We start from the raw sequence: 55,920 nt of genomic DNA, 5'->3' as shown, positions 1-55,920 counted from the left end.
TCCGACGACGCGCGTGACGGCGCCCTGATCTGCGTGGTCGAGGAGGCCGGCGCCCTGTGGGCCATGGAGCGGTCGGGCGCCTTTCGCGGCCAGTATCATGTGCTGGGCGGCCTGCTGTCGGCGCTGGACGGCATCGGGCCGGAGGCTCTGCGCGTAGCCGAACTGGTGCAGAGGGCCGGCGACGGCCGCACGCGCGAGGTGGTGCTGGCCCTGCCCGCCACGGTCGACGGCCAGACCACCGCCCACTATCTGGCCGAACGCCTGGCCGGGTCGGGCGTCGAGGTCACCAGCCTGGCGCGCGGCGTGCCGGTGGGTGGCGAACTGGACTGGCTGGACGACGGCACCATCGTCCAGGCCCTGCGGGCGCGGCGCCCGGCCTGAGCCGGTTCAGCCTTCTAAAGGGACTCAGGCGGCGCTTTCGTCGGCCGGGTCGGTGACGATCTGACCCTCGCGGCGCGGCGTGACATAGGGTTCGGGCTTGGGCGTCGGCATATTGCCGCGCATCAGGGCGCGCCCGGCCTGAAGACCGCCGGTTAGTTGCAGATCCAGCCGGGCGTCGTCGCGACGGCGCACCTCGGCGATGGTGTCGGCGGCCTCGGCCTCGTTCAGCCCCATCTCGACCAGGACGGCCTCGCCGAACTTCAGCGCCGACTCGAAGGTCTCGCGCACCTGATAGTCGGCTCCCGCCTGGATCAGCCGGATCGAATGACCCCGGTCGAAGGCGCGGGCGAAGACCTTGGTCAGCGGGAATTCGCTCTTCAGCAGGCCGACGATGTGATCGGCCGCCTCGGGCTTGTCGACGCAGACCAGAACCGCCTCGGCATGGTCGGCGCCCGAGGCGTGCAGCACGTCCAGCCGCGTGCCGTCGCCGTAATAGACCTTGAAGCCGAATTCGCTGGCGGCCTGGATCATCTCCACGTCGTTCTCGATGATCGACACATCGACGCCGCGCGCCAGCAGGGGCTGGGACACCACCTGGGCGAAGCGGCCGAAGCCGATGATCAGCACCTGGCCCTTCAGACCGTCCGCCGCCTCGACCCCCTCGGCGTCACCCGCGTCGCCGGTCTCCTTGGGCAGCAGCCGCGCCGTGGCCAGGCTGGTCAGCGGCGTCAGGGCCATCGACAGGATGACCACCGCCGTCGCCGCCGCCGAGATCCGCGGATCGAACACCCCGGCGCTGAGGGCCGCAGCGTAAAGGACGAAGGCGAACTCGCCCCCTTGCGCGAACAGCACGGCGCGCTCGACCGCCTCGCGCTCGGACGCCTTGAACAGGCGCGCAATGCCATAGATGGCCACCGCCTTGACCGCCATGAAGGCGATCACCCCGCCGATCACCAGCCGCCAGTCGGCCGCCACCACGGCCAGGTCCAGCGACATGCCGACCGACAGGAAGAACAGGCCCAGAAGGATGGCGCGGAAGGGCTCGACGTCCGCTTCCAGCTGATGCCGGAAGGTCGATTCCGACAGCAGGACGCCCGCCAGGAAGGCGCCCATGGCCATGGACAGGCCGCCCTCGTTCATCAGCCACGCCGAACCGACCACCACCAGCAGGGCCGCCGCCGTCATCACCTCGCGCCCGCCATATCGGGCCAGGAAGCGGAAGATGGGATTGGTCAGCCAGCGCCCGGCCACATAGACGACCACCAGCGCCCCGACCGCCAGGCCGATGGTCTGCCACAGCGGCGGTCCCGCCGTCTCGGCCGCGCCGCCGACCGCCGCCCCCAGCACCGCCACCAGCGCCAGCAGCGGCACGATGGCCAGGTCTTCCAGCAGCAGGATGGACACCGCCCGCTGGCCCGAGGGCGCGCCCAGTTCGCCGCGCTCGTCCAGCATCTGCATGATGACCGCCGTGGACGACAGGACAAAGCCCATGGCGATGATGAAGGCCACCGGGATCGACAGCCCCGCCGCCATGCCGGTCAGGGTCAGCAGCAGGCCGGCGCCCAGAACCTGGGCCGCGCCCAGGCCGAAGATGTCGCGCCTCAGGCCCCACAGCCGGCTGGGCCGCATCTCCAGCCCGATGATGAACAGGAAGATGACCACGCCGAACTCGGCGACATGCAGGATGGTCTCCGGCTCGCGGAACACGGCCAGTCCGAACGGGCCGATGGCCAGGCCCGCCGCCAGGTATCCCAGCACCGAGCCCAGCTGCAGCTTGCGGAAAATCGGCACCGCCACCACCCCGGCGCCCAGCAACACGGCGATATGCCCCAGACCCATTCCCGCCGGTTCGGCCATGAAGGCTCCTGTCCTCTGTCGTTTCGCAACCATAGTGGGGACGGATCGCGCGCTTGGCGAGAGGCGCGCGGACGCAGCGCCACAGTTTGGCCGAAAGATCGCGGATCACTTGCGCCCTGGTCCATGAACGGAGACGTCCCATGCCCCCTCTGAAGTCCGCCCTGGTGATGGTCACAGCCCTGGGCGTCGGGGCGCCCGCCGGCGCGATCAGCGCGCCCGCGCCGGTTCCGCCGCGCGTCATCGACGGCGAAGCGACCGCCGCCGCCTGCCGAGAGTACGGTTTCGACCTGACCCGCCCGGCGCCATCCTTGGCCATGCGCGCCATGGCCGCTCCGGCCGTGGGCATGGCGGGTCCGCCCCCGCCCCCACCGCCGCCGCCGCCTCCTCTGCCGACAGGCACGTTGAATGAAGTGGTTGTCAGCGGTTCGCGCATCGGCGGCGCCACCCTGCCGCGCCCGCCCGGCCCGGCGGTCGCCGCCGACACCGAACGCTATCCCGACGCCACGCCCAATCCGGTCAAGCGGGTGGCGGACCAGCCGGTCTCGACCTTCTCGATCGACGTGGACACCGCCAGCTATTCCAACGTCCGCCGCTTCCTGGATTCCGGCCGCGCCGCGCCGCGCGACGCCGTGCGGGTCGAGGAGATGATCAACTATTTCGACTATGGCTACGCCCGGCCCGAGAGCGCGTCGGAACCCTTTGCGGTGACCGCCGTGGTCACGCCCTCGCCCTGGAGCCAGGGGCGCCAGATCGTGCATGTCGGGCTTCAGGGCTATGAGCTGCCGGAAAGCCAGCGCCGCCCGCTGAACCTGACCTTCCTGGTCGATGTCTCCGGCTCCATGGGGTCGGCGGACAAGCTGGACCTGGCCAAACAGGCGATGAACCTGATCATCGACCGGCTGCGGCCCCAGGACACGGTGGCGGTGACCTATTACGCCGAAGGGGCGGGCACGACGCTGGCGCCCACGCCGGGTACGGACAAGCTGCGCCTGCGCTGTGCGGTGGCCAGCCTCTACGCCTCGGGCGGCACGGCGGGCGCCACCGGCATGACCAACGCCTATGACCAGGCCCAGGTCAATTTCGCCCGCGACCGGGTCAACCGCATCCTGATGTTCACCGACGGCGACTTCAACGTCGGCGTCACCGACGACAAGCGGCTGGAAGACTATGTCGCCGACAAGCGCGGGACCGGCGTCTATCTGTCGGTCTATGGCTTCGGGCGCGGCAACTATCAGGACGCGCGGATGCAGGCCATCGCCCAGGCGGGCAATGGCGTGGCCGCCTATGTCGACAGTCTGAACGAGGCGCGCCGCCTGTTCGGGCCGGCCTTCGACCGAGGCGCCTTCCCCATCGCCGACGACGTCAAGGTGCAGGTCGAGTTCAACCCCGCCCGCGTCGCCGAATGGCGGCTGATCGGCTATGAAACCCGCCTACTGAACGAAGAGGATTTCGCCAACGACCGCATCGACGCGGGCGAGGTCGGCTCGGGCGCCAGTGTCACGGCCCTGTACGAAATCACCCCTGTCGGCGGCCCGACCCAGGTTCCCGACCGCCGCTATGAGTCGGCGCGTCCCCAGGCGGCGCCGGGCGCGCGGGGCAACGAACTGGGCTTCGTCCAGATCCGCTACAAACTGCCGGGCCAGCCGACGTCCGACCTGATCCAGCAGCCAATCCGCTACCCAGGCGCCGCGACCCGATCCGGCGAGGCGACGCGCTGGGCCCTGGCCGTCGCCGCCTTCGGCCAGAAGCTGCGCGGCGATCCATGGATGACGGCCGACTATGGCTGGGACCGCATTCTGGACCAGGCCCAGGGTGCGCGCGGCGACGACCCCTTCGGCGACCGGGCCGAGTTCGTGCAGTTGGTTCGGGCGGCCTCGGCCCTGCCGGAGCGGCGAACCCCTTAAACGTCGAACCTGACCCCCTGAGCCAGGGGCAGATCGCGGCTGAAATTCACCGTCTGGGTCTGGCGGCGCATATAGGCCTTCCAGGCGTCCGAGCCGGATTCGCGGCCGCTGCCGGTGTCCTTTTCGCCGCCGAAGGCCCCGCCGATCTCGGCGCCCGACGGGCCGATGTTGACGTTGGCGATGCCGCAGTCCGAGCCCCAGGCCGACAGGAAGGCCTCGGCCTCGCGCACGCTGTCGGTGAAGACGCAGGATGACAGCCCCTGCGGGACCGCGTTCTGCATCACCACCGCCTGATCGAAGTCGCGCCAGGTCAGGACATACAGGATGGGGGCGAAGGTCTCATGCATCACCACCGCGCTCTGGGCCGGCATGCGCACGATGGCGGGCCGCACATAGACGCCGCCCGCGCGCTGGACCCGGTCGCCCCCCGCGATGACTTCCCCGCCCTGTTCGACCGCCTGGGCCAGGGCGCGGTCGAAGGCGGCCCCGGCGTCCTCGTCGATCAGGGGGCCGACCAGGGTTCCCGGCTCGCGCGGATCGCCGATGGGCAGGCTGGCGTAGGCGGCGGCCAGCCGTTTTACCAATCCCTCGGCGACGCTCTCATGCACCAGCAGGCGGCGCAGGGTGGTGCACCGCTGGCCCGCCGTGCCGACGGCGGAAAAGGCGACGGCGCGCACCGCCATGTCCAGATCGGCGCTGGGCGTCACGATCATGGCGTTGTTGCCGCCCAGCTCCAGCAGCGACCGGCCCAGCCGCGCCGCCACCGTCGCCGCCACCGCCTTGCCCATCCGGGTCGAGCCGGTGGCCGAGACCAGGGGGATGCGCGGATCGGCGGCCAGGGCTTCGCCCGCCTCGCGCCCGCCGATCAGCAGCTGGCTCAGTCCCTTCGGCGCCTCGGCCCCAAACCGGGCGACGGCGCGGTCGAACACCGCCTGGACGCCCAGGGCGGTCATCGGCGTCTTCTCGGACGGCTTCCAGATCACCGGATCACCGCACACCAGGGCCAGACAGGCGTTCCAGGCCCAGACCGCGACGGGAAAGTTGAAGGCGGTGATCACCCCCACCGGCCCCAGCGGCTGCCAGGTCTCGCGCATGTGATGGCCTGGCCGTTCGCTGGCCAGGGTCAGGCCGTATAGTTGGCGCGACAGACCCACGGCGAAGTCGCAGATGTCGATCATCTCCTGCACCTCGCCCGCCCCTTCGGAGACGATCTTGCCGGCTTCCAGCGTCACCAGCCGGGCCAGGTCGTCCTTGGCGGCGCGCAGTTCCTCGCCCAGCAGGCGCACCAGCTCGCCCCGGCGCGGCGCGGGAATGCGGCGCCAGCTGGCGAAGGCCTGAACCGAACGCGCGATGACGCCCTCCACGTCGGACGTGGCCGCGACCTCGGCGCCGGTCGCGCCGTCGATGGGCGAGCGGGTCGTCAGGCCCGCCCCCCAGGCCGAGGGCGGAACCCCCAGCCGGTCCAGGATCGCCTTCGCTTCGTTCGCCGCCGTGGTCATGGCCGTTCCCCTCTGATCGTCGCCCCGCTCTAACCGGCCCGCGCCCGGCTTGGAAGCGGAACCGCAAGGGGCCGCCGGGGGTTGTCAGGCCAACAGTTCGCAACAGGAGTTGGCGCGATGAAGGTTCGTGACGTGATGAGCAAGGATGTCCAGGTCGCCCGCCCTGGCGACCCGATCCAGGAGGTCGCGCGCCGCATGGCGTCCGGCGACTTCGGCTTCATGCCCGTGGCCGACGGCGACGCCCTGATCGGCACGGTGACCGACCGCGACCTGGCGGTGCGCGCCGTCGCCGGCGGCGCGGCACCCTCGACCGCCGTGGTCGAGTTCATCACCCGCGACGCCGCCACCGTGCGCGACGACGACGACCTGAAGTCCGTGCTGGACCTGATGAGCCGCCGCCAGATCCGGCGCGCGCCCGTGATCGACAAGAACGGCCGCCTGGTCGGCGTCGTCTCTCTGGGCGACCTGTCGACGCGGGTGAAGGAGAAATACGCTGGAGAGGCCCTGGAGGAGATCTCCCGCACGGCCTGACGTTAAGGCCTGCTTCACCCTTCCGCTTGACCGCCCGTCAACGCTCGCCCGCCATTCTGGCCGGAACAGCGAGAAGGATGCGGCATGGCGCGCGCTCAGTTCCAGAAGGGCCAGAAGGTCTGGGTCGAATGCGTCGGCGCCTGGGCCCATATCGAACAGGTGCAGCCCGTCTGGGCCAAGGGGTTCGATGAGCCGGTGCGCGTCACCTATGACGTCGGCCTGGGGCGCGAATTCACGGCCAATGAGCTGATGCTGCCGGTCGAGGATCAGGCCGGCGGCGACCTGGGCGACTGGCGCCTGCTGCGCGCGCGCAACAAGTGGCAGATGGCCGAGGACTGTCCCCACCATCCCTATCCGGGCACCTATCCGGTCGTGGTCACCGACGCGGCCGACTGGGGCGGCTGGCGCGTACCGGGGGCCGAATACGACCGCGACCCGGACCGCATCGAGTTCCAGGCCCGGCTGATCGCCGCCGCGCCGCGCCTGATGGGCCTGGCCCAGGCCCTGACCGACATGGTGGGCGAGGCGCCGGACGACGCCCCGGCCGAGGCTTTGGCCCTGGCGAGGCAAGCGCGCGAAATCCTGCGCGGTGTCACCGACATCCTGTCGCCGCCGCCGACCGAGATCGCCGCGCCGCGCGTGGTCGAGGCCGCCTGAACCGGCGCCCCCTGATGCTGCGCCCCTGACGGTGCGAATCCCGTCGATGCGAATCGCGCGCTCGACAGGATTCGCCGACGCAGCCTAGATTCACGGCCATCGTCGAATCGTTCAGGAGAGCCCCTTGCCCAGCAAGGAGCGCCGCTTTCAAGGGCCGGGCCGTCGTGCCTCGGACCGTCGCCAGGCCCCGCCGGCCTGGGCGCGCATCCTGCTGCTTGTCGTCACCCTGGGCGTCGCGGCCTATGTGCTGCTGTTCGCGCGCGAGATCGCCCGCCCGGCGCGTGAGGCCCTGCATCTGCGCCAGGCCGCGCTTCAGACCGATGCCGAGCTGCTGGCGGCGCGGTTCCAGACGCGACTGACCCTGGCCCAGGCGGGCCTGTCGTCCGGTCAGGCGCTGTTGAACGCCGGCGCGGCGTCGGCCCAGGCGCTGAACGCCGCCCGCGCCGTGGCCCCCGACACCGCCTTCGCCGTGCTGGACGCCGACGGCGCGCCTCTGGAGGCCCAGGGCGCAGAGGCCCGAATCTTCGCCGTCGGCGCCGCGCCCGACACGCCGGCGGCGTCGGCTGACCGGTCGGGCGTGATCGTGGCGACGTCCGGCCCCGCACGCCGCATGGCCGCGCGCATCACCCCGCCGGTGGTCCGCGTGGATGCGGCTGCGCGCGTTGCGCCGGACCTGTCTCTGGCGACAGGTCAGACGGTTCTGGCTTCGACCTGGTCGGCGAGCATCGGCGGATCGGCCGAGGCCATCGGCCTGGACGTCGCGGCGCTGAACGCTCTGGAAGCCGAGACCCCGCCCGCGCCCCGCACCGCGCCCGTCGACGGCCACACCCGCCTGGTGGCTGCGGTTCCGGCCGGCGCCGGCGTCATCGCGGTCGCCTCCATGCCCATCGACACCGGCGCGGCGGCCCTGCTGAACGACGCCTGGGTTCTGATCACGCCCCTGCTGCTGGGCGTTGCGGTGCTGTTGCTGGTGCTGCTGAACCGCTGGCGTCAGGCGCGGGCCAGCCGCCTGTGGGCCGCGTCCGAGCGCCGCTTCCGCGTGGCGGTCGAGGCTGCGCGCTGCGGCGTGTGGGAATGGGACGCCGACAGCGGCGAGGTGAACCTGTCGGACTATATGGCCGAGATGATGGGCTTCGACGGCGGCGGCCCGGTTCCGGCCGAGGCCTTCATGGAGCGGGTGCACGCCCGTTATCGCGACCAGGTCGGCCACGCCCTGCGCCAGGCGGCGGCCTTCGGCGCCTTCGAGGTGACCTTTCCGGTCAAGGACGCGGCCGGTCGCGTCCGCTGGATCGACGCGCGCGGCCAGGGCCGGGGCGACCGGGGCGAGACCGGCTTCACCGCCATCCTGGGCGTGGCGCTGGACATCACCGAGGCCCGCCGCGCCAAGGCCCAGGCCCAGGCGGCCGAAAGCCGGCTGCGGGACGGCATCGAAAGCGTGTCCGACGCCTTCGTTCTGTTCGACAAACAGGGCCGGCTGATCCTGTGCAACCAGGCGTTCCAGGACGCCTTCGGCTTTGCGCCCGGCGTGGTCCAGAAGGGGGCGCTGAAGGACGAGCTGAACCGCATCGCGGCCCTGGCCGTGAAGACCGAACACCCCGGCGCCGGCGGGCGGGCGGGCGCGCGCGAGGTCGAACTGCACGACGGCCGCTGGCTGCAGCTGGTCGAACGCTTCACCTCGGACGGCGGCTCGGTGGTGTCGGCCGCCGACATCACCGCCATCAAGCAACAGGAAGCCGAGCGGCAGAAGGCGTCGGACAATCTGCGCGCCATGGTCGATCAGCTGGAGGCCAGCCAGGAGAAGCTGTCTCTGCTGGCCCGCAAATACGAAGTGGCCATGACCCGCGCCGAGGCCGCCAACCAGGCCAAGTCCGAGTTCCTGGCCAATATGAGCCACGAGCTGCGTACGCCGCTGAACGCCATCAACGGCTTTTCCGAGATCATGGCCGCCGAGCTGTTCGGCCCGCTGGGCGACGCCAAATACAAGGGCTACGCCGCCGACATCCTGAAGTCAGGCCAGCATCTGCTCAGCCTGATCAACGACATCCTGGACATGGCCAAGATCGAGGCCGGCAAGATGACCCTGCACTATGAGGCGGTGTCGCTGCGCGAGGTGTGCGACGACGCGGTGCGGCTGATGCGCGGCAAGGCGCAGGAGGCGGGCCTGTCCCTGACGGTCGAGGCGGCGGCCGGCCTGCCCGAGATCGAGGCCGACCATCGCGGGTGCAAGCAGGTGATGCTGAACCTGATCTCCAACGCCATCAAATTCACGCCCGAGGGCGGATCGATCACCGTGCGCCTGGCGGCCCTGGGCGCCGAGCGGGTGCGGGTGGCGGTCACCGACACCGGCATCGGCATCGCCCAGGAAGACCTGGACCGCCTGGCCCGCCCGTTCGAGCAGGTCGAGGGCCAGCATTCCAAGACGACACAGGGCACCGGCCTGGGTCTGGCCCTGACCAAGTCACTGATCGAACTGCACGGCGGCGCCCTGCACATGGAAAGCCAGCCGGGCGACGGAACCACCGTGTCCTTCGACCTGCCGGTGCGCCGCCCCGGCGCCGCGGCCCCGGAACAGACCGAACAGGCCCAGGCGGCCTGAGGCCTCAGCCGTGGCCAGCGCTGTGTTCCCGGGCGCCGTGTTCCCCGTCGACGGCCGGGGCGCGAACCACGGCCTGGACCGTCAGCGCGGGCGCCGTTTCAAACGTCAGGTTCAGCGTCACCTGCGCGCCCTCGACCAGGGGCTGGGCCAGGTCGATCAGCATCAGATGTTCGGCCCCCGGCTTCAACGCCACGGCCTCACCGGCCGGCAGGGCCAGCCCCTCGGTCAGCTGGCGCATCTGCATCATGCCGCCTTCGGTGGACATGGTGTGGATCTGGGGCGTCGCGGCCGCCGGCGTGGTGAACCCGGTGAAGCGATCGGCCTGGCCCGCGGTCAGGGTCAGGTAACAGGCGCCCACGCGCGCGCCCTTGGGCGACGGGCGGCACCAGGCGTCGGCCGCCTGAACCCCGACGGCGGCCGGCGGCGCTTCGGCCTTTTCGGCCGGCGGCGAACAGGCGGCCAGGGAACAAGACAGAGCGGCCGTGGCCGTCAGTGCGGACAACAGGGCAAGGCGCATGGTCGGTTCCTCGGATCGTGGGGTCGCGCGTCCATAGCAGAGCGACAACGGCGACCGCCAGATCGAGGCGGCGTTCAGACCGACATGCGTCGCCGGTTCAGATGCAGCGCCGCCCCGCCCGCCAGCAGCAGGCCCAGCAGGATCATCGCCCATTCCGACAGGGTCGGCACCGTTGCGGGCGGCGGCGGCGGGGCGGCGCCGACATCCACGACAAAGCTGCTGGCGACGGTGTTGGGGAAGGACTGGTGCGTCGCATAGGCGTGGGTGAACAGCACATTGCCGCCCCCCGGCGCCTCGGCCGAAATGGCCAGGGTGGGCGTGCCCGCGCCCGGACGAACATCCGAGGGCGCATAGTTGATGCTGGTGTCCTGATCCAGGTCGATGACATAGGCCGATGGCGACCCCATCATCATGTCCACACCGCCGGCGCTGGTGTAGAATCCGGCGCGTTCCCCGCTCACGGTGGCGCAGACATGCACCGGCGAGGCGATGGTCTGCGTCGGCACGCCGGTGACGGTTATGGTCGCGGAGGCGGCCAACACGCATTTGCCGTTCACGCCGTACACATTGGGTGTGTTGAAAAGGTCGTTCGTGTCGGCCTGGGCGACCAGGGTCACCGTCACATCGGTCCGCGGCCCGATCGGGGCGGGCATGCGCAACGTCACATGATCAATGGTCTGCGTATCGGTGACCGGCCCGGCATGGGCGGCCGACGCCACACCCAGTCCGGTCGCCAAGGCCAGAACGGCTCCCAGCATCTTCATTGGAATCATGTCCCCCGTCTTCGATGCCGGACTCTTCGTGCGACGGCCTTTCAGCGTCGACCGGCTTGCGACGAACGTGGGCATTGCCGCGACAAAACGGCGATATGTTTTGACGACCGTGTCGTACGGGCTTGCGCAAAACACACGACGAAACCGGCGCGGCATACGACGAACGGGGGTTGCTAAACCCCGCCGATCCTTTCTTCTCTAAGCCGAAGCGTGGCCGTTCCACGGAGTTGGCGCGAGGCTTCACCGGATCGGGGGGAAAGATTGCCGGTCAGTGCTGAAAATCACCCTGGCGCGATCCTGCGCGAACCCGCGATAACGCCCGTCGTCATTCGGATGGTGATCCTGGTCTGGGTCTTCGCCGTGCTGATGGCGGCCACCGGCCACGCCATGCAGGGGCATCATCCGTTCGACTTTCTGCTGCTGAACTACATCCCGCCCATGGCCGCCAGCACAGGCGGCGGATCGCGCCGCGCCGCCGGCTTCGGACGCCCTGTGGGTCAAGGTGCGGCAGGGCCAAGTGCGGGTGCCGCTGTCGCAGGTGTCGCACATCACCGCCGCGCGCGATCATGTCTTCCTGCATGCCGAAGGCCGCACCTGGATGCACCGCACGACCATGGCGCGAATGGAGACTTTGGCCGCGCCGCACGGCCTGATGCGCATCCACCGCTCGGCCATGATCAGACCCAGCCAGGTCGTGGCGGTGCTTCAGTCGGCCAAGAGCCTGAAGGTGCGTCTGGCCTGCGGCGCCGAACTGCCGGTCGGCGGCGCCTATCGCAACGCCATACGCGCCCATCACCGAGATTCCTGAGGCCTGACGTTCGATCGGCCACCCGCCCCCCGAATGGAAGCCAACGAGCATTGGGCGAACAGGGTCAGGTCTCCACAACGGCCGGAAGGCAAAATGCAAAGCTGCGCCGCATTGCAGACGTTCGAACGATGCATGGCCAGCGTGCAGCGCTATAAGCCGGACGACCATGGACCGGCCAGAACCAGCGCCACTGCCTTGGGCTTCGGGCGCGTCCGGGCCATCGCCACTGAGCGTGACGACGCCAGTTCGGTCACCGTCCGTGACGTTCGCAGAGCGCCTCTCTAATGGGCAGCCGCCGATTAAGCGTATCCGGTCCGATCATTCCCGCCCACGAGGCGCGGTTCACGCCGTCTTCGGACCGCTGTTCGCCGCGTCTGGACGGCGACATCAGCGGCGTCCTGCACATGGTGGCGGCCCTGCCCACCACGCCGCGCGACGCCATCGCCCTGACCATGGCGCGGCCGGTCGAGATGAGGGGCGAACTGCTGTGGAGCCGCCTGTCCCCGGCGGAGCACGCCGCCATGAACGCCGCCTCGCGCCGCGCCCAGGATGATCCGCAACCGACGTCTGCGGCAGGCAGTTCGGCGGGCGCGCCCATGGACCTGGCCTGCCGCATGTCCGACGCCGAGGTCGACGCGGTGCTGAACCGCATCCTGGCCATGATGCCCGAGGCGGCGCGGGCCGAGTACCGCGCCCAGTTCCGCGCCGACCGGGAAACCGCCCGGCGAATGGCCTGCCTTTATCGGGATGCGACATGACCCGGAATGTCCGGTCCCGTAGGGCCAGTCCGTTCTCGATGATGAACACCGGGGGAAAGACCATGAAGACACGGATCATCGGCCTGGCCGTCATCGGCGTGGTGGGGCTGGGCCTCGTGGCCTGCAGCGGCGAGCGTCAAACGGTGCGGGGCGAGGACGGCGAACGCGTCGAGATCGCGCACGGTTCGGCCGCGACGCGGATGACGGCGGTCGATCTGCCGTCCTTCCTGCCGGTCTATCCGGGCGGCCGTATCGAAAGCACGGTCGGCGGGGTCAGTTCCGGCTCCACCGGATCGCAGAAGGGCGGCATGATGGTGTTCGTGACGGGCGACGCCCCGGACAGGGTCGCGGCCTTCTATCGCTCGCGCCTGGACGGTTCGGGCCTGACGGAACGAACCGACGCCAATCTGAACGGCGTCCTGATGATGACCGCCAGCAGCGCCGACGACGTCGATCGCGGCGTCCAGGTCAGCATCGCCCCCGAAGAGCACGGATCGCGCGTCACCCTGATCTACAGCAACGGCGGCGCTTGACGGGGCCGAGCCCGGTTCCCAGTCTCGCGGCTCACGGGTGGGGGCTCTGAATGGATTGGCGGCGGGTCGAACAGCTTTTCGACGAGGCACTGGATCAACCCGCGGCCGAGCGTGAGGCCTGGGTCCGGCGCATGGCGGCCGACAACGCCTTGGCCGATGAGGTGCTGAGCCTGCTGCAGGCCGCCGATCGCAGCGGCGCGTTTCTGGCGCCTGAGGCCCCAGAGGTCGCCGAGCCATCCGCCACGGGCCAGAGGTTCGGCGCCTGGCTGCTGCAGTCGCGGCTGGGCTCGGGCGGCATGGGCGAGGTCTATCGCGCCGAACGCGCCGATGGCGAGTATCGCCAGTCCGCCGCGCTGAAGCTGATGCGGCCCCTGCCGAAATCCTATTGGGGACGGTTCCAGGCCGAGCGGCAGATCCTGGCTGAACTGGAGCATCCCGGCGTGGCGCGTCTGCTGGACGGCGGCATCAGCGACGACGGCCGCCCCTATATGGTGCTGGAATATGTGGCCGGCGCCCCGATCGACGACTGATGCCGAACCCATGGCGCCGACGCCGCGACCCGCGTCCGGCTGGTGCTGGCCGTCTGCGAGGCCGTGTCCCACGCCCATTCGCGCCTGATCGTGCACCGCGATCTGAAGCCGTCGAACATTCTGGTCGATGACGAGGGGCGGACGCGGCTGATCGACTTTGGCGTGGCGACCCTGTTCACCGGCGACCGCAAGGCCACCGAGACGCCGCTGTCGCTGGAATACGCCGCGCCCGAACTGCTGCGGGGCCAGACGCCCGGCACGGCGACGGATGTCTATGGGCTGGGCGCGGTTCTGTTCGAGCTGCTGACCGGCCGGCCGCCGCTGGATCTGGGCGATGCGCCGGTGGCCACGGCGGTGCGCCAGGTGCTGGACATGGAGACGCCGCGACTGGCCTCGACGCCGATGATCGCACCCATCAGTCCTGCCCTGAAAAGCGATCTGGACGCCATCCTGGCCCGCGCCCTGCGCAAGGAGCCGCAGGCCCGCTATCCGACCATCGACGCCCTGGCCCAGGATCTGCGCCGCGCCCTGGCGGGTGAAGCGGTTACGGCGCGGCAGGGCGAGCGCGGTTACGCCGTGGCGCGCTTCGTCCGGCGGCGGCGCTGGCCCATCGCGGCGGCGGCGGCGATCACCCTCAGCCTGTCGGCAGGCCTCGCCGCATCCCTGTGGCAGGCCGAGGCGGCGCGTCGGCAACGCGATGTCGCCGTGCGAGAACAGGCGCGGCTGGAGGCGGTGCAGCAGTATCTGCATTTCATGCTGCGCGGGGCGGCCGAAGCCGGCGGGCCGGACGCTGACGCCGGCCGCGTGCTGGAGGTCGCCGCCGAGCGGGTGACGGCGCTGTTCGACCGCGACCCGGCGCGCGGCGGGCCGGTGCTGCACACCCTGGGCGAACTGTTCTTCTATCTGGACGACTATGCGGCGGCCGAACCCTTGCTGCGGCGCCTGGTCGAGGCGCCCGGCGTGCGGCCCGATCTGGCCGCCTCGGCCGCCTATGACCTGGCCCAGGTGCGGTTGAAACAGGCCGACAAGGACGAGGCCGAGCGTCTGCTGACCCAGGCCCAGACCTTCTGGCGCGGGGACGAGGATCGCTGGCGCTCGCAACTGGTCGACAGCCGTCTGGTGCAGGCGCGCCTGCTGCGGGATCAGGGCCAGACGGACGCGGCCATCGACCTGTTGCGCACCCATCTGCCGATGCGCATCGCCATCAGCGGCGCCAACCATCGCGAGACCGGCGTCTATCACAACGATCTGGGTGTGATGCTGGTCGCCGGCGGTCAGCGGGACGAGGCGATCCCGTCGTTCCAGTCGGCGCTGGCGGTCTGGGCGGCGACGGGGTTGGACACCGGGCCGGACGCCCTGAACACCCTGAACAACCTTGCGGCCCTGCATGTGTTGGCCGGACGGCCGGCCGAGGCCGAGCCTCTGTTCCGCCGGGCGGTGCAGGTGCGGCGCGGCCTCTATGGCGCCTCGGCGGCCATGGCGGCGCTGCTCAGCAACCACGGCAAGACCCTGACCCAGCTGGGCCGCCCGTCCGAAGCGGTCGCACTGCTGCGCGAAGCCGCCGCTATGGCGCGCGAACATGCGGGCGTAGGCAGCCTGCATTTCGCCTCGGCCTCGGCCGGTCTCAGCGAGGCGCAACTGGCCCTGGGCGCGACCTCGGAGGCGGCGCGAACGGCCGAGGCGGCCCTGGCGGATGTCGTCGCGGCGCTGGGCGAGGCGCATCCGGCCGCTGCGGTGCTGAAAGTCGCCCTGGGGCGCACGCGCGCGGCGCAGGGGCGGCGGCCCGAGGCGGCGCGGCTGCTGAACGAGGCGGCGGCGGGCCTGGCCCCCCTGGGCGCCGGCGGGGCGGCCCAGGTCGAGACCATCGAAAAGATCAGGCGTCAGTACGGTCTTACGGCGGGCTGACCCCCTCATCCACCGACAGTTCGCGGAACAGCCAGGCCCGCGCCTTGACCCAGTCGCGACGCACGGTGCGGTCGGTGACGCCCATGATCTCGGCCACCTGCTCCTCGCCATAGCCGGCGAAGAAGCGATATTCGACCACCCGCGCCAGACGCGGGTTCAGCCGTCCCAGCCGGTCCAGCGCCTCGTCCAGCTCGATCAGGCGGCTGTCGCTTTCCCAGAAGGGCTCCACGTCGTCCAGCAGCAGGTCGGCCTTGCCGCCGCCGCGCTTGGCGGCCAGGCGCGAGCGGGCGTGATCGACGAGGACGTGTCGCATGGCCACCGCCGCCGCGCTGAGGAAATGGGCGTCATCGTGGAAGGTCTGACTGCGGCGCAGCTTCAGCCAGGCCTCGCTGACCAGGGCGGTGACGCGCAGGGTCTCGCCGGCCCGGACCCGAAACCGCTCGCGCCGGGCGATGCGGCGCAGGGCGTCCCACAGTTCGGGCGTCAGTCGGTCGACCAGGCGATCCTCGATGCGGGCCTCTGACGCCCGGGGCCGGTGGTCACGCGCGGCGGCGGACATATCGATCGCTGTGGCGGTCAAGACATCCCTCCGACGCTTGCCAGACGCATGACGGCATCCCCGCCGACCGGGCGTGTCCGGTCGGTCCGCGAATCTTCGTTTGATAAAGGGAAATAGGCAAGGACATCGACATGCGAATGCGTTTTCTGATGGTCGCCACGACGGCGGCTCTGGCCCTGGGCGCCTGTGGCGACAGCGAACCGTCGGCCACCGTTCCGGCGACGACGAACGGCGCGGCCGCGGCGCCCGAAGCGGTCGAGGCGGTCGAGGCGGTCGCGCCCGCCGGTCCCCCCGCCACGCGCGAGGACGTCATCGACGCCCTGACCTGTCACTCCCTGATCTCCCAGGCCATGGCGCACGACATTCTGGGTGGCGACGCGAGCGCCGCAGCGGGCGTTCGCAATCAGACCCGCTGGCGCGTCGAAGCCGACCGTCGCGCCAAGGCCGCGGGCCTCTCGGAAGACGAGTTCGCCGCCATCCAGACCCAGGCTCGCGCGCCGATCGTCACGCGCGCGGAATGGGAGGCCAACCAGCCGAAAGTCGCCGACTGCATCGCCCGCACCCCCGGCCGCTGAAGACGTCGGGCCTCACAGGTCCGGCATACGCGTGACGCGGATACGAACCGGGGTCTCTTCGCCCGGCGCGAAATAGGCCCCGTTCGCCGGCACATCCCCCGCCGGCAGCGGGAAGACCAGACGATGGTCCGCCCCGTCGGCGCCCGGCCTCAGGATCAGCCGCGCCTCCGCATTACGCGCCGTTCCATCGTCGAACGACGCGGAAAGGCCCGTGAATTCGCAATCCAGGTTCGACGGCAGAGGCAGAGGCTGGTCCACATCGCAGAACGGCTGGTGCAGCACATATTCACCCTCCAGCAGATCCCCGTCGTGGCGCAGTTGCAGCGCCATCAGGGCCGCATCGTCCGGGTCGTCCAGGCGCGTGACGCGCCAGTTCCCCTGAAACGCGCCCGCCGCGCTGAGCGCGCCTGCATCCTCGCCGCCGTCAGCGGGAGCGGCGGAGGGCGGGGTCTGGCTGCACGCGGGACCGGCCATGACCAGGGTCGCCGCCAACGCCAATTTCAACAGTGCTCGCATCGGTCTGTCTCCCATTTACGCAGGATCGGCCGGCCGGTCGCGCAGACCGACCGGCCGACAAGGCTTCATCCGATCAGAAGATCCGGCCGATGCCTTCGCGGATGCGGTCGTGCGTCCGACGTTCGGCTTCCTCGGCCGCCACACGGGCCGCGCGCTGGGCCGCGGTTTCGGCCGCATTGGGCCCGCGCGATGACCCTTGAGCGCCAGCATAGCCGCCGCTGGCCGCCTGACCGCCCGCACCGGGGCCGCCGGCGCTGGGCGCGCCCTTGATGCCCGAAATGCAGCATTCGGCCTCGGTCGGGGTCGGCACCGTGTTCTTCAGATAGCACCGACCATAGAGGGTCGAGCCGGGGATGGTCATGGTCCACGACTGGCACCGGCCATCGGCGTCGCAGGCCGACTTGCAGGCGCGCCAGTCCTGGCCCGAGTTCAGGTCGAACTCATGATAGTCGCTGCCGAAAAGATCGGTCCGCTGCATGGGCCGCCACTCCTCCTGAGGCTGTGCGGCGGGAACCTGTTGCCCTTGCGTCGCAGCCACAGTCGATCCGCCGCCGACGGCCGATCCGCCCGCCGCGCCCCAGTCGGCCGGTCCCAGATAGCGGACGGACGAGATGGAGCCGTTCCAGTCGCCCATGTCGCTGACCTGGCCCTGGACGATCCGGCACTGGCCCCGGAAGGCGGCGTCCAGACAGACTTCCCACCGACCTTCGGCGACCAGGCTGCGCGCCATGTCGTTGAACCGCACGCTGTTCAGGTCGCGCACGGCGCGGTCGATCCGTTTGGACTGACCGCCATAGCCCTCGCCCTCATACAGGGTCAGGGACGGTCCCCCCTGCGCCAGGGCCATCGCAGCCCCCGTCGCGCCGCCCGCCAGCACCACCAAGGCCGACAGCCCCGCAATCCATCGTTTCATGTTCCGATCCTCTCAAGATACAGCCCCGAACACGAAAACGCGGTTCGGGCCGCATACCGGACAGGCGGATCGGCTCTATTTCCGTTCCGATCTCAGGCCACGCGGATCGTCGGGAGACAGGTCTGAGTTGTCGACGCGATTGTCGTGCTGACGATCGGTTTTCCGGTCGCCTCGGGCTGACAAGACGCCGAATCCACGCGCCGGCGCCATCACCATCCGTACTTCAGCCCGAACTGGCCGCCGTGGCTGGAACTGGCGTCGCCGTACATCGCCCGGTAGCCGAAGTTGAGCATCAGCCGTTCATTCAGCGACCACTCCAGCCCCAGATCCAGATTGACCGCATTGCGCGACCATTCATCCAGCGGAATCAGATACCTGGGGCTGCCCGCCCAATCGGCGTAGCGGACCCCCTGGTCGCCCATGCGCTCCAGTTCATGCGACCATTCCACCCGCGCGCTGGGCCAGATCTGACCGTGGCGCCGGGTATCGAGGCTCCAGCGCAGGGTCGCGCCCAGATTGGCCGACAGACCGCTCTGCTTCAGCGCGTCCCAGGCCAGGGCCGACAGCCCGGCGCCCGTCTCGGTGAAAGCATCCAGCGTCATCTCGCGCGCATCGACCCCAGCATAGATTTCGCTGGTCAGGGCGGCGCGCCGGATGACCCGCCCGAAGGCGGCCGAGGCGAACAGGATGTCGCCCGAACGGTCCCCATAGGCATAGCCTGAAGGATCGCCGCCCAGACCCTGGACCCAGCGCCGAGAAGAGAAGGCCAGGTCGGCGTAGCCTATCACGCCGTCGATATAAAAGGCCTCGGCCGGACGCCAGCTGGCGTATAGGGCGCCGGTGACGGCCGAGCCTTCGCTGAGGGCGCCCTGATCCCCGATCCTGGTCCGGTCCTCGCCGTAGCCTAGGCCGCCGCCCAGGATAAGCCGGTCGCTGACCCGAACATCCAGACCTGCGCTCACCCCTTGAGTGGTGAAGCGACTGTCGTCCTGACCATCCGCGGCCTCCCGACCCCAGTCGACCGAACCGGCCGTCCAGAAGCCGATGGAATGGCCGCGCGTCTGATCTGTCGTCGTCGGCGCGGCGTTCAGACGATCGCCGAATCTGGACGGACCGGTCGTACCGGTCGATCGGCGGTCGGCCCACCGATTCAGCACCAGCATCTCCCGATCCCGGTCGTCGTTCAGGGCATCTCGATCCAGAGAGGTCACCGGCTGTCCCAGTTCACGGCGCAGGGCCATGCGTGGGTCGCGGTCGCGGCTGGAGCCGACAAGGTTCAGGCTCAGGCCGTTGGACGAGCCATTGGTCCCATCGCGCAGGGCCTGCATACGGCGCTGGAAATTGCTGATCTGGGCGCCGGCGAAACGGCCGGCCGCGGTCACCTGGCTGGTCGCCACGCCCCGCACCTCGGGATCGACGCCCGCGTCTGGACGGCGTTCCACCGTGATGGTCACCGTGCCTGGAGCGCTGACCGCGAAGGCGTTGCTCAAGGTGTAAAGTACAGTCGCCTCACCGGTGAAGCCGTCCGCCGGGGTAAAGACCAGATCATAGAGTTGAATCCCGCCTTGGCCGGTGCGCGATACGATCCGCGCCGTTCCCGCCTGACCCGGCCCCACCGAAACCACTGCGGCGCCAGTGAAGGGCGCGCCGCCGGCGCCTGCGGTCAGCTCCACCGTCGCGGTCCGACCGGCCAGGATGGTGACCGTCTTTTCAGGACCGGTCGCCACGGCGGGACGGACGGTGATGGTCACCGTGCCGGGCGCCGAGGCCCCGCCCGCATTGTTGACCGTGTAGGTGAAACTGTCGGTCCCGGAGAAGTCGCCGCGAGCCGTATAGACGATGCTCATTCCCTGGACGACGGCGGTCCCATGCGCCGGCGGCGAGACCACCGACACCGAGGTGATATCCACCCCTACCACGCCATGGGTGACGTCCAGGGTCACGCTCTGGCCGCCCACGGCCGTGGCCGTCTGCGGCTGAACCGTCGGGACCGGGACGCCGATCTCCAGCGCATAGACGGCCGTCCCGGTGAAACCGAAGACGTCGGTCGCCGTCACGGTGAAGCTGTGGCTTCCCGCCAGGGTCGGCGTGCCGGTCAGGCCGCCACCCGTGGCCAGCGTCAGACCGGCCGGAAGCTGGCCGCCGGTCACCGCCCAGCTATAGGGTCCGACGCCGCCCGTGGCGGTTAATGTCTGGCTGTAGGCCATGGTCAGAAGGCCACCCGGCAGGGCCCCCTCGGCGGGCGCGGGCCTCACGCTCGGCGCGTCGACCTGCAAGGTGTAGGCGCGGGTTCCGGTCGCGCCATGAACGTCCGTCGCCCGCACCTCGAAGCTGAAGGCGCCCGCCACGGTCGGCGCGCCTGACAGGACGCCGTCGGGCGACAGAGTCACGTCTCGCGGCAAGGCGCCGTTCGAAACCGCGAAACTGTAGGGCCCCGTCCCGAGCGAGGCGGTCAGGATCGCCCCATACGGCGTCGTCGCCTCGGCGGTTGCAGGCGACAGATCGCCCAGGGCCAGAACCGGCGGCGTCACCGTCACCGTGACCGTCGCGGAGACGGAATCGCCGCCCGCATTGGTCGCGACATAGGTGAAGCTGTCGTCGCCCGAGTAACCCGCCGTCGGCGTATAGAGGAAGGTCAGGCCGGACACGGTGACCACACCATGTGCCGGCCCTTGAGCCACCGCGATGCTGTCGGCCTGCGGTCCGCCAAGGACCGGCGTTAGTCTATTGCCGCTGCTGTTCGCTGCGACGGTCGTGGCCACCGCCCCCGCCGTCGGCGGCGCAGGCAGGACCACCTCCAGGCTGTAGGCGTTGTCGATGTGGAATACGCCGCCTCTCGATGAGTCCGTCGCCCGGATCGTGAAAGTGAACGTACCCCGCTGGGTCGGCGTCCCCGACAGGACTCCACCGGCCGACAGGGTCAGGCCGGCCGGCAAAGCTCCGCCACGCAGCGTATAGCTGTAGTCCGGCGTGCCGCCGGCGGCGGAGAAGGTCTGGCTGTAGGCGGCGTGCTGCAGAGCGCCGGGCAAGGCGCCCGCGGCCGGAGACAGGGTCAGGTTCGGCGGGTCGATGGTCAGGTAACGCAGCGAAAACGCGGTCGCCGGCCCACTGCCTGTCGAACTGTCGTTGAGGGTGATCAGGATGCTCGCATTGGCAAGGCCCGTCGGCGTGCCGGAGATCACGCCCGCGCTGTTCATGCTCAGCCCGTCCGGCAAGCCGGTCGCCGAGAAGTCGACGTAGGGCGCCCGGCCGCCTGTGACCGTCAGCGGTGCGCCCGCGCTGTTGTAGGGCTCGCCTACCCTCCCGCTGGCCGCAGGCAGGGCGATGGTGAAGGCCGGGTTGCCGATCCGCACCGTCACGGTCGCCGGATCGGACGCACCGATGGCATTGGAGGCCGTGTAGGTGAAGGTGTCGGTCGCGTCGCGATAGCCGACCGGAGGCGTGTAGCTGACCTGTCCGGCGTCATCGATGCCCACCGTCCCGCCTTGCGCCGTCGTCGTCGATCCGACCGCATAGCGCGTCGGATTGTTGGTCACATTCGCGGCCAGGCTGAAGATCGTCGGCGTCGCCGTGCCGGTGTTGTAGGGGATCAGCGGGCCATAGGTGACGTCCCCGGCCACCGGCTTGTCCGCCGCTGTGAAGCCGTTGACAGCCGTGGCGGTTCCGCCGGGCGTGGTGACGACCACGTCCACGGTTCTGGGCGTATAGAGCGCCGGTCCCGCGACCTGGAGCTGGGTGGCGCTGCGCCCCATGATGGCCCCCGTCACGCCGCCGAAGGTGATGCTCGTCGCGCCCTCCAGGTTCGTTCCGGTTACGGTGACCGTATAGACCCCGCTTGTGGGGCCGACATCGGGCGAAATGGTCGTGATCGTGGGCGCCGCGACATAGGTGTAGCCGCCGGTCGCGCTGCCGCCGGGCGTCGTGACGGTCACGGTCACCGCGCCTGCCGCCTGGGCCGGACTGGTGACCCGCAGTTCCGTATCGCTGCGGCTGATTATCGCCGCCGCAGCGCCGTTGAAGGCCACGGCCGTCGTGGTCGCCAGGTTCGTTCCCGTGATGACGACCGTCTGCAAGCCGGTGGCGGGACCGCTGTTCGGAGAGATCGTCGAGATCGTGGGCGCACCGACATAGGTATAGGCGCCTGTCGCGGTCCCTCCCGGCGTGGTGACGACCACGGCCACAGCCCCGGCGGCGCGGGCGGGAACCTCGGCGCTGATGCTGGTGGCGGTCGCCGTGAAATGGGTCGCCGCATTGCCGCCGAAGGTCACGGCGCTGGCGTCGGCGAGGTTGGTCCCCGTGATGGTGACGGTCGCGCCGCCGGAGGTGGGGCCGCTGTTGGGCGAGATGGACGAGATCGTCGGCTGTGGAACGGCGAATTCGGCGACCACGTCGAACGGATAGGCCGAAGCGGACACGCTGGCGCTCGGGCTGGCCATGGAGACGCCCAGATACAGCCACCCGCCGCCGTCGGCGGACAGGCGGTTCATCTCGTTGACCACGGTGTTGGACAGGCTGGTCGTCGCCACGCCGCTGCCCGACTGCAATATGAACCCGCCGACAGAGGGGCTGGTTCTGATCAGACTGAACCCCGCCGCATCGTACGTCGCCTCAGTGCTCATCAATGTGATGTTCACGGCGTTTCCGGCGCCATGGCCGACGTCATAGCGATAGCTGACGCTGGCCGACGTGTATGTTCTGCCGGCGGGAACATTCACCGGCTTGTAGAACATCATGACGTATTCGCCGGAACCGTCCTGAATCAGATAATGCCCCATGCCCACGGAGCCATAGTGCCCGGTGGAGTATTCGATGGTCCGTCCATCCTGGTCGAACGTCTCGGTCTGAGCCTGGGCGGGAGAACCGGCCATCAAGACACCCGCGACAAGCGCCAGCGCCACAAGCCCATTGAAGATCGCCCCGCACGTGGCGCGCGAGCTCCTGGCGAGCACAGCCCCCAGCCAACGGGCCGCCCGACAGGCATTGCGGCGCGCGCGCACCGTTTCACATTCCCGACCCGCCATGGCCAATCCCCCCACGTGACGCGCACGCTCTTCGCGGCGGCTCCCCGCCCCGCTCGAAACCGCTTAGTCTCGTCTTCGAGATCGGCCGCAAGGCGCCCAGGTCGCGAACGCATCATTTTGAGACGCTGGGTGGAAAGATTCTCGCCTTAGCCGTTTCTCGAACGCCTACAGATCATCCTTCAGACCATCGGAACCGGCCCATGACGACAGGCTCCAGAACTGACCGGCTGCCGTATCTGACGGCCTATATCGGCGCCGATTACGCCGACAGTTTCGCTGCCTGTCGCGAGGTGATGGCGGCGATGTTCGACCTGGAGGCCCCGACGCCCGAGGTGCGCGCGAACTACGTCATGGACTTCGCCGTCTATGATTATGGCCCGATCAAGCTGGGCCAATCCCGGTCGTCCGCCTCGATCATGACCCGCAGCCCCCAGACCATCGCGCGGACCGGGGTCGATCACTTCCATGTCCAGTTCTATCTAAACCACGGCTTCGTCATGACCCTTGACGGCGCCGAGCATTCGGTGGCCCCCGGCGATGTCTGCATGCTGGATCTGGCCCGGCCCGTCGCCATCCGCACCGAGGGAATCGACAACCTGTCGGTCATCGTCGAGCGCGGTCTGCTGGAGCCGCTGCTGGCCGACGTCAGCGACCTGCACGGGCTGATCCTGCGCCGGGATACGGAAGACGGCGTCACCGTGCGCGAACATATCGAAGACATGTGGAGCCAGGGCCCAGACCTGACCGTCGCAGAGGGGCTGGAATGGAGCCGATCGACGGCCGCCCTCCTGGCCGCCGTGGTCAAGGCGGGCAGCCAGCACCGCGCCGCCAGCCGGGCCGAAATGCGCAAGAGCCAGTTCCGCGCCATCTGTCGTCGGATCGAACGCGACCTGGGCGACCCTCGCCTTGCCCCGGCCGCGCTGGTGGACCAGTTCTTCATCACGCGGCCGACCCTGTACCGGATGTTCGAATCTCATGGCGGGATCGGGAAATACATCCTTACGCGGCGGCTGACGGGCGCGTACCGGGATCTCTCCGATCCGACGCTGGCGCACGAAAAGATCGCCAGTGTTCTCGGTCGGTGGGGCCTTGAAAGCCACACCGCAGCGGGACGCGCCTTTCGTGCGGCCTACGGCGTGACGCCCTCGCAGTGCCGGTCCCGCGCATTGACGGCTTGCCGCACCCAAGGCGTCCGGGACGCCGCGTTCACAGTGCCGGCCGAGTTGCCTTCGAACATCAAAATTTTTCAGGGTCAGGGCGCTTGAAGAATGAGCGTCTGACCTGACAGCGCTGCCCCCCATAATCGCCAATCCAGCCCAAATGCACCCTGGCGACGCTGGGCCCGCCCACAGGGGCGGCGCCAATTTAGCGCACCTGATTTTGCGGTGGCGCAAAAGGCCGTGCGGCAAACCCGATACAAGCCGGTCCAGCAAGGATCGACCAGATCAGGGGCGTCGCTATGCGCAAGTCGGAAACGGAACAGGCGGGGCCGGGCATCCGGGTCCAGTTCTTTGGTCGCCCGTCCGATGTCTTCGGCGCCGAACAGCTTTGCGCGGCGCCCGCCCAGGGGCTGACCCTGGGCGCCCTGCGGCAGCGGCTAGCGCAGAGCCTGGCCGGCGAAGGCGGTGAAATCCTGCTGGACCCCTCCGTACGCGGCGGCGTCGACGACCAGGTGTTTGCCGACAGCGCCACGGTGAAGCCGGGCCAGACCGTCCTGTTTTTCTCGACCTTTTCGGGGGGCTGAGATGGCGGCGGTTTCCAGGCTGGAGCACCGCTTTCTGGATGCGGGCGACGAACTGAACGACTTCACCCAGACCTGCGCCGCGCGCGGGGTCGATGGGGCCATCGTCGCCTTCACCGGACTGGCGCGTGACCGGGCCAAGGATGGCGCGCGCGTCGATGAACTGCGGCTGGACTGGCATCCGCGCCTGACCGAACAGTCTTTGCAGCGGATCGCCCAGGATGCGCTGGACCGGTTCCCCGTCACGGCGGTCTATGTGGTGCATCGCTGTGGCTGCATGGCGCCGGGCGACACCATCGTCTTCGCCGCCGCCGCATCGCCGCACCGGCGCGAGGCCTTCCAGGCGGCCGATTACCTGATGGACCGGCTCAAGAGCGAGGCGGTGTTCTGGAAACACGAAAGCGGCCCCGATGGCGGCCGCTGGATCGAACCCACTGAGCAAGATGGGGCCGCGCTGGCCCGCTGGAGCGACTGACATGGCCGGCATCGACGACCGCTTTGACTTCCTGCCGCTGAACATCGCGGTGATGACGATTTCGGACACGCGGGACGAAAGCACCGACACCTCGGGCGGTCTGCTGATCGACCGGCTGACGGGGGCGGGCCATGCCCTGGCCGACCGCGCCATCGTCAAGGACGAGGTTCCGGCCATCCAGGCCCGGCTGCGCGACTGGATCGCCGATCCGGGCGTGGATGTGATCCTGACCACCGGCGGCACGGGGTTCGCCCCGCGTGATGTGACGCCCGAGGCGGTGCGCCCGCTGCTGGACCGGGTGATGGACGGCTTTTCGGTGGTGTTCCATCAGGCCAGCCAGACCACCGTCGGCGTCGCCACCCTGCAATCACGGGCCCTGGCCGGCCAGGCGGGCGAGACCTTCATCTTCTGCGTGCCCGGTTCGACCGGCGCCTGTCGCGACGCCTGGGATCTGGTGCTGGACGCCGAACTGGACAGCCGCTTCCGCCCCTGTTCGCTGGTTGGCCAGATCCCGCGCTGTCGGGGCATCTGCCCATGAGCGGCCTGACGCATCTGGACACCGAGGGGCGGGCGCGGATGGTCGATGTCTCGGCCAAGGCGCCCAGCGCGCGCCGCGCCGTCGCCCGCGCCGATCTGCATTGCCGCCCCGAGACCCTGGCCCTGGTTCTGGAAGGCCGCGCGCCCAAGGGGGCGGTGATACAGACCGCCGAGCTGGCGGGCGTTATGGCGGCCAAGCGCACCGCCGACCTGATCCCCCTGTGTCATCCCCTGCCGTTGTCCAAGGCGGCGGTCACGATCACGCCCGACCGCGACCTGCCCGGTTTCCGCATCGAGGCGGAGACGGTCACCGTGGGCGTCACGGGGGTCGAGATGGAGGCCCTGACGGCCGCCTCGGTCGCGGGCCTGACCCTGTACGACATGCTGAAAGCCGTGGACCGCGCCATGCGTCTGGATCAGGTGCGGCTGGTGCTGAAGTCCGGCGGCCGGTCGGGCGAATGGCGGGCGCCGGATGAGGTTTGGCCATGATCGATTTCGATGACGCCGCCGCTCTGGTGCTGGGGCTGGCGCAACCGCTGGAGGCCGAAGATGCGCTTCTGGCCGACGCCTGCGGCCGGGTGCTGGCCGCCCCCGTGACGGCGTTCGCGGATGCACCGTGGCGCGCGGTTTCGGCCATGGACGGCTATGCGGTCCGGGACGCCGATCTGGCGGTCCTGCCGGCGCGGCTGCCGATCGTCGATACGATCTACGCCGGGCGCGCCGATCCTGCGCCTCTTCTTCCGGGAACCTGCGCACGCATCTTCACCGGCGCCCCGACGCCCGAGGGGGCCGACCGGGTCGTGGTGCAGGAACAGGTGACCCAGGATGACGGTCACGCGGTCTTTTCGACCGCGCCGGGCAAGGGCCGCCATGTGCGCGAGCGCGGTTCGGACTTCCGGGCTGGGGATGTGCTGTTGAAAGCCGGCGCGACGCTGACGCCCCAGGCAATGGTCGCCGCCGCCTCGGCCGACCAAGATCGGGTGAATGTGGTGCGCCGCCCCCGTCTGATGGTCGTGGGCACCGGCGACGAACTGGCCGAACCGGGCAGGGCCCGCCAGACGCTGGGCGCCATTCCCGAAAGCGTGTCGTTCGGGGTCATGGCCCTGGCTCGCCAATGGGGCGCCGAGGTCGTGGGCCGTCGCCGCGCGCCCGACGATCCCGCCGCCCTGGAAGCCGTCGCGGCCCAGGCCCTGTCGCTGGCCGATGTGGTGGTGGTGACCGGCGGCGCCTCGGTGGGGGAACGCGATCACGCGCGGGCCATGTTCGGGCCGTCCGGTCTGGACCTGGTCTTCTCCAAGGTCGCCATCAAGCCGGGCAAGCCGGTGTGGATCGGCCGGGCAGGGGGGCGGCTGGTGGTCGGCCTGCCGGGCAATCCGACCTCGGCCCTGGTGACGGCGCGGCTGTTTCTGGCCCCGCTTTTGCACGGCCTGGCGGGCGGCGAGCCGCGCACCGCCCTGGCCTGGGCCTGGGCCGAACTGGCGGGCGATGTCCCGGCGACCGGCGAGCGCGAGACATTCCTGCGTGGACGGCGCCTGGCCGATGGCCGGGTCATGCCGGCGAGCAATCAGGATTCGGGCGCCCAGAAGACACTGGCCGACAGCGATGTCCTGATCCGCCGCCGCGCCGGAGACTCCGGAGCCGGGGCGGGCGAGAGGGTCGAAGTGCTCGCCCTTTAACCCCGGCTCCTTCGCCTTCGCCCGGCCCCTTCGCGTTCGTCGGGAACGCTGGTCTGGGAAAGGGCCGCCGGCGAACCCTGCAGGCTCAATCGAGGAAACGCGGGAACAGAACCGTGTCCTCGATGCGGATGTGAGCGCGCAGGTCTTCGCGGAATTTCCGACATCCTTCGTACAGCCTGCGCCACGAACCGCAGGCGTTGGCGGGCGGGGTCAGGCCGTCGCTCATCTCGTCCAGCACCGCCAGCTGGGCCTCGACGTCCTCGTGCTCGATCATCATGCGGGCGATGGGGTGATGCACCATCGGACCGGCCGCGTTCAGCATCATCGGGAACAGAATCTGCTCCTCCTTCTGCTGGTGCATTTCCAGATCGTCCGCGATCAGGGCCAGCAGGTCGCCCATCCCCAGCGGCGCCTGCGGATGCCGGCGGTGGACGCGTTCGACCTTGCGCGCCAGTTCGATCAGTTCGGGCAGCTCGCGCCTATGGGTCTGATGATAGCGTTCCAGGATGTGCGCGATCAGCGCCGGCGTCGGCATCGACGCTTCGGACATCGTGTCCGGTCGGTCCGGCGCTGTGGCTTCCAGGGTCATGGCCGCGCTCCTGTTGGGCGACCCTTTCCTTAGGCCCGACGCGCGCCGGCCGGCTTGATGGCGGTCAAGGCGAACCTTGATGGTCCGTCTTCAGGCGACAAACCTTCGTCGGCAGAGGGCGCGGCGACGCGCAGGCCGGGGCGCCGCACCGAATCACCTAGCGTTTCGTTCCGGCCGCCAGACGGCCCGTCCCATCGCCAGGATGCGCGTCATGACGAAACATACCGTTCTTGCTCCCGCGGCTCCCGACCTGGGCTTCGCCCTGGCCGGGCCGGAACGGGACGTCACCGTCGATGTGACGTCCTCGATCAACGAATATCTGATGCGGGCCGACTGGCGGGTGAACGCCAACGCCAACCAGGGCTATTCGCTGGGCGGGCTGATCCTGAACGTCTCGGGCAAGGTCATCGCCAACTACTGGCTGTCCCAGGTCTATCCGGCGGCGGTCGGGCGGGCGCACCGCGAGGGCGACCTGCATATCCACGACCTGGACATGCTGGCGGGTTATTGCGCCGGCTGGTCGCTGCGCACCCTGCTGACCGAGGGGTTCAACGGCGTGCCGGGCAAGGTCGAATCCGGCCCGCCGCGCCACATGTCCAGCGCCATCGGCCAGATCGTCAACTTCCTGGGCACGCTTCAGAACGAATGGGCCGGCGCCCAGGCCTTCAGCTCGTTCGACACCTATATGGCGCCGTTCATCCGCAAGGGCGGACTGACCTATGCCGAGGTGCGCCAGTATATTCAGGAGCTGATCTTCAACCTGAACGTCCCCTCGCGCTGGGGCACCCAGACGCCCTTCACCAACCTGACCTTCGACTGGGTTTGTCCCGAAGATCTGCGCGACGAGATCCCGATCATCGGCGGAGAGGCCGCCGACTTCACCTACGGCGATCTTCAGGCCGAGATGGACATGATCAACCGCGCCTACATCGAGGTGATGTGCAAGGGCGACGAAAAGGGCCGGGTCTTCACCTTTCCCATCCCCACCTACAACATCACGCCCGACTTCCCCTGGGAGAGCGAGAACGCCGAACGACTGTTCGAGATGACGGCCAAATACGGCCTGCCCTATTTCCAGAATTTCGTGAACTCGGACCTGAAGCCCAACATGGTGCGGTCCATGTGCTGTCGGCTGCAGCTGGACCTGACCGAGCTGCTGAAACGCGGCAACGGCTTGTTCGGCAGCGCCGAGCAGACCGGATCCCTGGGCGTGGTCACCCTGAACTGCGCGCGCCTGGGGTACCTTTACAAAGGGGACGAGGCGGGGCTGCTGGCGCGGCTGGATGCGCTGATGGACCTGGGCCGCGACAGTCTGGAGATCAAGCGGGGCGTGATCCAGCGGCTGATGGACGACGGCCTGTTCCCCTATACGAAACGCTATCTGGGCACGCTGAGAAACCACTTCTCGACCCTGGGGGTGAACGGGGTCAACGAGATGATCCGCAACTTCACCGACGACGCCCACGACATCACCACCGACTGGGGCCACGCCTTCGCGGTGCGTCTGCTGGATCACGTGCGCGCGCGCATCGTCGAATACCAGGCCGCGACCGGCCACATGTACAATCTGGAAGCCACGCCGGCCGAGGGCACGACCTATCGCTTCGCCAAGGAAGACCGCAAACGCTTCCCCGACATCCTGCAGGCCGGGACCGACGACCAGCCCTATTACACCAACTCCAGCCAGCTGCCGGTGGCCTTCACCGACGATCCGTTCGAGGCGCTGGAGCGGCAAGAGGTGCTGCAGCGGAAATACACCGGCGGCACGGTGCTGCATCTGTACATGGGCACGCGACTGTCCTCGACCGAGGCGTGTCGCCGTCTGGTCCAGCGGGCGCTGACCCGGTTCGGCCTGCCCTACATCACCATCACCCCGACCTTCTCGGTCTGCCCGACGCACGGATACCTGGAGGGCGAGCACGCCTTCTGTCCGCGCTGCGACGAGGAACGCCTGTCCCAAAAGCGGCTGGCCGCCGCCCAAGCCTGACGAAAGGAACCACCATGTTCGACGCCACGCCCGCCGGGGGCGCCGCCCCCGCCGCCCTGACCCTGACCGACGACGAGCGTCAGCCGTGCGAAATCTGGACCCGGGTGATGGGCTATCACCGGCCCGTCTCGTCCTTCAACCGCGGCAAGAAGGGCGAGTTCGCCGAACGCACCTGTTTCGACGAGCGGCAGGCCGGGCTTGGCTGAGATCCGCATCGGCGGGCTGGAGCGGCTGTCGCTGTGCGACTGGCCCGGCGAACTGGTGGCGACCCTGTTTCTTCAGGGCTGTCCCTGGAGCTGCGGCTATTGCCACAACCCGCACCTGATCCCGCCACGCGCGGAAACGGGTCTGGACTGGCAGGCGGCGCTGGCCTTTCTGTCGGGGCGGCGCGGCCTGCTGGACGCGGTGGTGTTTTCGGGCGGCGAGCCGACGCTTCAGACCGCCTTGCCCGTCGCCATGCGCCAGGTGCGCGAGATGGGCTTTCGCATCGGCCTGCATACCGGCGGCCCCTATCCCGCGCGCCTGGCGGCGGTGCTGCCTCTGGTCGACTGGGTCGGCTTCGACGTGAAGGCGCCGTTCGACGCCTATGCCGACACCACCGCTGTTCCCGGCAGCGGCCGCCGGGCGCGCGACAGCCTGCGTCTGCTGCTGGCCAGCGGCGTGGCCTATCAGGTCCGCACCACGGTTCATCCCGGCCTGCTGGACGCGGCGGCCCTGGCGCGGATGCAGGCCGAGTTGGACCAGATGGGCGTCGTCGGCTGGACGCATCAGGCGTTCCGGCCCCAGGGCTGCACGCCCGACGCCCTGGCGGCGCTGGACCGTCTGCGCCGGCCTGCGACCGTCTGACGCCGCCCGTTTGCGCGGCCGCAACCTGTCCGGCGCGGCGCGGCGCTAGACAGACAGTTGATCAAAGGAAGGACGGTCGATGTCCACCGCCGCCGCCATGCGGGCCTATCGCGGCCCCGCCTTGTTCTGTTTCGGCTTCCGGCCCTTCTTCCTGTTCGGCGCCGTCTGGGCCGCCGTGGCCACGCCGATCTGGCTGACCGCCTATGCCCATGGCGGCGCCCTGGCCCAGGCGGGGATCGGGCTGGACTGGCACATTCACGAGATGCTGTTCGGCTTCGTCGGGGCCATCGTGGCGGGTTTCTTGCTGACTGCCGTGCCGAACTGGACCGGGCGTCTGCCGGTGGTCGGGGCGCCGCTGGCGGGGCTGTTTCTGCTGTGGCTGGCGGGACGGGCGGCCATGCTGGCGGCGCCGATGCTGGGCCTGCCCGCCTGGGTCGCCAGCATCGACGCGGTCTTCCTGGTCGTCTTCGCGGGCGTGATCTGGCGCGAGGTTCTGGCCGGGCGCAACTGGCGCAACCTGCCGGTCGCCGTCCTGGCCAGCCTGTTCGCCCTGGCCGATGTCGGGGTTCATCTGCGCGTCGAGCCGGCCGGTCTGGACCTGTTCCTGCGCCTGGCCCTGGCGGCGGTGGCCATGCTGCTGGCGCTGATCGGCGGGCGGGTGACGCCCAGTTTCACGCGCAACTGGCTGGTGCGCAGGGGCGGTCCTCTGCCCGCGCCGCCGGCCGGTCGGTTCGACCAGGCCGTGCTGATCGCCACGGTCGTGACCCTGGGGGCCTGGGTCATGTCGCCCGAAGCGGGGGCGGTCGGCGCCCTGCTGGCGGGGGTCGGTGCGCTGCATCTGGTGCGGCTGGCGCGCTGGCGCGGGTGGCGCACGGGGGCCGAGCCGCTCGTGCTGATCCTGCACATGGGATATCTGTGGCTGCCGGTGGCGTTGATCCTGATGGGCCTGTCGGCGGTGGGGGCAAGCGTTCCCATTTCGGCCGGGATACACGCCCTGACCGCCGGCGCCATGGGGGTGATGATCCTGGCCATGACCACCCGCGCCAGCCGCGGGCATACGGGGCGCCCCCTGGCCGCAGGTTGGGGCACCAGCCTGCTTTATGTCGCGGTCAATCTGGCGGCGATGGCGCGCGTGACGGCCGGCCTGGTTCCCGATCTGCACGTCCCCGGCCTGATCGTCTCGACCGTGCTGTGGAGCGCGGCCTTTGGCGGGTTCGCCCTGATCTATGGCCCCATGCTGCTGAAACCCCGGCCCGATCTGCGCCCGGCTTGATCTTCATCAAGCCCTGTGGCGGCCGGGGTCAACAGCGTCCGGCGCGCCACGCCCTAGACTGTCGCTGAGTTCGCTCCGAGCCGTCCGACCTAACGCCATGCGCCAGGGTCGGCCGGCCGGGCTCCGAAAGGGGCCGAGGGCGCGGCGGGAAACCGCTTCGCCTCCCGTGTTTGGAAAGGAGCTTCCAAATGGCCTTTGAAGGCCACGCCGCCGTCGACGGCTTCGGCCGGCGTTTCCGCTATCTGCGCCTGTCGGTGACGGAGGTGTGCAATTTCCGCTGCACCTACTGCCTGCCCGATGGCTTCAAGAAGACCGGGCCGATGTCCTATCTGGACGTGGACGAGATCGGCCGCCTGGTCGGCGCCTTCGCCGATCTGGGCCTGGGCAAGGTGCGGCTGACCGGCGGCGAGCCGACGGTGCGCAGGGACTTCACCGACATCGTCGCCCGCGTCGCGGCCCAGCCGGGCGTCGGCAAGGTGGCGGTCACGACCAACGGCTGGAATCTGGTGCGGCACGTCGATCGCTGGCGCGCGGCGGGCCTGTCGCATCTGAACGTCAGCATCGACAGCCTGGAGCGGGAAACCTTCGCCCGGATCACCGGTCACGACCGCCTGCCGATGGTTCTGGACGGGATCGAGGCGGCGCTGGACGCCGGGTATCAGGCAGTGAAGGTCAACGCCGTTCTGCTGAAGGAGACCGCCGAGGCGGGCTTCCAGGCCTGGGCCGATTTCGTGCGCGACCGGCCGGTGTCGGCGCGGTTCATCGAACTGATGCGGACCGGCGACAACGCCGACTATTTCGCGGACCATCATGTCGGCGGCGGCGTCCTGCGCGACTGGCTGGACCAGCGGGGATGGACGCCGGCGCCGCGTTCGGGCGACGCCGGGCCGGCGATCGAGTACCGGCATCCCGACCATCGCGGCGCCATCGGCCTGATCGCGCCCTATGCGCCGGGCTTCTGCGACAGCTGCAACCGGCTGCGGGTCACGGCGCGGGGACGGTTGCGTCTGTGCCTGTTCGGCCAGGGCGGCGTGGATCTGCGCCCCTTCCTGTCAGACGACGACCAGCGCGAGGCCCTGCAGGCGGCGGTGCGTTCGGCCCTGACCGGCAAGGCGTCGGGCCACGACCTGCATCTGGCCCGACCGGGCGACACCCGCAACCTGGCGCAGTTCGGCGGCTGATCCGCGGCGCTCGCCTTATCCGCCGAAGGGCGCGACCGGCTGTTTGGGGTCCGGCGGCCAGCTTTCGATTTCGGCCTTGCCCAGCGGTTGCTTGGGCGGCGGCATATGATTGTCGATCAGCGGCGAGGGACGGGCCAGTCGCTCCAGCAACTGGGGCTTGGCGATGGTCACTTCGGGACCATTGACCGACACGCCGTGCCCGGCCAGCCCCGCAAAGGCCCGCGACAGGTTCTCGGGCGTCATGCCCAGCAAAGAGGCCAGCACCCGCTTTTCGTGCGGTAGGACGATGGTCGCGCGACCGTTCTGGCGCACCCGCTGGGTCAGCAGATAGTTGGCCAGCCGCTCGGTCCCGCCGCGCAGCTTCTGGTTCTTCACCGACCGCACCAGACCCCGATAGCAACCCGCCAGTTCGCGCGCGACGGCATAGCCGAAGCCGGCGTCCATCCGCGCCGTGCGTCGCAGGGCCTCGCCCGACAGCATCAGAATCTCGGACCGCTCCAGCGTCCGCGCCGACATCAAGGCCGGGGCGTCCAGCATGACCGCCGCCAGGATGAAGGTCGACACGGGCCGCAGCACGGCCAGGGTGGTTTCCTTGTCCTTCCAAGACCCCTGAAGTTCGACGATGCCGTCCAGCAGCACATACAGGAAGTCGACCGGATCCCCTTCCATCAGCAAGGTGGTGCCGGCGGGGAAACGCTGCAGAAACGATCCGGCGGTCGCGTCGCGGAACGTCTCGTCGGGCAGGCTGGCGAACAACGGCAGCGCCTTGATCCGGTTCAGATCAGACGTTCGCATGGTCATCGGACGCCCTCCGGCCGATTCTGGCGGTTAACTTTCATCAAGCCAGTGTGTCCGCCCCGGCGCGACAGCGCTTTGCGTCAAGACAACTCATCGCCGTCTAGTTTAGCTATTGATTTTCGCTCTCAATAAAATCCCTGTCATCGCGCAACTGGTTTTGAATTCTGGACCGGCGTCTAGGGTGCGCTTGATAAACAGCAAGCCGTACTGATCACGCACGGCGCACATCCTTCCCGACGGAGACAATCTCCAGGTTTCGGGAGGTCGCGAGATGGCGACGGGCGCGAACGGCGGTGTCGGGGCGAATGCAGGCGGGGCCCCGCTTCAACACAAGGGCGCGCAGACGGCCCTGTGGCTCAGCACCTTCGCCTTCACCGCCTGTTTTGCGGTCTGGACGATCTTTTCGATCATCGGCGTCCAGATCAAGGCCGAGCTGGGGCTGAACGAAACCCAGTTCGGACTGCTGGTCGGCACCCCCATTCTGACCGGGTCGCTGATCCGGGTGATCCTGGGCGTCTGGGCCGAACAGTACGGCGGACGGGTGGTCAATCTGATCGTCATGATCCTGGCGGCCGGGGCCACCTTCCTGCTGACCTATGCCGAAACCTATCCGCAGTTTCTGATCGCCGCCCTGGGCGTCGGCATCGCCGGCGGGGCCTTTTCGGTCGGCGTGACCTATGTGTCGAAATTCTTCCCCAAGGAAAAACAGGGCACGGCCCTGGGCGTGTTCGGGGCGGGCAACGTCGGCTCGGCCGTGACCAAATTCGCCGCCCCCTTCGTCATGATCGCCATGGGCTGGGAAGCGGTGGCCCAGATCTGGGCGGCGGCCCTGCTGGTCATCGGCGTGCTGGTCTTCCTGCTGACGCGCGACGATCCCGATCTGGTCGCGCGCCGGGCCACGGGCCAGAAGCCCCAGGCGGCCTGGCTGCAGCTGACCCCGCTGAAGGATCTGCGGGTGTGGCGGTTCTCGCTCTATTACTTCTTCGTCTTCGGCGGCTTTGTCGCCCTGGCGCTGTGGCTGCCGCGCTATCTGACCGGCGTCTATGATCTGGACATCAAGACCGCCGGCATGCTGGCCGCCGCCTATTCGGTGCCCGGCTCGGTGTTCCGCATCTTCGGCGGCTGGCTGTCCGACCGCATCGGCGCGCGCAAGGTCATGTATCTGACCTTTGTCGTCAGCGTGCTCTGCACCTTCATCCTGTCCTATCCGGCCACCAGCTATGTGGTCGAGGGAACCAAGGGCCCCATCGCCTTCCACATGGCCATCGGCCTGCCGCTGTTCGTGGTGCTGGTGTTCGTGCTGGGCTTCGCCATGAGCCTGGGCAAGGCGGCGGTCTACAAGCACATCCCCGTCTATTATCCCGGCCATATCGGTTCGGTCGGCGGCCTGGTCGGCATGATCGGCGGCCTGGGCGGGTTCGTGCTGCCGATCACCTTCGGGATGCTGAACGACCTGACCGGTGTCGCCACCAGCTGCTTCATGCTGCTGTTCGTCCTGGTCGGCGCGGCGCTGCTGTGGATGCACCTGGCCATCGGCCGGATGGAGCGCGCCCACGTCCCGGCTCTCTCGCAACTGCCTGAATTCCCCGAACTGCACGGCCTGCCGACGGCAGGACGCGACGCTCGCTAGCGCAAGGACGCTTCTGCCCATGTCCCGACACGTGCTTCATGACTGGCGCCCCGAAGACCCCGACTTCTGGCGCGCCACCGGCCGCCGGATCGCCCGGCGCAACCTGTGGATCTCGATCCCCAACCTGCTCTTGGCCTTTTCGGTCTGGATGCTGTGGTCCACGGCGGCCACGCGGCTGAACAGCATCGGCTTCCAGTTCTCGACGTCCGAACTGTTCTGGCTGACGGCCCTGCCGGCCCTGTCGGGCGCCACCTTGCGCATCTTCTACGGCTTCATGCCGCCGATCGTCGGCGGGCGGCTGTGGACGACGCTGTCGACCCTGTCGCTGCTGATCCCGGCCATCGGCATCGGCATGGCGGTGCAGGATGTGACGACGCCCTATTCGGTGTTCATCGTCCTGGCGCTGCTTTGCGGCCTGGGCGGCGGGGCCTTCGCCTCGTCCATGGCCAACATCGGCTTCTTCTTTCCCAAGAGCGAGAAGGGCAACGCCCTGGCCCTGAACGCCGGCTTCGGCAATCTGGGGGTCAGCGCCCTGCAGTTCGCCGCGCCTCTGGTCACCGGCCTGGCCGTGTTCGGATCGATCGCCGGCGCGCCCCAGACCGCTGTCGCCAACGGCGTCGAGACCCAGGTCTGGTTGCAGAACGCGGGCTTCTTCTGGGTTCCCTTCATCCTGATCGCCGCCGTCGCCGCCTGGTTCGGCATGAACGACGTGGCCTCGGCCAAGTCCTCGTTCCGCGAGCAGGCCGTGGTGTTCAAGCGCAAGCACAACTGGCTGATGTGCTACCTCTACATCGGCACCTTCGGCTCGTTCATCGGCTTCTCGGCGGCCTTTCCCCTGCTGGGCAAGACCCTGTTCCCGGACGTGAACATCCTGCAGATCGCCTTCCTGGGGCCGCTGGTCGGCGCCGCGTCGCGGGCGCTGACGGGCTGGGTCTCGGACCGGTGGGGCGGGCACAATGTCACCCAGATCGTCTTCGGCGCCCTGCTGATCGGCGTCTTGGGCGTGCTTTACAGCATCGGCGTGTTTGGCGCAGAGGCGACCTTCGGCCTGTTCTTCGCCAGCTTCCTCTGGCTGTTCTTCTGGACCGGCGTGGGCAACGCCTCGACCTTCCAGATGATCCCGGCCCTGGTGCGGGCGGACATGCCGCGCCTGATGCCCGGCGCCACGTCGGAAGAGCGGTTGAAGGCGTCAGAGCGGGAATCGGCGGCCATCGTCGGCTTCTCGTCGGCCATCGGCGCCTATGGCGGCTTCTTCATTCCCCTGGCCTTCGCCAACTCGATGAAGGCGACCGGCGACCCCGCCCTGGCCCTCTACATCTTCCTCGGCTTCTACCTGAGCTGCGCGGTGATCAACTGGCTGTACTACGCCCGGCGCGGCTCGCTCCTGAATGTTTCCCACAGCACGGCGGCCTGACCCATGAGCAACACCCTGGACCGTCTGGCCTTCTTCAAGCGCAAGACCGAACTCTTCTCCGACCGCCACGGCGTCATGAACGACGACGACCGCAGCTGGGAAGAGTCCTATCGAAACCGCTGGCGCCACGACAAGATCGTGCGCTCGACCCACGGGGTGAACTGCACCGGCTCGTGCTCGTGGAAGATCTACGTCAAGGGCGGCATCGTCACCTGGGAGACGCAGCAGACCGACTATCCGCGCACCCGGCCCGAACTGCCGAACCATGAGCCGCGCGGTTGCGCGCGCGGCGCCAGCTACAGCTGGTATCTGTATTCCGCCAACCGGGTGAAATACCCGCTCATCCGCGGCCGTCTGCTGAAGCGCTGGCGCGCGGCGCGGGCGACCCTGACGCCGGTCGCGGCCTGGGCCTCGATCCAGGACGATCCGGCCGCGCGCGCCGACTATGTGCAGATGCGCGGCTCGGGCGGCTTCGTGCGCGCCACCTGGGACGAGGTGAACGAGCTGATCGCGGCCGCCAACGCCCACACGATCCAGCGCTGGGGCCCGGACCGGGTGTTCGGCTTCTCGCCCATCCCGGCCATGTCGATGCTGTCCTATGCGGCCGGCGCCCGTTACCTGCAGCTGCTGGGCGGGGTCTGCGGCTCATTCTACGACTGGTATTGCGACCTGCCGCCCGCCTCGCCCCAGACCTGGGGCGAGCAGACCGACGTGCCGGAATCGGCCGACTGGTACAACTCGGGCTTCATGCTGCTCTGGGGCTCGAACGTGCCCCAGACCCGCACGCCGGACGCCCACTTCTATACCGAGGCGCGCTATCGCGGGGCCAAGTCGGTGGTCATCTGCCCCGACTATTCCGAAGCCTCGAAATTCGGCGACCTGTGGCTGGCGGTGAAACAGGGCACGGACGCGGCCCTGGGCATGGCGTTCGGCCACGTGATCCTGAAGGAATTCCACGTCGACCGGGAAGTGCCCTACTTCCGCGACTATGTGCGCCAGTATTCGGACCTGCCCATGCTGGTGCGGCTGGTGCCGCAGGACGGCGGACTGGTTCCCGAACGCCTGCTGCGCGCGTCGGACTTCGACGGCTCACTGGACCAGGCCAACAATCCCGAATGGAAGACCGTCGCCCTCGACGAGACCACAGGCGAGGTGGTCGTGCCGAACGGCTCGGTCGGCTTCCGCTGGGGCGAGCAGGGCCGCTGGAACCTGGAGGAGAAAGCCGCCGACGGACGCGAGACGAAACTGCGCCTGGGCCTGAAGGGCGTGCATGACGAGGTGGCGGGCGTCCGTTTCCCCTATTTCGCCAACACCGCCTCCAACGGCTTCGCCTCAACCGACCACCCCGACGTCCTGGTGCGCAATGTGCCGGTCAAGCGGATGAAACTGGTCGAGGGCGAGGCCCTGGTGGCCAGCGTCTATGATCTGTTCCTGGCCAACTACGGCGTCGATCAAGGCTTCGGCGGCGAGGCCATGCCGACCGACTACGACGACGCCCAGCCCTATTCGCCCGCCTGGGCCGAGGCCATCACCTCGGTGCCGCGCGACCAGATCATCGCCACGGCGCGCGGGTTCGCGACCAACGCCGAAAAGACCAACGGCAAGTCCATGGTCATCATCGGCGCGGCGATGAACCACTGGTTCCACATGGACATGAACTATCGCGCCGTCATCAACATGCTGGTGATGTGCGGCTGCGTGGGTCAGTCGGGCGGGGGCTGGGCCCACTATGTCGGTCAGGAGAAGCTGCGGCCCCAGTCGGGCTGGGCGCCGGTGGCCTTTGCGCTGGACTGGCTGCGTCCGCCGCGTCAGCAGAACTCGACCTCCTTCTTCTACGCCCACACCGACCAGTGGCGGTACGAGACCGTCTCGGCGGACGAAATCCTGTCGCCCACGGCGCCGGACGGAGACTGGTCCGGCTCGCTGATCGACTTCAACGCCAAGGCGGAACGCCTGGGCTGGCTGCCCTCGGCCCCGGCGCTGAAGACCAATCCGCTGGAGGTGGCGCGTCAGGCCGTCGAAGCGGGCGTCGATCCCAAGGATTACGCCGTCCAGCGGCTGAAGGACCGGTCGCTGGAAATGTCCTGCATGGACCCGGACGATCCGGCCAACTGGCCGCGCAACATGTTCGTCTGGCGCTCGAACCTGCTGGGGTCCTCGGGCAAGGGCCACGAGTATTTCCTGAAGCACCTTCTGGGCGCCGCCCACGGGGTGCAGGGTCAGGATCTGGGCGAAGCCGGCAAGGCCAAGCCCAATGAGGTGGCGTGGCATGACGACGCCCCCGAAGGGAAGCTGGACCTCCTGGTGACGCTGGACTTCCGCATGTCCACCACCGCCGTCTATTCGGACATCGTTCTGCCGACCGCCACCTGGTACGAGAAGAACGACCTCAACACCTCGGACATGCACCCCTTCATCCACCCGCTGACGGCGGCCGTGGACCCGGCGTGGGAGTCGCGGTCCGACTGGGACATCTTCCGCGGCCTGGCCAAGACCTTCTCGGACATCTGTCCCGAGGTTCTGGGCGTCGAGAAGGACGTGGTGCTGACCCCGATCCAGCACGACAGCCCCGGCGAACTGGCCCAGCCGTTCGACGTGAAGGACTGGTGGCACGGGGAATGCGATCCCATCCCCAACCGCACCATGCCCCAGATCACGGTGGTCGAGCGGGATTATCCCAACCTCTACAAGCAGTTCACCTCTATCGGCCCGCTGATGACCAAGATCGGCAACGGCGGCAAGGGCCTGGCCTGGAACACCGAGCACGAGATCGACCTGCTGCGCGCCCTGAACGGCGAAGTGCTGGACGAAGGCGTGTCCAAGGGCCTGCCCAAGATGGAGAGCGCCATCGACGCCTGCGAGGCGGTGCTGATGATGGCGCCGGAAACCAACGGCGAGGTGGCGGTCAAGTCGTGGGCGTCGCTGTCGCGGGTCACGGGGCGCGATCACACCCACCTGGCCCTGCCCAAGGAAGAGGAGAAGATCCGCTTCCGCGACATCGTGGCCCAGCCGCGCAAGATCATCTCGTCGCCGATCTGGTCGGGGCTGGAGTCCGAGCATGTCTGCTACACGGCCAACTATACCAACGTGCACGAGCTGATCCCGTGGCGCACCCTGACGGGCCGCCAGCAGCTGTATCAGGACCACCTGTGGATGCGCGCCTTCGGCGAGGCGCTGTGCGTCTATCGCCCGCCGCTGGATCTCAAGACCACCTGGGTCAAGGGCATGAAGCCCAATGGCGAGACCGAGATCGTCCTGAACTTCATCACCCCGCACCAGAAGTGGGGCATCCACTCCACCTATTCCGACAATCTGATGATGCTGACGCTGAACCGTGGCGGGCCGGTCATCTGGATCTCGGAGACGGACGCCCAGAAGGCCGGCATCATCGACAACGACTGGGTCGAGCTGTTCAACGCCAACGGCGCCATCTCGGCGCGGGCGGTGGTGTCGCAGCGGATGCGTGAGGGGACGACCTTCATGTACCACGCCCAGGAGAAGATCGTGAACACGCCGGGGTCGCAGATCACCGGCCGGCGCGGCGGCATCCACAACTCGGTCACCCGCATCGTGCCCAAGCCGACGCACATGATCGGCGGCTACGTCCAGCTGGCCTACGGCTTCAACTACTACGGCACGGTCGGCTCGAACCGCGATGAATTCGTGGTCGTGCGCAAGATGAACAAGGTCGACTGGCTGGACGAACCCCTCAACGCCAAGGAGACCGCCCGATGAAGGTCCGCGCCCAGATCGGCATGGTGCTGAACCTCGATAAATGCATCGGGTGTCACACCTGCTCCGTCACCTGCAAGAACGTGTGGACCAACCGCGAAGGCGTCGAATACGCCTGGTTCAACAACGTCGAGACCAAGCCCGGCGTCGGCTATCCCAAGGACTGGGAAAACCAGAAACGCTGGAACGGCGGATGGGAGCGCAAGGCCAACGGCCGCATCCAGCCAAAGATGGGGCCGAAGTGGCGCATCCTGGCCAAGATCTTCGCCAACCCCGACCTGCCCGAGATCGACGACTATTACGAGCCGTTCGACTTCGACTACGCCCATCTCCAGGAAGCGCCGGAGATGAAGCATTTCCCCACCGCCCGCCCCCGCTCGAAGGTCAGCGGCCAGCGGATGGAGAAGATCGAATGGGGGCCGAACTGGGAGGAGATCCTGGGCGGCGAATTCGCCAAGCGGTCGCAGGACTATAATTTCGAGGGCGTCGAGAAGGAGATCTACGGAGCCTTCGAAAACACCTTCATGATGTACCTGCCCAGGCTGTGCGAACACTGCCTGAACCCGACCTGCGTCGCCGCCTGTCCGTCGGGCGCCATCTACAAACGCGAAGAAGACGGCGTCGTCCTGATCGACCAGGAGAAATGCCGCGGCTGGCGCATGTGCGTCTCGGCCTGCCCCTACAAGAAGATCTACTACAACTGGGAATCCGGGAAGTCGGAGAAATGCACCTTCTGCTATCCGCGCATCGAATCCGGGTTGCCGACCGTGTGTTCGGAAACCTGCGTCGGTCGCATCCGCTACCTGGGGGTCATGCTGTATGACGCCGACCGCATCGAGGCGGCGGCCAGCGTGGCCGAGGAAGACCTGTATCAGGCCCAGCTCGACGTCTTCCTGGACCCCAACGACCCGGCGGTGATCGCCCAGGCCCGCGCCGATGGCGTGCCGGAGGCCTGGCTGGAGGCGGCGAAACGCAGCCCGGTGTGGAAGATGGCGATGGACTGGAAGGTCGCCTTCCCGCTGCATCCCGAATACCGCACCCTGCCGATGGTCTGGTATGTGCCGCCGCTGTCGCCGATCCAGTCGGCGGCCTCGGTCGGCGCCATCGGGACCGACGGCGACATGCCCGACGTCCGCTCGCTGCGCATCCCGGTAAAATATCTGGCCAACCTGCTGACGGCGGGGGTCGAGGCCCCGGTCGTCACCGCCCTGGAGCGGATGCTGGCCATGCGCGGCTACATGCGGACCAAGACCATCGACGGACGCATCGACCATCCGCTGGCCGAGCGCGTGGGCCTGACCGCCGCCCAGATCGACGACATGTACAAGATCATGGCCATCGCCGATTTCGAGGACCGGTTCGTCATCCCGACGACCCACCGCGAGACGGTCGAGGACGCCTATGACCTGCGCGGCTCGTGCGGCTTCACCTTCGGCAACGGCTGTTCGGGAGGCACGACCGAGGTCGGCCTGTTCGGCCGCAAGGACCGTTCGCGGCCCCGCACCCCCATGGAAGTGAAATGAGGGAGGTCGAATAATGGCCGTCACCTATCGGGCCCTGGCCCTGTTCCTGACCTATCCGACCGAGGGGCTGAAGACCGGCGCCCATGACTATCTGGCCGCCATCCGCGCCGAGGGCCTGGTGTCCGATCCGCTGGTGCGCGCCCTGTCGAAGCTGGCGGACGAACTGGCGCGCGAAGACATTTATGCGCTTCAGGAAAACTACGTTCAGCTGTTCGACCGCACCCGCTCGCTGTCGCTGAACCTGTACGAACATGTGCACGGCGAAAGCCGCGACCGGGGTCAGGCCATGGCCGATCTGGTCGAGCTGTATCAGCAGAACGGGCTGGAGCTGGACGCCAACGAACTGCCGGACTTCCTGCCGGTGTTCCTGGACTATCTGTCCACCCGCCCGGACGCCGAGGCGGCGTCCCTGTTGGGCGAGGCGGCGCATGTGCTGGACGCCATGGGCGAGCGGCTGAAGAAGCGCGACAGCCCCTATCGCGGGGTCTTCGGCGCCCTGTGCGCCCTGGCCGGCGGCGCCGACCGCGAGGCGGTGGCCGCCCTGCTCAGCGAGCCGGACGACAATCCCGACGACCTGGAAGCCATCGACAAGGCCTGGGAGGAGACGGCCGTCACCTTCGGCCCTGGCGACGCCGGCTGTCCCAAGGCCGAGGCCCTGGTCGCGGCCATGAGGGCCGGGCCTGACCCGGCCGCTGAAACCCTGAAACGGCGCGCCTGAGGAGACGAGAGATGCTTGACCTCAACCAGATCCTTTTCGGCGTCTATCCCTACATCGCCCTGGCGGTGCTGGCGATCGGCTCGATCGTGCGTTTCGACCGCGAACCCTATTCCTGGCGCACCGGCTCGTCCCAGCTTCTGCGGCGCAAGCAGCTGGTGATGGGATCGATCCTGTTCCACGTCGGCGTGCTGATGATCTTCGGCGGCCATTTCGTCGGCCTGCTGACGCCGGTGATCGTGTGGGACACCCTGGGCGTTCCGCACAGCGTCAAACAGTTGATCGCCATGGTGGCGGGCGGTTTCGCCGGAACCCTGTGCCTGATCGGCGGCCTGCTGCTGCTGCACCGTCGCCTGTTCGACGCGCGCATCCGGCGCAACTCCAGCTTTGGCGACACGGCGATCCTGATCGTGCTGATGCTCCAGCTGTGCCTGGGCCTGTCCAGCATCTTCGTGTCCATGGAGCATATGGACGGCCACGAGATGGTGAAATTCATGAGCTGGGCCCAGGGGGTTTTCACCTTCCAGCCCGGCGTGGCCAACCACATTGCGGACGTGCACTGGATCTTCAAGGCGCACATCGTGCTGGGCCTGACCATCTTCCTGGTCTTCCCCTTCACCCGGCTGGTGCACATGCTGTCGGCGCCGGTCTGGTATCTGAACCGGCGCGGCTGGCAGCTGGTGCGCAGCAAGCGCATCCTGCCGCTGGACCGCAAGTCCAAGGCCCCGCCGCACCTGCGGGGGCGTCCCTGATGACCGCCGCCGGTCCATCCGTGGTCATCGACGGCGTCGCGGTGCCCGAAAAGCTGATCGCCCAGGAGATCAGCCACCATCCCGCCGCCAGCCTGGCCGAGGCCCGCATCGAGGCGGCCCGCGCCCTGGCCATCCGCGCCCTGCTGCTGAACCGGGCGCGGGGCCTGGACCTGGACGCCAACCCTCAGGTCGATGACGACGGCCGTGAGGAAACCCGTGACGAGGCCCTGATCCGCGTTCTGCTGGACCAGGAAGTCCAGGTGGACGAACCGACGCAAGACGAACGGCGGCGCGTCTATGACGCCGCGCCCGACCGCTTCATGACCCCGACCATGATCGAGGCGTCGCACATCCTGTTGCAGCCGCCCGGAGAAGACGACGCCGACTGGAGCGAAACCGAGGCCCAGGCGAACGTTCTGATCGAACGCCTGTCCGCGCAGCCGGGCCTGTTCGCCGACCTGGCGCGAGAACTGTCTCAGTGTTCGTCACGCGACGTCGGCGGCGCCCTGGGCCAGCTGTTCCCTGGCGACCTGACGCCCGAGGTCGAACGCGCCCTGACCGACCTTGCGCCCGGCCAGATCGGCGACCGGCCGGTGCGTTCGCGTTTCGGCTGGCACGTCCTGCGGCTGGACCGGCGCCAGCCCGGCCGACGCCTGCCGTTCGAGCACGTCCAGGCCGATATCGCCGAGCGTCTTCGCCATCGCGCCTGGGCCGGCGCGGCCGCCCGCTATGTCGCCGCCCTGGCCGACGATGCGCGCGAGACCGGCGTGGCCCTGACGCTGGACGAGGCCGGACAGGTCGCGCCCGGCGCCCTGTCGTTCGGCGATCTGATGGGCGACGGCGAAGCTCTGGCCCTGCGGTCCGAACGCTGGCTGGCGTCGGCGGACCCGGAACTGGCCGAGCTGGCGCGGTCCGAGGCCGAGCGTCGATCACAGCCCATGGCCGCCTTCGTGCGCGAGACCCTGGCCGCCTTCCTGGCCCAGGCCGACGACGAGGTCTGGACCCGCCTGATCTCGGTCGCCCAGGGCGCCGACGACCCGGCGCTGGCCTGCGCCCAGTCGATCCTGCGCCAGACCCTGGCCCCGCCGGCCAAGACCTTCACCCTGATACGGAGACGTTGACGATGCGTCGCATCACTTCGCCCGCCGCCCTGGCGACCTTCCTTGTGACCACGGCCGTCGCGACAGGCGCCGCCGCCCAGACCACCCAGACCGCCCAGACCGCCCAGACCGCCGCCGACAGCGCCAAGGTCATCTTCGACAGCCGCGTGCGGTACGAGAGCGTCGATCAGGACGGCCTGGACCGCGCCTCCGCCCTGACCGTCCGGGCGCGGCTGGGCTGGCGCAGCGAACGGCGCGCGAACCTGCAGTTCCTGATCGAGGGCGAGGCGATCGGCGCCCTGGTCGACGACTATAACGACACCATCCACGGCCCGGCCCGCTATCCGGTGGTGGCCGATCCCGAGACGGTCGAACTGAACCGGCTGCAGCTATCCTGGACCGGCCTGCCGGACACCGAAGTGATCCTGGGCCGCCAGCGTCTGGTGCTGGACAACGCCCGGTTCGTCGGCAACGTCGGCTTCCGCCAGAACGAACAGACTTTTGACGCCGTCACCGTGCGCACCCGCGCCTTCAAGCCGGTAGAGGCGACCTATGCCTATATCGACCGCGTGCATCGCGTGTTCGGCGACGACAGTCCGGTGGGCGAATGGCGATCGGACAGCCATCTGCTGAACCTGTCGGTCCCCACGCCGATCGGCAAGCTGACGGGCTATGGCTACTGGCTGGATTTCGACAATGCGCCGGCCCAGTCGTCGGCGACGGTTGGCGTGCGCCTGGCCGGATCGCGGCCCGTTTCACCCGCCCTCACGGCGCACTGGACCCTGGAACAGGCGCGCCAGTCGGACCATGGCCGCAATCCGGTGCGGTTCGATGTGGACTACACCCTGATCTCCGGCGGCGTGTCGCATGGCCCCTTCACCGCCACCCTGGCCCATGAACGTCTGGGTACGGACAAGGGGCAGGCGTTCCAGACGCCTCTGGCCACCCTGCATGTCTTCCAGGGCTGGGCCGATGTCTTCCTGACCACGCCGGCGGCGGGTCTGCGTGATCGCTCGGCCACCGCGGCCTGGACGGTGCGTCAACCGCCCGTGGGCCGGTCGGCGGTTCTGAGCCTGTCGGCGCGCGAGTTCCATGACGCCGACGGCGACATCCGCTATGGCCGCGAGTTCGACGCCTCGGCCCGGCTGGTTGTCGATGCGCGCTGGGCGGTCGAGGCCAAGGTCGCCCGTTTCGACGGCGCCCGACCGGCCTTCGCCGACCGCACCAAGGTCTGGGTCTCGCTGGAGCACAGCTTCTGATGAGACGCCCGGCTCATTCGCAGCGGCTGAAAGGACCCGGCGTATGACCCGCGAACGGCATATCGAACCCATGCCCGTGACGCTGATGCACGAGCCGCTGGAGTGGCTGTTCGCCGAACACTATCGCCACCGCCAGCTGTGCGCCCTGATCGAACGGGTCGCGACCGCCACCGTGCCGTTGCGCGACGAGATCGCCGAGATCCTGGACTTTCTGCGGTTCGAGCTGCCGCTGCATGTCATCGACGAAGAGGAGGACCTGTTCCCCCTGCTGCGCCGTCGCGCCCTGCCCGAGGACGAGCTGGACAAGATCCTGGGCGTGCTGTCGGCCGACCACAAGGCCGATATGGTCAACGCCGCCCAATTGCGCGCCCTGCTGGAGACCGCCCAGCAGACGGGCGTGCCGCCCGGCGGGCAGCCGGACAACCGGCGCCTGATGACCGCCTTCGCCAGCGGCGAACGGCGCCATATCGCGCTTGAGAACGCCGTCATCCTGCCGATCGCGCGGCTGAGGCTGCGGCCCGAAGACCTGCGCAATCTGGCGCTCAGACTGGCGGCGCGGCGCGGGGTCGTCCTGCCGCCTCTGGCCGCCAATGGGCCGTCGCCCGCGGTGCCGGCCGCGTCATGATCGGCCCGCTGCTGGACGCGAACCTGCACTGGGCGGCGGCCAAGGCGCGCATCGACCCGGAGTTCTTTCGCCGCCTGGCGGTCCAGCAGGACCCCGAATACCTGTGGGTCGGCTGTTCCGACAGCCGCGTCCCGGCCAATGAGATCGTCGGCCTGGATCCGGGCGAACTGTTCGTGCACCGCAACGTCGCCAATCTGACCCCGTCCCAGGACATCAACTTCCTGTCGGTGCTGCAGTATGCGGCCGAGGTTCTGCGCGTCCGCCATGTGATCGTCTGCGGCCACTATGGTTGCGGCGGGGTCCGCACCGCCCTGTCGGAGGACCGGCACGGGCTGATCGACCACTGGCTGCAGCCGGTGCGGCGCCTGGCCGACGAAAGGCGCGGCGAACTGAACCGCATCATCGACGCCGATGCGCGGGTGAACCGCCTGTGCGAATGCAATGTGGTGCGCCAGGTCGAGCTTCTGGCCGCCAATCCCTTCATCCGCGACGCCTGGAGCCGGGGGCAGTCGCTGACCGTCCACGGCTGGATCTATTCGATCCAGGACGGCCTGGTGCGCGATCTGGAAGTCAGCGTGTCCGGCCCGCCGGGCCGCCGCGCCCGAAAGACTCCATGACTTTGCCGGTGGTCATTCTGGCCGGCGGGCAGGGGCGGCGCATCGGCGGCGACAAGCCCCGGCGCCGCCTGGGCGGGCGGACCCTTCTGGACCATGCGCTGATCAGGGCACGGGGTTGGTCGGCCTGTATCGCCGTGGGCGTTCGGTCGCCCGAACAGGCCGGGATCGACGGCTTGCGGCTGCTGATCGACACCCCTGAAATAGAAGGGCCGCTGGCCGGGCTGGCCGCGGCTCTGGACTGGGCGGTCCAGCAGGGCGGCGACCGCGTGCTGGTCGTGCCGTGCGACATGCCCTTCCTGCCCGACGACCTGGCCGGGCGGCTGGCGGCCAATCTGGGACCGGACGACGGCGTCGCGGTCGCCGCCAGCGCGGGACGGCTGCATCCCGTCTGCGCCGTGTGGCGCACCTCGGTGCGGCCATTGCTGGACGAGGTGGTGGGGCAGGGGCGCCTGTCCCTGACGGCCCTGGTCGAACGCGCCGGTCCGGTGGTGGTCGACTGGCCGGTTACGCATCGCGACCCGTTCGCCAACATCAATTCGTCCGCGGATCTGGATCTGGCGGAACGCCTGATGGCCCCGACTGCGACAGGATGACGCCTCGCCACATGGACCGGGTTCTCGTTATGTAGTTCTACTACATAACGAGGTGGATGATGACCTTCCGTGCTCTCCTTCTGGCCGGCGCCGCCGGTTTCGCAGCCCTGGCGTCGGCAGGCGTTGCCCTGGCGCAATCGGCGCCGGCCGACCGTCCCGACGACGCCTATGATCTGGGCGAACTGGTGGTGACGGCGCGCGACCGCGACGGTCAGATCGTCGGCGGCGCCGTGATCCGTAGCGACGACATGCGCCGCTTCGACAAGGCCAGCGTCGATCAGGCGCTGGACCTGATCCCCGGCGCGGCGGCTGGGTCGTCGGGCGGCTCGCGCAACGAGCGTCTGGTGTTCATCCGCGGCTTCGACCGGTTCCAGACCACCCTGTCGATCGACGGGGTGCGGGTGTTCCTGCCGGCGGACAATCGCATCGACTTCGCTCGCTTCCTGACCGCCGACCTGTCGCAGGTGCAGGTGTCCAAGGGCTATGTCTCGGTGCTGGATGGTCCCGGCGGCATGGGCGGGGCCATCAATCTGGTGACCCGGCGGCCCAGTCGGCCGTTCGAGGGCGAACTGCGGGTCGGCGCCGGTTTCGACGCCGATGGCGGGATCAACAGCCACACGGTCTCGGGCCGCATCGGCGGCGCCACGGACCGTTTCTACGCCCAGATCAGCGGGGCGCTGAGCGACCGCGACCACTGGTCCCTGCCCGACGACTTCAAACCGACGACGCTGGAAGACGGCGACGAACGCGAGCTGTCGGCGACCGAGGACTGGCGCATCAATCTGAAGGCCGGCTTCACCCCAAACGCGACCGACGAATACTCTCTGACCTATACCCGCCAGGAAGGGTCCAAGAACGCGCCCTATCACGTCACCGACACGGCCAGCACCCGCTACTGGAGCTGGCCCTACTGGAACATCGACAGCCTGGCCTTCCTGTCGCGGACGCAACTGGGCCAGGACGCCTGGCTGAAGACGCGGCTGTATCGCAACACCTTCGAGAACCTGCTGTCCTCGTTCGACAACGCCGCCCAGACCAGCCAGACCCAGCGCCGGGCCTTCAACTCCTACTATGAGGACGAGGCCTATGGCGGGAACATCGAACTGGGCCTGCGGATCAGCCCGAACGACACCCTGCGCGCCGCCGTCTTCTATCGCCGCGACGAGCATGTGGAGTGGCAGCAGAGCTTCGCCCCGACGCCGTTCATCGAGCCGCCACACACCACGACCGAAGACACATGGTCCATCGCCGTCGAGAACACCCATGCGTTCGGCGAGGCGGTCGATCTGATCGTGGGCGTGTCCTGGGACTACCGCGACCTGCAGCGGGCCGAGGACTTCAACGACAACAAATTCGTCTATCACCCCCTGACCGACGACAGCGCCCTGAACGCTCAGGCCATGCTGGTCTGGCGGCCGGACGTCGATAGCCAAGTCTATGCCAGCGTCTCGTCCCGCACGCGGTTCCCGACCCTGTTCGAGCGTTTCAGCTCGCGCTTCGGAACGGCCATTCCCAACCCCGACATCACCGCCGAACGGGCGCTGAATTTCGAGATCGGCGGCCGACGCCGGATCGCCTCGGGTCTCCAGGTCGAAGGCGCGATCTTCTATGCCGACATTCAGGACGCCTTGATCCAGATTCCGGTGGATCTGGGCCCGCCCTTCGGCGTGACCAACCAGACGCGCAACGCCGGTTCGGGCGCCAACTATGGTTTCGAGGCCGCGATCACGGGCCAGGCGTCGCCGACCCTGCGGCTGGGCGCCAACTATACCTGGCTGAGGCGTGATTTCGACGTGCCTGGCGATCCGGCCTATCGCGCGACCGGCGCGCCTGAGCACAAACTGTTCGCCTGGGCCGACTGGGACGTCACGCCGCGCCTGACCGTCACCCCCAGTCTCGAGGCGACCTCGGACCGCTGGACTTACCGGTCGGTCGCGCCCGTCGGCTATTACAAGGCGGACTCGGTCATCCTGGCGCATCTGTCGGGACAGTTCGCCCTGACGCCGCGCATCGACCTGATCGGCGGCGTTCGGAATCTGCTGGACGAGACCTATGTCCTGACCGATGGCTTCCCGGAGGAAGGCCGAAACTTCCGGCTCGACCTGCGGATGCGGTTCTAGGCATGGGGACAGGCGGATGAGCGACGAGGCGGACCTGGGCGCCCTTCTGACGGTCACGCGGGGCGACGGCGGGCGGCTGCGGCTGGACCGCATCGCCCTGATCGAGGCGGTCGGCGAGCTGGGCTCCATCAGCGCGGCGGCCAAGACCCAGGGCCTCAGCTACAAGGGGGCCTGGGACGTCATCCAGGCGTTGAACAATCTGTTCGACACCCCCCTGGTCGAGGCGGCGCCCGGCGGCAAGGGCGGGGGGGCGGCCCAGGTCACCCCGCGCGGCCGCGCCGCCATCGTCGCCTTTCGCCGTATCCAGTCCGAACTGGACGCCGCCCTGTCCAAGATGGACGCCACGCTCGCGGGGGAATTCTCCCGCGACCTTTTCTGGAGCCTGGGCATGAGAACCAGCGCACGCAACGCCCTGCGCGGCGTCGTCACCCGCGTCGTCCCCGGCGCCGTCAACAGCGAGGTGGTTCTGAGCCTCGCCGACGGGGTCGAGATCGTCGCCATCCTGACCCGGCGCAGCATCGAGGATTTGCAACTGGACGTCGGCCGCCCGGCCATCGCCCTGATCAAGTCCAGCTTCGTCGTCCTGGCCAAGGGCGAAAACCTGCGCACCTCGGCCCGCAACCAGATCGCCGGAACCGTCGCCGGGCGCGAGGACGGCGCCGTCAACAGCGAGATCGCCGTCGACATCGGCGGCGGCAAGACCCTGACCGCCACCATCACCATCGAAAGCGCCAACACCCTGGAGCTGGCCGTCGGCGACGCCGTCACCGCCCTGGTCAAGGCGCCCCACGTCATCCTGGCCGTCGAATAGGAACACGCCCCATGCGCCCCCTGGCCCGCCTCGCCTCCACCTGCCTGACCGCCGCCGCGCTGCTGATCGCCGCGCCCGCCTTCGCCCAGTCCGTGACCCTGAAGGGTGTGGATGGCCGCGAACAGGTCGTCACCGCCGCCGATCTTTCGACCTTGGCGCGCGAACAGATCACCATGGAGATCCATGGGGAAACCCACACCTACGAAGGCCCGTTGCTGTTCGAGGTGCTGAACCGCGTTGGCGCGCCCGCCACCGACGCCATGCACGGGCTGGAGCTGGCCAAGGTGGTGCGGATCGTCGCCGAGGACGGCTATCAGGTGGTCATCGGCCTGGGCGAGGCCGATCCCGGCATCCGGCCCAATCGCATCATCCTGGCCGACGCCGCCGACGGCGCGCCGCTGAACGACGGGACCGGGCCGTTCCGCGTCATCATCGAAGACGATATCCGCCCGGCGCGCTCCACCCGTCAGGTGGTGCGGATCGAGCTGATCGACCTGGCCGACGCGACGGTTCAGCGCAAGGGCGGCCATGCCCACTGATCGTCGCCGCCTGATCGCCGGTCTCGCGGGCCTGGCGCTGGGTCTGGCGGCGCTGGCCGGTTGTTCGCGTCCGGCGCCCGAGACGCCGCCGGTCATCCTGGCCGCCGCCAGCCTGCAAGGCCCGCTGGACGAGGCGCTGGCCCTGTGGGCGGCCCAGGGGCATCCCGCGCCGGTCGTCTCCTATGCCGGGTCTTCGGCCCTGGCGCGCCAGGTCGAGGCGGGCGCTCCGACCGATCTGTTCATCTCGGCCGACGAGGCCTGGATGGATGCGCTGGCGCGGAAGCAGCTGATCCGCCCGGACAGCCGCGCGGCCCTGGTGGGCAATCGGCTGGTCCTGATCGCCCCGGCGGCTTCGACGGCGCAACTGGACATCAGGCCCGGCATGGATGTGGCGGCCCTGCTGGACGACGGTCGGCTGGCCATGGCCGACCCGGAGGCGGTGCCCGCCGGACGCTACGGCAAGGCGGCCCTGACGGCGCTGGGCGCCTGGACGGCGGTCGCGAACCGCGTCGCTCCGGCCGAGAACGTGCGGGCGGCCCTGGCGTTGGTCGAGCGTGGGGCCGCGCCCCTGGGCGTCGTCTATGCGACCGATGCGCGGGCGTCGTCGGGCGTGCGCGTGGTCGGCGTCTTTCCCGAGAACAGCCATCCGCCCATCGTCTATCCGATCGCCGTGGTCGCGGCGTCGAAACAGGACCAGGCCGAGCCGCTGCGCCAGTTCCTTTTATCCGTGCCGGCCCAGGACGTTCTGGCGCGCCACGGCTTCAGTCCCGCGGCGGCGCCCTGATGCTGACGCCCGCCGAATGGGCCGTGATCGGTCTGTCGCTGAAGGTCAGCCTGGTGGCGACGGGCCTGGGCCTGCCCATCGCCTTCGCCCTGGCCTGGGCGCTGGCGCGCTGGCGGTTTCCGGGGCGGTTCCTGCTGGACGGCGTGATCCATCTGCCGCTGGTGGCGCCGCCGGTGGTGATCGGCTGGCTGCTGTTGAGCGCCTTCGGCCCCGCGGGACCGATCGGCCGGCTGCTGGCTGACCTGTTCGGCGTCAGCCTGATGTTCCGTTGGACCGGCGCCGCTGTGGCCGCCGGGGTCATGGCCCTGCCGCTGATGGTGCGGGCCATGCGCCTGTCGATCGAGGCGGTGGATCGGCGGTTGGAGAATGCGGCGCGCACCCTGGGCGCCTCGCGGACGCGAACCTTCTGGACCATCAGCCTGCCGCTGGCCCTGCCGGGCGTGTTGGCGGGCGTGGTGCTGGGCTTCGCCCGATCCATCGGCGAGTTCGGGGCCACCATCGCCTTCGTGTCGAACATCCCCGGCGAGACGCGGACCCTGTCCCTGGCCATCTACACGGCCTTGCAGACGCCGGGCGGCGACGGCGCGGCCATGCGGCTGGCGCTGTTCTCGGTCGGATTGTCGCTGGTGGCCCTGGCCGTGTCCGAATATCTGACGCGGCGTTCTCACCGTCAGGAGGCGCGCGATGTCGTTTGACGTCGATGTGCAGCGCCGGCTGGGCGACGTCCGTGTTGAGGTCCGCTTCTCGGCCTCGGCCGGTCTGACCGCGCTTTACGGACCGTCCGGCGTGGGCAAGTCCAGTGTGCTGAACATGATCGCCGGCCTGCTGAAACCCGACCGGGGACGCATCGTCGTGGCCGGCCAGGTTCTGTTCGACGCCGACGCCGGGATCGACCTGGCGCCCGAACACCGCCGCCTGGGCTATGTGTTTCAGGACGGCCGCCTGTTCCCGCACCTGACCGTGCGCGACAACCTGCTGTACGGCCGCCGGCTCGGCGACGTCGCCGGCCCCGTGGCGTTCGACGAGATCGTCGACATCCTGGGTGTCGGCCCTCTTCTGGCGCGGCGGCCCCAGGGCCTGTCGGGCGGCGAGGCGCGTCGCGTGGCCATCGGGCGCGCCCTGTTGCGCCACCCTCGCGCCCTGCTGATGGACGAGCCTCTGTCGGGGGTCGATCCGGCCCGCCGCGAAGGCGTGCTGGCGCTGATCGAAAGGCTGCGCGACCAGTTGGGCTTGCCCATTCTCTACGTCAGCCATGATCGCAACGAGGTGGACCGCCTGGCGCGGTCGGTCGTCGAAATAATTCCGAGCGGCTGAGCCGGTCTTGCGGCGTCTCAAAGCCATGGGACGCACGGACGGCCAGACTGTCTGGCGCTGTTCCTTCCCGGAGAAATCACCATGTCCTGGCATCGTCGTCACGCCCTGCTTTCGCTGGGCGGCCTTATGCTTGCGCCCGCCCTGGGCGTGGCATCCGCCGCGCGCGCCGCCGTGCGCGAGGTCAGGATGCTGAGCCGCGGGGCGGCCGGCGCCATGGTGTTCGAGCCGGCCCTGATCCGCGCCCAGCCGGGCGACGTGATCCGTTTCGTACCGACCGATCCCAGCCACAACGCCGAGACCCTGGCGACCATGCTGCCCGACGGCGCCACCGGCGGGCGCGGCGCCATCAACGCCGTGTTCGAGCTGAGGGTCGACCGGCCGGGCGTCTATGGGATCAAATGCGCGCCCCACTACGGCATGGGCATGGTGGCGGTGATCGCGGTGGGACGGTCGTGGCCCAATCTGGCGGCCATGCGCGCCGCGGTCGCCCGGACGCCGGTCCTGGCGCGTCGGCGGTTCAACGCCCTGCTGGATCAGTTGGGCTAGGCCGGCCGCCTCCGGGAAATCCCTTAGGCGCCATTCCCGAATGGTCTGCCGGGCGCGCAGCCCTAGGGTCAGCGGCATCGTTTCCGCCGCTGGAGAAAACCCATGGCTGGCGTTCAATCCGTCGCTTACCGTCCGACCTATGCGCCACCCGCCGCGCCCAGCATCAATGCTGCGCACAAGCCGTGCGAGCTGGCGGCGGCCTTCATGGATCGTTCGGCCGCCCACGCGCATTTCGCCGCCGGCGAGGATATCTTCAGCCCCGGCGAGCCGGCGTCCTTCGTCTATCGCATCAGCGAGGGCGCGGTGATCACCTATCGGCTGTACGCCGATGGGCGCCGGCAGGTGACGGGCTTCTATCTGCCGGGTGATTTCCTGGGGCTGGAGGCCAGCGTCGACTATCGCACCCATGCCCAGGCGCTGGGGCCGGTGACGGCCTCGGTGCTGCGTCGCGCCCGGCTGTCGGCCCTGGCGGCGATCGATGGCGGGCTGACGCGCGCGCTGTGGCGGATGTCGCTGCGCGCCTTCCAGCGCAGCGAGGACCACGCCATGATCCTGGCGCGCCAGGGCGCGACCGAGCGGGTCGCCACCTTCCTGCTGGACTATGCCGACCGGGTCGAGGCGGCCGATGTGATCGACCTGCCCATGAGCCGCCAGGACATCGCCGACCATCTGGGCCTGACCATTCACACCGTCTCGCGCACCCTGTCGCAGTTGCAGGCCGAGGGGCTGATCGCGGCGCGGTCCAGCCGGCATGTGCGCCTGCTGCGTCGCGACCGTCTCGAAGCGCTGCGGGAATGAGCGCGCCCGCGCCCGTGCCCGTGCGTCCCATCGTCATCCTGGTGGATGACGACGAAGCCCTGGCGCACGCGCTGGCGTTTTCGTTCGGGCTGGAGGGTCTGGATGTCCGCGCCTATGGCGACGCCGAGACGCTGCTGGCGGCGGGGGCGCTTCCCGAACACGGCTGTCTGGTGCTGGACCATCACCTGCCCGGCATGGACGGGCTCAGCCTGCTGGGCCGTCTTCGCGCGGCGGCGGTGCGTCTTCCGGCCATATTGGTGACCAGCAATCCCGGTCCGGCCCTGCGCGCGCGGGCGGCGGCCTGCGGGACGCCGATCGTCGAAAAGCCCCTGCTCAGCGACGCCCTGCTGACGGCGGTGCGGCGGGCGCTGCAGCCGCGCCTATGACCGGCGGCCCAGCAAGGCCATGCGGATCAGCTCGGGCAGGCTGCGGGCCTGCATCTTGGTCATGACATTGGCGCGATAGACTTCGACCGTGCGTGCGCTGATGCCCAGGTCGAAGGCGATGGCCTTGTTCGCCTGACCGGCCACCAGTCCGTCCAGCACCTGACGTTCGCGCGACGACAGGGCGTCCAGGCGCGCGCGCACGTCCTGATCGACGCGGGTGGGAGGCGGCGCGCCGACACCGTTCATGGCTCGCTCGATGGCGGCCATCAGCGTCACGTCGTCGAACGGCTTCTCGATGAAATCCGCCACCCCCGCCCGCATCGCCTCGACCGCCAGGGGCACGTCGGCATGGCCCGTCATGACGATGATCGGCTGGGGGACGCCGCGCTGGATCAGGCGTCGCACCAGATCCAGCCCGTCCATGCCCGGCATGCGGACGTCGGTCAGGATGCACCCGTCCTCAAGCTCGCCTTCGGCCACGGACCCCAACAGCGCCAGACCGGATTCATAAAGCCGGGGTTGCAGTCCGGCGGCTTCCAGCAGGAAGGCCAGCGAGTCGCGCATGGCCGGATCGTCGTCGACGACATGGATCACCGGCCTATCGGTCATCGCCCAAATCCTCCTCTCGGCTCATCGGCAGGGTGAAGCAGAAACGCGCCCCGCCTTCACTAGGCGTCTCGACCCAGATTCGCCCACCGTGGGCCTCGATTATGGTGCGGCTGATCG

At 69.0% G+C, this 55,920-nt stretch carries 53 protein-coding genes, 1 pseudogene and 1 riboswitch (2 of these 55 running past the window's edge); of the genes and pseudogenes, 42 read left to right on the top strand and 12 right to left on the bottom strand.

From position 1 onward, the window contains the following. Positions 1–381, top strand: partial view of a recombination mediator RecR gene (gene recR / locus Q0581_RS08725; RefSeq protein ID WP_298699459.1) — the 3' portion only. The gene continues 222 nt to the left of window position 1, outside the view; 381 of the gene's 603 nt are visible here — the last part of the coding sequence; its start codon lies off the left edge, out of view; the stop codon is at positions 379–381. 24 nt (positions 382–405) lie between these two features. On the opposite strand, the gene Q0581_RS08720 is transcribed toward recR, so the two are convergent. After that, complete coding sequence (locus Q0581_RS08720; protein ID WP_298699457.1) at positions 406–2,238, bottom strand: monovalent cation:proton antiporter-2 (CPA2) family protein; 1,833 nt, start codon at positions 2,236–2,238, stop codon at positions 406–408. 140 nt (positions 2,239–2,378) lie between these two features. Here Q0581_RS08720 and Q0581_RS08715 point away from each other — a divergent pair, with 140 nt between their 5' ends. Next, positions 2,379–4,142, top strand: coding sequence for a VWA domain-containing protein (locus tag Q0581_RS08715; RefSeq protein WP_298699456.1), 1,764 nt, complete (start codon positions 2,379–2,381; stop codon positions 4,140–4,142). On the opposite strand, the gene Q0581_RS08710 is transcribed toward Q0581_RS08715, so the two are convergent. Next, complete coding sequence (locus tag Q0581_RS08710) at positions 4,139–5,641, bottom strand: aldehyde dehydrogenase family protein (RefSeq protein ID WP_298699454.1); 1,503 nt, start codon at positions 5,639–5,641, stop codon at positions 4,139–4,141. The two genes, Q0581_RS08715 and Q0581_RS08710, sit on opposite strands and share 4 nt — an antisense overlap. A gap of 117 nt (positions 5,642–5,758) precedes the next feature. Between Q0581_RS08710 and Q0581_RS08705 the strand changes: the two genes are divergently transcribed. The 3 genes from Q0581_RS08705 (at position 5,759) to Q0581_RS08695 (ending at position 9,425) form a co-directional block, all read left to right on the top strand. Then, entirely contained in the window at positions 5,759–6,172 is a 414-nt protein-coding gene (locus Q0581_RS08705; RefSeq protein WP_298699452.1) for a CBS domain-containing protein, read from the top strand. An 84-nt stretch (positions 6,173–6,256) separates the two neighbouring features. After that, positions 6,257–6,829 (top strand): hypothetical protein, encoded by a 573-nt coding sequence (locus Q0581_RS08700; RefSeq protein ID WP_298699451.1) that lies wholly within the window; start codon positions 6,257–6,259, stop codon positions 6,827–6,829. 124 nt (positions 6,830–6,953) lie between these two features. Beyond that, positions 6,954–9,425, top strand: coding sequence for an ATP-binding protein (locus tag Q0581_RS08695; RefSeq protein ID WP_298699449.1), 2,472 nt, complete (start codon positions 6,954–6,956; stop codon positions 9,423–9,425). A gap of 4 nt (positions 9,426–9,429) precedes the next feature. Here Q0581_RS08695 and Q0581_RS08690 read toward each other — a convergent pair whose 3' ends face one another. Together Q0581_RS08690 and Q0581_RS08685 are read right to left on the bottom strand one after the other, a co-directional pair. After that, on the bottom strand, positions 9,430–9,942 hold the full coding sequence (locus tag Q0581_RS08690) for a copper chaperone PCu(A)C (protein WP_298699447.1): 513 nt from the start codon (positions 9,940–9,942) through the stop codon (positions 9,430–9,432). 74 nt (positions 9,943–10,016) lie between these two features. Continuing rightward, a complete protein-coding gene (locus Q0581_RS08685; protein WP_298699446.1) occupies positions 10,017–10,706 on the bottom strand; it encodes an IPTL-CTERM sorting domain-containing protein in 690 nt (229 codons plus the stop codon). A 511-nt stretch (positions 10,707–11,217) separates the two neighbouring features. Here Q0581_RS08685 and Q0581_RS08680 point away from each other — a divergent pair. From Q0581_RS08680 to Q0581_RS08660, 5 genes and pseudogenes are all read left to right on the top strand, one after another. Beyond that, positions 11,218–11,523, top strand: coding sequence for a LytTR family DNA-binding domain-containing protein (locus Q0581_RS08680; RefSeq protein ID WP_298699445.1), 306 nt, complete (start codon positions 11,218–11,220; stop codon positions 11,521–11,523). A gap of 284 nt (positions 11,524–11,807) precedes the next feature. Next, entirely contained in the window at positions 11,808–12,281 is a 474-nt protein-coding gene (locus tag Q0581_RS08675; protein ID WP_298699443.1) for a hypothetical protein, read from the top strand. Positions 12,282–12,343: 62 nt separating this feature from the next. Continuing rightward, entirely contained in the window at positions 12,344–12,814 is a 471-nt protein-coding gene (locus Q0581_RS08670; protein ID WP_298699441.1) for a hypothetical protein, read from the top strand. Positions 12,815–12,864: 50 nt separating this feature from the next. After that, positions 12,865–13,839, top strand: a pseudogene (locus Q0581_RS08665) (serine/threonine-protein kinase); the annotation flags it as partial. Positions 13,840–14,097: 258 nt separating this feature from the next. After that, complete coding sequence (locus Q0581_RS08660) at positions 14,098–15,249, top strand: tetratricopeptide repeat protein (protein WP_298699492.1); 1,152 nt, start codon at positions 14,098–14,100, stop codon at positions 15,247–15,249. On the opposite strand, the gene Q0581_RS08655 is transcribed toward Q0581_RS08660, so the two are convergent. Continuing rightward, on the bottom strand, positions 15,236–15,829 hold the full coding sequence (locus Q0581_RS08655; protein ID WP_298699439.1) for an ECF-type sigma factor: 594 nt from the start codon (positions 15,827–15,829) through the stop codon (positions 15,236–15,238). The genes Q0581_RS08660 and Q0581_RS08655 overlap by 14 nt on opposite strands. Positions 15,830–15,939: 110 nt before the next feature. Between Q0581_RS08655 and Q0581_RS08650 the strand changes: the two genes are divergently transcribed. Then, entirely contained in the window at positions 15,940–16,383 is a 444-nt protein-coding gene (locus Q0581_RS08650; protein ID WP_298699438.1) for a hypothetical protein, read from the top strand. A gap of 12 nt (positions 16,384–16,395) precedes the next feature. On the opposite strand, the gene Q0581_RS08645 is transcribed toward Q0581_RS08650, so the two are convergent. From Q0581_RS08645 to Q0581_RS08635, 3 genes are all read right to left on the bottom strand, one after another. Next, positions 16,396–16,899 carry a hypothetical protein gene (locus Q0581_RS08645; RefSeq protein WP_298699436.1) on the bottom strand — a complete coding sequence of 168 codons (504 nt, stop codon included), beginning with the start codon at positions 16,897–16,899 and terminating at the stop codon, positions 16,396–16,398. A gap of 73 nt (positions 16,900–16,972) precedes the next feature. Further along, the gene (locus Q0581_RS08640) at positions 16,973–17,812 is read right to left on the bottom strand and encodes a PAN domain-containing protein (RefSeq protein ID WP_298699435.1); all 840 of its coding nucleotides are present in this window, start codon (positions 17,810–17,812) and stop codon (positions 16,973–16,975) included. Positions 17,813–18,021: 209 nt separating this feature from the next. Then, positions 18,022–22,680 carry an autotransporter domain-containing protein gene (locus Q0581_RS08635; protein WP_298699433.1) on the bottom strand — a complete coding sequence of 1,553 codons (4,659 nt, stop codon included), beginning with the start codon at positions 22,678–22,680 and terminating at the stop codon, positions 18,022–18,024. Between the two features lie 353 nt (positions 22,681–23,033). Between Q0581_RS08635 and Q0581_RS08630 the strand changes: the two genes are divergently transcribed. From Q0581_RS08630 to glp, 6 genes are all read left to right on the top strand, one after another. Further along, the gene (locus tag Q0581_RS08630) at positions 23,034–24,098 is read left to right on the top strand and encodes a helix-turn-helix domain-containing protein (RefSeq protein WP_298699431.1); all 1,065 of its coding nucleotides are present in this window, start codon (positions 23,034–23,036) and stop codon (positions 24,096–24,098) included. 194 nt (positions 24,099–24,292) lie between these two features. Beyond that, positions 24,293–24,577: a MoaD/ThiS family protein gene (locus tag Q0581_RS08625; RefSeq protein WP_298699430.1), complete on the top strand. Its 285-nt coding sequence runs from the start codon at positions 24,293–24,295 to the stop codon at positions 24,575–24,577. A gap of 1 nt (position 24,578) precedes the next feature. Then, positions 24,579–25,049: a molybdenum cofactor biosynthesis protein MoaE gene (locus Q0581_RS08620; protein ID WP_298699428.1), complete on the top strand. Its 471-nt coding sequence runs from the start codon at positions 24,579–24,581 to the stop codon at positions 25,047–25,049. Position 25,050: 1 nt separating this feature from the next. Continuing rightward, positions 25,051–25,587 (top strand): molybdenum cofactor biosynthesis protein B, encoded by a 537-nt coding sequence (moaB, locus tag Q0581_RS08615; RefSeq protein ID WP_298699426.1) that lies wholly within the window; start codon positions 25,051–25,053, stop codon positions 25,585–25,587. After that, positions 25,584–26,075 carry a cyclic pyranopterin monophosphate synthase MoaC gene (moaC, locus tag Q0581_RS08610; protein WP_298699424.1) on the top strand — a complete coding sequence of 164 codons (492 nt, stop codon included), beginning with the start codon at positions 25,584–25,586 and terminating at the stop codon, positions 26,073–26,075. Before moaB ends, moaC begins: the two co-directional genes overlap by 4 nt. After that, positions 26,072–27,262, top strand: a complete 1,191-nt coding sequence (gene glp, locus Q0581_RS08605) for a gephyrin-like molybdotransferase Glp (RefSeq protein ID WP_298699422.1) — start codon at positions 26,072–26,074, stop codon at positions 27,260–27,262. Before moaC ends, glp begins: the two co-directional genes overlap by 4 nt. Before the next feature lie 85 nt (positions 27,263–27,347). Here glp and Q0581_RS08600 read toward each other — a convergent pair whose 3' ends face one another. After that, the gene (locus tag Q0581_RS08600; RefSeq protein WP_298699421.1) at positions 27,348–27,851 is read right to left on the bottom strand and encodes a hemerythrin domain-containing protein; all 504 of its coding nucleotides are present in this window, start codon (positions 27,849–27,851) and stop codon (positions 27,348–27,350) included. A gap of 211 nt (positions 27,852–28,062) precedes the next feature. On the opposite strand from Q0581_RS08600, the gene Q0581_RS08595 reads away from it, so the two are divergent. The 5 genes from Q0581_RS08595 to moaA all read left to right on the top strand — a co-directional run bounded on the left by Q0581_RS08595 (position 28,063) and on the right by moaA (position 33,138). Beyond that, complete coding sequence (locus Q0581_RS08595) at positions 28,063–29,838, top strand: ribonucleoside triphosphate reductase (RefSeq protein ID WP_298699419.1); 1,776 nt, start codon at positions 28,063–28,065, stop codon at positions 29,836–29,838. Positions 29,839–29,852: 14 nt separating this feature from the next. Beyond that, positions 29,853–30,044: an anaerobic ribonucleoside-triphosphate reductase gene (nrdD, locus tag Q0581_RS08590; RefSeq protein ID WP_298699417.1), complete on the top strand. Its 192-nt coding sequence runs from the start codon at positions 29,853–29,855 to the stop codon at positions 30,042–30,044. Further along, a complete protein-coding gene (locus tag Q0581_RS08585; protein ID WP_298699415.1) occupies positions 30,037–30,684 on the top strand; it encodes an anaerobic ribonucleoside-triphosphate reductase activating protein in 648 nt (215 codons plus the stop codon). Before nrdD ends, Q0581_RS08585 begins: the two co-directional genes overlap by 8 nt. Before the next feature lie 79 nt (positions 30,685–30,763). Further along, positions 30,764–31,957, top strand: coding sequence for an NnrS family protein (locus Q0581_RS08580; protein ID WP_298699413.1), 1,194 nt, complete (start codon positions 30,764–30,766; stop codon positions 31,955–31,957). Positions 31,958–32,018: 61 nt separating this feature from the next. Then, positions 32,019–32,156, top strand: a riboswitch (molybdenum cofactor riboswitch). Continuing rightward, positions 32,146–33,138 (top strand): GTP 3',8-cyclase MoaA, encoded by a 993-nt coding sequence (moaA, locus tag Q0581_RS08575; RefSeq protein WP_298699412.1) that lies wholly within the window; start codon positions 32,146–32,148, stop codon positions 33,136–33,138. (Overlaps the previous riboswitch by 11 nt.) 15 nt (positions 33,139–33,153) lie before the next feature. Here moaA and Q0581_RS08570 read toward each other — a convergent pair whose 3' ends face one another. Continuing rightward, the gene (locus tag Q0581_RS08570) at positions 33,154–33,939 is read right to left on the bottom strand and encodes a cyclic nucleotide-binding domain-containing protein (protein ID WP_324523689.1); all 786 of its coding nucleotides are present in this window, start codon (positions 33,937–33,939) and stop codon (positions 33,154–33,156) included. A 268-nt stretch (positions 33,940–34,207) separates the two neighbouring features. Here Q0581_RS08570 and Q0581_RS08565 point away from each other — a divergent pair, with 268 nt between their 5' ends. The 20 genes from Q0581_RS08565 to Q0581_RS08470 all read left to right on the top strand — a co-directional run bounded on the left by Q0581_RS08565 (position 34,208) and on the right by Q0581_RS08470 (position 55,194). Continuing rightward, positions 34,208–35,566 (top strand): nitrate/nitrite transporter, encoded by a 1,359-nt coding sequence (locus Q0581_RS08565; RefSeq protein ID WP_298699410.1) that lies wholly within the window; start codon positions 34,208–34,210, stop codon positions 35,564–35,566. Between the two features lie 19 nt (positions 35,567–35,585). After that, entirely contained in the window at positions 35,586–36,980 is a 1,395-nt protein-coding gene (locus Q0581_RS08560) for an MFS transporter (protein ID WP_298699408.1), read from the top strand. A gap of 3 nt (positions 36,981–36,983) precedes the next feature. Then, complete coding sequence (locus tag Q0581_RS08555; protein ID WP_298699407.1) at positions 36,984–40,715, top strand: nitrate reductase subunit alpha; 3,732 nt, start codon at positions 36,984–36,986, stop codon at positions 40,713–40,715. Continuing rightward, the gene (narH, locus tag Q0581_RS08550; protein WP_298699405.1) at positions 40,712–42,235 is read left to right on the top strand and encodes a nitrate reductase subunit beta; all 1,524 of its coding nucleotides are present in this window, start codon (positions 40,712–40,714) and stop codon (positions 42,233–42,235) included. Before Q0581_RS08555 ends, narH begins: the two co-directional genes overlap by 4 nt. A gap of 13 nt (positions 42,236–42,248) precedes the next feature. Further along, a complete protein-coding gene (gene narJ, locus Q0581_RS08545) occupies positions 42,249–42,953 on the top strand; it encodes a nitrate reductase molybdenum cofactor assembly chaperone (protein ID WP_298699403.1) in 705 nt (234 codons plus the stop codon). Positions 42,954–42,964: 11 nt separating this feature from the next. Further along, positions 42,965–43,702, top strand: coding sequence for a respiratory nitrate reductase subunit gamma (gene narI / locus Q0581_RS08540; protein WP_298699402.1), 738 nt, complete (start codon positions 42,965–42,967; stop codon positions 43,700–43,702). After that, positions 43,702–44,823: a peptidylprolyl isomerase gene (locus Q0581_RS08535; protein WP_298699401.1), complete on the top strand. Its 1,122-nt coding sequence runs from the start codon at positions 43,702–43,704 to the stop codon at positions 44,821–44,823. Before narI ends, Q0581_RS08535 begins: the two co-directional genes overlap by 1 nt. 2 nt (positions 44,824–44,825) lie before the next feature. Beyond that, positions 44,826–46,061: a hypothetical protein gene (locus Q0581_RS08530; protein ID WP_298699398.1), complete on the top strand. Its 1,236-nt coding sequence runs from the start codon at positions 44,826–44,828 to the stop codon at positions 46,059–46,061. A gap of 43 nt (positions 46,062–46,104) precedes the next feature. After that, positions 46,105–46,686, top strand: coding sequence for a hemerythrin domain-containing protein (locus tag Q0581_RS08525; RefSeq protein ID WP_298699396.1), 582 nt, complete (start codon positions 46,105–46,107; stop codon positions 46,684–46,686). Continuing rightward, on the top strand, positions 46,683–47,303 hold the full coding sequence (locus Q0581_RS08520) for a carbonic anhydrase (protein WP_298699395.1): 621 nt from the start codon (positions 46,683–46,685) through the stop codon (positions 47,301–47,303). The genes Q0581_RS08525 and Q0581_RS08520 overlap by 4 nt, the downstream gene beginning before the upstream one ends. Then, the gene (locus tag Q0581_RS08515) at positions 47,300–47,896 is read left to right on the top strand and encodes a molybdenum cofactor guanylyltransferase (RefSeq protein ID WP_298699393.1); all 597 of its coding nucleotides are present in this window, start codon (positions 47,300–47,302) and stop codon (positions 47,894–47,896) included. The genes Q0581_RS08520 and Q0581_RS08515 overlap by 4 nt, the downstream gene beginning before the upstream one ends. 59 nt (positions 47,897–47,955) lie before the next feature. Next, on the top strand, positions 47,956–50,016 hold the full coding sequence (locus Q0581_RS08510; protein ID WP_298699391.1) for a TonB-dependent receptor: 2,061 nt from the start codon (positions 47,956–47,958) through the stop codon (positions 50,014–50,016). 16 nt (positions 50,017–50,032) lie between these two features. Next, a complete protein-coding gene (locus tag Q0581_RS08505; protein WP_298699389.1) occupies positions 50,033–50,827 on the top strand; it encodes a TOBE domain-containing protein in 795 nt (264 codons plus the stop codon). A gap of 11 nt (positions 50,828–50,838) precedes the next feature. Next, complete coding sequence (locus Q0581_RS08500; RefSeq protein WP_298699387.1) at positions 50,839–51,366, top strand: molybdopterin-binding oxidoreductase; 528 nt, start codon at positions 50,839–50,841, stop codon at positions 51,364–51,366. After that, positions 51,356–52,150 (top strand): molybdate ABC transporter substrate-binding protein, encoded by a 795-nt coding sequence (gene modA, locus Q0581_RS08495; RefSeq protein WP_298699386.1) that lies wholly within the window; start codon positions 51,356–51,358, stop codon positions 52,148–52,150. The genes Q0581_RS08500 and modA overlap by 11 nt, the downstream gene beginning before the upstream one ends. After that, complete coding sequence (gene modB / locus Q0581_RS08490; RefSeq protein WP_298699385.1) at positions 52,150–52,845, top strand: molybdate ABC transporter permease subunit; 696 nt, start codon at positions 52,150–52,152, stop codon at positions 52,843–52,845. Before modA ends, modB begins: the two co-directional genes overlap by 1 nt. Continuing rightward, on the top strand, positions 52,835–53,464 hold the full coding sequence (locus Q0581_RS08485) for an ATP-binding cassette domain-containing protein (protein WP_298699384.1): 630 nt from the start codon (positions 52,835–52,837) through the stop codon (positions 53,462–53,464). The genes modB and Q0581_RS08485 overlap by 11 nt, the downstream gene beginning before the upstream one ends. A gap of 81 nt (positions 53,465–53,545) precedes the next feature. Further along, positions 53,546–54,010, top strand: a complete 465-nt coding sequence (locus Q0581_RS08480; RefSeq protein ID WP_298699382.1) for a pseudoazurin — start codon at positions 53,546–53,548, stop codon at positions 54,008–54,010. A gap of 102 nt (positions 54,011–54,112) precedes the next feature. Beyond that, positions 54,113–54,808: a helix-turn-helix domain-containing protein gene (locus tag Q0581_RS08475; RefSeq protein WP_298699380.1), complete on the top strand. Its 696-nt coding sequence runs from the start codon at positions 54,113–54,115 to the stop codon at positions 54,806–54,808. Beyond that, a complete protein-coding gene (locus Q0581_RS08470) occupies positions 54,805–55,194 on the top strand; it encodes a response regulator (RefSeq protein ID WP_298699379.1) in 390 nt (129 codons plus the stop codon). The genes Q0581_RS08475 and Q0581_RS08470 overlap by 4 nt, the downstream gene beginning before the upstream one ends. Here Q0581_RS08470 and fixJ read toward each other — a convergent pair. Further along, positions 55,189–55,803 (bottom strand): response regulator FixJ, encoded by a 615-nt coding sequence (fixJ, locus tag Q0581_RS08465; RefSeq protein ID WP_298699378.1) that lies wholly within the window; start codon positions 55,801–55,803, stop codon positions 55,189–55,191. The genes Q0581_RS08470 and fixJ overlap by 6 nt on opposite strands. Further along, on the bottom strand, positions 55,793–55,920 hold the 3' end of the coding sequence (locus Q0581_RS08460; RefSeq protein WP_298699376.1) for a sensor histidine kinase. Its footprint extends 1,345 nt past the window's final position; 128 of the gene's 1,473 nt are visible here — the last part of the coding sequence; its start codon lies beyond the right edge, outside the window — the gene reads right to left on this strand; it ends in the stop codon at positions 55,793–55,795. Before Q0581_RS08460 ends, fixJ begins: the two co-directional genes overlap by 11 nt.

Origin of the sequence: uncultured Brevundimonas sp., from assembly GCF_937863155.1 — a bacterium.
GTDB lineage: Bacteria > Pseudomonadota > Alphaproteobacteria > Caulobacterales > Caulobacteraceae > Brevundimonas.
This window is presented reverse-complemented; position numbering and strand designations above follow the sequence as displayed.

Bases quoted from the DNA above. Each gene is read 5' to 3' on its own strand.
- narJ (WP_298699403.1), top strand. From the start codon at position 42,249: ATGGCCGTCACCTATCGGGCCCTGGCCCTGTTCCTGACCTATCCGACC.
- Q0581_RS08535 (WP_298699401.1), top strand. From the start codon at position 43,702: ATGACCGCCGCCGGTCCATCCGTGGTCATCGACGGCGTCGCGGTGCCC.
- Q0581_RS08515 (WP_298699393.1), top strand. From the start codon at position 47,300: ATGACTTTGCCGGTGGTCATTCTGGCCGGCGGGCAGGGGCGGCGCATC.
- Q0581_RS08710 (WP_298699454.1), bottom strand. From the start codon at position 5,641: ATGACCACGGCGGCGAACGAAGCGAAGGCGATCCTGGACCGGCTGGGG.
- Q0581_RS08595 (WP_298699419.1), top strand. From the start codon at position 28,063: ATGACGAAACATACCGTTCTTGCTCCCGCGGCTCCCGACCTGGGCTTC.
- Q0581_RS08560 (WP_298699408.1), top strand. From the start codon at position 35,586: ATGTCCCGACACGTGCTTCATGACTGGCGCCCCGAAGACCCCGACTTC.
- Q0581_RS08555 (WP_298699407.1), top strand. From the start codon at position 36,984: ATGAGCAACACCCTGGACCGTCTGGCCTTCTTCAAGCGCAAGACCGAA.
- Q0581_RS08505 (WP_298699389.1), top strand. From the start codon at position 50,033: ATGAGCGACGAGGCGGACCTGGGCGCCCTTCTGACGGTCACGCGGGGC.
- Q0581_RS08660 (WP_298699492.1), top strand. From the start codon at position 14,098: ATGCTGCGCGGGGCGGCCGAAGCCGGCGGGCCGGACGCTGACGCCGGC.
- Q0581_RS08565 (WP_298699410.1), top strand. From the start codon at position 34,208: ATGGCGACGGGCGCGAACGGCGGTGTCGGGGCGAATGCAGGCGGGGCC.
- modB (WP_298699385.1), top strand. From the start codon at position 52,150: ATGCTGACGCCCGCCGAATGGGCCGTGATCGGTCTGTCGCTGAAGGTC.
- Q0581_RS08700 (WP_298699451.1), top strand. From the start codon at position 6,257: ATGGCGCGCGCTCAGTTCCAGAAGGGCCAGAAGGTCTGGGTCGAATGC.
- Q0581_RS08485 (WP_298699384.1), top strand. From the start codon at position 52,835: ATGTCGTTTGACGTCGATGTGCAGCGCCGGCTGGGCGACGTCCGTGTT.
- Q0581_RS08600 (WP_298699421.1), bottom strand. From the start codon at position 27,851: ATGACCCTGGAAGCCACAGCGCCGGACCGACCGGACACGATGTCCGAA.
- narI (WP_298699402.1), top strand. From the start codon at position 42,965: ATGCTTGACCTCAACCAGATCCTTTTCGGCGTCTATCCCTACATCGCC.
- Q0581_RS08690 (WP_298699447.1), bottom strand. From the start codon at position 9,942: ATGCGCCTTGCCCTGTTGTCCGCACTGACGGCCACGGCCGCTCTGTCT.
- Q0581_RS08520 (WP_298699395.1), top strand. From the start codon at position 46,683: ATGATCGGCCCGCTGCTGGACGCGAACCTGCACTGGGCGGCGGCCAAG.
- Q0581_RS08570 (WP_324523689.1), bottom strand. From the start codon at position 33,939: ATGACCATGCGAACGTCTGATCTGAACCGGATCAAGGCGCTGCCGTTG.
- Q0581_RS08675 (WP_298699443.1), top strand. From the start codon at position 11,808: ATGGGCAGCCGCCGATTAAGCGTATCCGGTCCGATCATTCCCGCCCAC.
- nrdD (WP_298699417.1), top strand. From the start codon at position 29,853: ATGTTCGACGCCACGCCCGCCGGGGGCGCCGCCCCCGCCGCCCTGACC.
- Q0581_RS08500 (WP_298699387.1), top strand. From the start codon at position 50,839: ATGCGCCCCCTGGCCCGCCTCGCCTCCACCTGCCTGACCGCCGCCGCG.
- Q0581_RS08670 (WP_298699441.1), top strand. From the start codon at position 12,344: ATGAAGACACGGATCATCGGCCTGGCCGTCATCGGCGTGGTGGGGCTG.
- moaC (WP_298699424.1), top strand. From the start codon at position 25,584: ATGAGCGGCCTGACGCATCTGGACACCGAGGGGCGGGCGCGGATGGTC.
- Q0581_RS08580 (WP_298699413.1), top strand. From the start codon at position 30,764: ATGTCCACCGCCGCCGCCATGCGGGCCTATCGCGGCCCCGCCTTGTTC.
- Q0581_RS08475 (WP_298699380.1), top strand. From the start codon at position 54,113: ATGGCTGGCGTTCAATCCGTCGCTTACCGTCCGACCTATGCGCCACCC.
- Q0581_RS08650 (WP_298699438.1), top strand. From the start codon at position 15,940: ATGCGAATGCGTTTTCTGATGGTCGCCACGACGGCGGCTCTGGCCCTG.
- Q0581_RS08625 (WP_298699430.1), top strand. From the start codon at position 24,293: ATGCGCAAGTCGGAAACGGAACAGGCGGGGCCGGGCATCCGGGTCCAG.
- Q0581_RS08620 (WP_298699428.1), top strand. From the start codon at position 24,579: ATGGCGGCGGTTTCCAGGCTGGAGCACCGCTTTCTGGATGCGGGCGAC.
- modA (WP_298699386.1), top strand. From the start codon at position 51,356: ATGCCCACTGATCGTCGCCGCCTGATCGCCGGTCTCGCGGGCCTGGCG.
- Q0581_RS08635 (WP_298699433.1), bottom strand. From the start codon at position 22,680: ATGGCCGGTTCTCCCGCCCAGGCTCAGACCGAGACGTTCGACCAGGAT.
- moaB (WP_298699426.1), top strand. From the start codon at position 25,051: ATGGCCGGCATCGACGACCGCTTTGACTTCCTGCCGCTGAACATCGCG.
- Q0581_RS08715 (WP_298699456.1), top strand. From the start codon at position 2,379: ATGCCCCCTCTGAAGTCCGCCCTGGTGATGGTCACAGCCCTGGGCGTC.
- moaA (WP_298699412.1), top strand. From the start codon at position 32,146: ATGGCCTTTGAAGGCCACGCCGCCGTCGACGGCTTCGGCCGGCGTTTC.
- Q0581_RS08470 (WP_298699379.1), top strand. From the start codon at position 54,805: ATGAGCGCGCCCGCGCCCGTGCCCGTGCGTCCCATCGTCATCCTGGTG.
- fixJ (WP_298699378.1), bottom strand. From the start codon at position 55,803: ATGACCGATAGGCCGGTGATCCATGTCGTCGACGACGATCCGGCCATG.
- Q0581_RS08530 (WP_298699398.1), top strand. From the start codon at position 44,826: ATGCGTCGCATCACTTCGCCCGCCGCCCTGGCGACCTTCCTTGTGACC.
- Q0581_RS08720 (WP_298699457.1), bottom strand. From the start codon at position 2,238: ATGGCCGAACCGGCGGGAATGGGTCTGGGGCATATCGCCGTGTTGCTG.
- Q0581_RS08645 (WP_298699436.1), bottom strand. From the start codon at position 16,899: ATGCGAGCACTGTTGAAATTGGCGTTGGCGGCGACCCTGGTCATGGCC.
- Q0581_RS08685 (WP_298699446.1), bottom strand. From the start codon at position 10,706: ATGAAGATGCTGGGAGCCGTTCTGGCCTTGGCGACCGGACTGGGTGTG.
- Q0581_RS08525 (WP_298699396.1), top strand. From the start codon at position 46,105: ATGACCCGCGAACGGCATATCGAACCCATGCCCGTGACGCTGATGCAC.
- Q0581_RS08705 (WP_298699452.1), top strand. From the start codon at position 5,759: ATGAAGGTTCGTGACGTGATGAGCAAGGATGTCCAGGTCGCCCGCCCT.
- glp (WP_298699422.1), top strand. From the start codon at position 26,072: ATGATCGATTTCGATGACGCCGCCGCTCTGGTGCTGGGGCTGGCGCAA.
- Q0581_RS08630 (WP_298699431.1), top strand. From the start codon at position 23,034: ATGACGACAGGCTCCAGAACTGACCGGCTGCCGTATCTGACGGCCTAT.
- Q0581_RS08640 (WP_298699435.1), bottom strand. From the start codon at position 17,812: ATGAAACGATGGATTGCGGGGCTGTCGGCCTTGGTGGTGCTGGCGGGC.
- Q0581_RS08480 (WP_298699382.1), top strand. From the start codon at position 53,546: ATGTCCTGGCATCGTCGTCACGCCCTGCTTTCGCTGGGCGGCCTTATG.
- narH (WP_298699405.1), top strand. From the start codon at position 40,712: ATGAAGGTCCGCGCCCAGATCGGCATGGTGCTGAACCTCGATAAATGC.
- Q0581_RS08510 (WP_298699391.1), top strand. From the start codon at position 47,956: ATGACCTTCCGTGCTCTCCTTCTGGCCGGCGCCGCCGGTTTCGCAGCC.